Raw genomic sequence first — 57,671 nt, forward strand, 5'->3', positions numbered from 1 at the left:
CCTCCCCATCACCACCACCCGAAACCCGCACCCCCGAAACGGGGTTATTCAGGAGCCTCCTAGCGCCCCGCCGGATCGGCCGGGGGCTCCGGTCCGGCCTCAATCGATCCATTTGCCCCGCACGCTGGAGGCGGCGGCGCTGAATACGAGTGCCGGGTCACGCGACGACGTGTGGTGTACTGTCCTGCGTCCAGCTCACCTGCTTTCAGTGACGTCCCGTGCGCGCGCCAGCCGTGCATCTGGGGGTCGAACCTGCCGCCGATCACCAAGGCGAGGATCCGGACGGGTCGTCCGTCGGGGTCCCGCTCGAGGATCTGGACCACCGGGTAGCCGTCCAGCACCGCGCAGTGCCGGGCCGCACCACGTCGCGCAGCCAGTGCCTGTCGCCCGCTGGCGCATGCACGTCGCGGTAGCCGCACTGAAGGAGGAGGGCGCTACGGTCGGCCAGCTCGCCGATCGGCTCGGCTACCGGTCCGAGGCCGCGTTCAGCCGTGCCTTCAAGCGCGTCATCGGCGTCTCGCCGGGTGCGATTAGGAGAGGTGCCGTCGATCAGGATCCCGCGCGCTGATTGCCGTCACGGCGGGCTGAGAGTGCGAAGAGCGGCCTAGCGGGCTGACGGCGTGGGAGGTCGCGAGCAGCAGGCCGTCATCCCGCGCCGCGACGGCGCTCGCAGGCGAGGTCCACATCGGACAGGTGCGGTCAGCCGCTGTCGGTGTCGTCCTGCGCGAGGTGGTTCGTAGGGCCGTCGGCCATTTGACGCCGTCTGCGCGGCAGGGCCGGCTCACTCGGCGTTCTTGAGTTTGATGCGTACGTGGTCGGTGTCCGGTTGGCCGAGCTGTTCGAGGATGGTCAGGGCGTTGTGCCAGGTTCGGCGGGCGGCGTCGTGGTCGCCGAGCAGGTGGTGGGTGTCGCCGAGGTGGCTGAGCGTGTTGGCTTCGCCGTACCGGTGACCCAGCTCGCGGCGGATGCGCAGCGCGGTCTGGTAGCAGGTGATCGCATGGTGGTGATTGCGCAGGTGGTGGTGGATGTAGCCGAGGCTGTCCCAGTTGGCGGCCTCGGCCACCCGGTCCCCGGTCTGTTGGACCAGGGTGAGGGCGTCCTGGCAGTGGGCGAGGGCCTTGTGGTGGTCGCCGAGTTGGGCGTGGCACCAGCCGACGATGCCGACCGCGCGGGCGTGGTGGGCCTGGTGGCTGTCGGCCGGATACAGGCCGAGGGCGCGCTGGGCGTGCCAGAGGGCTGCGTGGTGGTTTCCCTGCCGTTCCAGGATGTACGACAGGCCGTGGTGCGCGCGGGCTTGGCCCGTCGGCTCGTCGAGCGCGGTGTAGAGGTCGAGCGCATGCTGCAGGTGTGCTTGGGCGTCGTCGTCGCGGCCCAGTCGGTTGTACGCGTACCCGAGTCCCCGGTGGGCGCGGGCCTGCTCCGCGCGGTTGTCCGGGCGCTGCGTCGCCTCCAGCGCGGCGCGGAGCCCGGCGGCGCGGTCGCGCCAGAGACCGCGCCACTGCTGGAAGTCGGCGAGGGTCCAGACCAGCTGCCAGGTGTGGGTGTGCAGCCCGTTGGCCTGGGCGCGCTCGATCGCGGTGAGCAGGCCGGTGTACTCGGCGCCGAGCCAGGCCAGTGCCTGTTCGCGGTCGGCCAGCGGCAGCGGCGACACGCCGGCGTCCGGTGGTGCGAGGGGGATCGGGGTACGGGAGGAGTCGATCAGCGTCGCCGCGGTGTGCGCGGTGTGCAGGTAGTGGTCGAGCATCCGGCGTAGTGCGGCGTGCCGCTGCGGCTGGGCGTCGTGGGTGTGCAGCAGTTCGGTGGCGTACACACGCATCAGGTCGTGCAGGGCGTACCGGCCGCCGCCCCGGTCGGTGACCAGCTGGGCGTCGGCGAGTTCGGTAAGTAACGGTCGGACCTGCGCCGGTGGGATGGCGGCGAGGCTGGCCGTGGCGAAGGCGGTGATACTGCGGCCGGGATGCGCACCCAGCAGCCGGAAGAGCCGGGCGGCCGGCTCACTGAGCGTGCGGTAGGACCAGGAGAAGACCGCGCGGGCGTCGGTGGCGGTGTCGGGGCTGGCGAACTCGTCGAGCCGCTCCCGCGCGGCTTGCAGCTGGTCGGCGAAATCCCGCAATGGTTGAGCTGGACGCTGAGCGGCGCGGGCGGCGGCGACGGCCAGGGCGAGGGGAAGGCGCGCGCAGCGTTCCACGATCTGCGCGGTGGCCTGCGGGTCGGCGTCGACCCGGTCGGCGCCCAGGCGCCGGGCAAGCATCTCGCGGCCTTCCTCGGCGGTAAACAGGTCCAGGACGACGAGGGTCGCGCCGTCGGCGGCGCACAGGCCGGTGAGCTGGTTGCGGCTGGTCACCATGACGGCGTTGCCGGGACCGCCGGGCAGCAGCGGCCGCACATGTTCGGCAGCGCCGGCGTTGTCGATGACGACCAGGGTCTGCCGGCCGTCCATAAGGGACCGGTACAGCGCGCTCTGGCTGTCCACATCGGAGGGCATCGCGATCGCCGGTACGCCGAGGGCACGGAGCAGGTACGTGAGGGCCTGTTCGGGGGTGACGGGCGGCCGGTTGTCGTAGCCGCGCAGGTTGATCCAGAGCTGGCCGTCCGGAAACAGTTCGACCATCCGCCGGGACCAGTGCAGCGCCAGCGCGGTCTTGCCGACGCCGGCCGTGCCGCTGACCACCACGATGGAGGCGAGGTCGCGTTCGCGTCCGCTGAGCAGCAGCTCGTCCAGCGCCGCGATTTCCCGCGCACGGCCGGCGAACGCGGACGCCTCCGGGGGCAGCTGCCTGGGCACGGGCAGCACCCCCGCACCGGCCGAGCTGACCGACGTGCCGCCGAGTACGGTCGCGTAAAGCTGCCGCATCTCGTCGCCGGGATCGATACCCAGCGCGTCGGCGATGTGCCGCCGCGCAGCCTGGTATGCGGCCAGCGCGTCCGCGCGGCGGCCGCTGCGGTGCAGGGCGGTCATGAGCTGCACCCAGAACCGCTCCCGTGACGGATGCTGTGAGGTGGCGTCGACGAGCTCATCGACCAGCTCGGCGTGACGGCCGAGTCGCAGCTCCAGGCCGATGCGCCGCTCCCACACCTGGAGCCGCTTCTCCAGCAGCCGGGGTACGGTCTGGCGGTGGAGCAGGTCGGACGGGACATCGGCCAACGGCTCGCCGCGCCACTGTGCCAGCGCCTCGCCGAGTGCGGCCGCCTCCATGCCGGCATCCTCGCGCTCGGCCGCCCGGTCGGCCTGCTCCAGCCAGTACCGGAAGCGACCCAGGTCGAGACGCTCAGCCGGTACATCGATCAGATATCCACCCGGGCGGGTCACGATCTCCGTCGCGCCCAGCATCGCGCGGAGCCGGGTCACGATCAGTTGTACGGCTCGACGAGGGACCTCGGGCTGGTGCGAGCCCCATACCGCCACTGCGAGCTCCTGCGTCGGCACGGGGTTACCAGCCTGCAGCAGCAGGGTCGCCAACAGCGCACGGTGTTTCGGGGACACCAGCGGAACGAGCCGCCCTCGCAGGCGTACCTCGAGCGGACCCAGCACACCATACGCAAGATCACTATGCTCCGACGGCACAGCTAGCACAGCAAGTCCTATCCTTCCCAGCTAAGAAGGCCTCGCCACTGTTGATCCACAGCGTGGCCCCTTGATGAGGGGCCAAAACTAGGCCGTTTGCTGTTCGCTGGGAGTAGTCCCTTCGATCCGGTTGGGTTTGCGCAGGGCGGAGACCGTCAACGCGGCCGCCGCGAGAATCGTGACGCCGCACAGAATGAAGCCCAGAACCACCGAGTCGGTGAACGCGTCGCGAGCGCTCAGCGAAAGCCGGCCGCCGATGCTGTCCTGACGCGCTTCGGCCACCATCAGGGCACCCCCGAGGGTGTCGAGCGCGGCATCTACGTGATGCTGCGCCAATCCTTGCGGTAGGTCACGGCTCAACGTGCCGCGGTAGAGCGCCGTGGCGGCGCTGCCGATGAGCGCGATGCCGAGTGCGCCGCCGAGTTCGGCTCCCGTTTCACTGAGCCCGGATGCCGTACCGGCCCGCGATGGCGGAACGGTGCCGATGATGAGATCGGTGGCAAGAGCGGTTGCCGGCGCCAAGCCCAATGAAAAGAGGGTTGAACCGAGCACGATGATGGCCAGCCCCATTTCGATCTGGGTCAGGGCGAAGAATCCGAGCGCCGCCAGCGACAGGCCACCCGCGACCAGGACGGCCGGTCCGGTCCGGGCGGCGATCGCGGGCGTCACGAGAGATCCGACGATGAAGGCGCCGCCCCAGGGGAGCGTCCACAGCCCTGCTTCCAGCGCACTCATCCCGAGCACCAGCTGGAGATACTGGGTGATGAACAGAAAAGCCACGAAGTTGACGAAGAAGATCATCGTGTAGACCACAAGCATCGGGCCGAAGGCGCTCGATCGAAACAGGGAGAGATCTACGAACGGGTTTTCGATCTTCTGTTGGCGGCGTAGGAAGACCGCGGCGACCGCGAGGCCGCCCACGATGGCCACGATTGCCGCAATCCCCGGATCGCCGGCGGCGATCTGCTTGACGCCGTACACCACCGCCAGGATGGCGACCAGGGACAGGGCGGCACTGGTGATATCCAGGCGGCCTGGGTCGGGATCACGATATTCGGGGAGCAGCCAGGGTCCCAGTACCAGGAGCAACATCATCACCGGTACGGCGATCAAGAAGACGGATCCCCACCAGAAATGCACAAGCAGTGCGCCGCCCACAAGCGGTCCGATCGCGGCTCCGGCCGAAAAGCTGGCAACCCAGATACCTATGGCCACGGTACGTTGCTTCGAATCGGTGAACATGTTGCGGATCAGCGACAGGGTGGACGGCGCCAACGTTGCGGCGGCCAAACCCAGCAAGGCACGGGCGGCGATCAGCGATTCGGCCGTCGGCGCCATGGCGGTCAGTATGGAGGCCAGCCCAAACAAGGCGGCGCCGATCAACAACAGCTTTCGTCGCCCTATGCGATCACCCAGTACACCCATCGCGACGAGCGCGCCGGCCAGCAGGAACCCATAGATGTCAATTATCCAGAGAAGCTGCGCGCCGGTCGGCTGCAGATCAGCCACGAGACTCGGCGCCGCCAAATGCAGAACGGTGAAGTCCATCGAATACAACAGGCAGGGCAATGCGATAACCGCCAGCCCGAACCACTCTCTGCGCCCGGCCCGGCCCGATGAGTTGCCCCTACGTTCGGTTCGCTCTTGTGTCACGCCATCCGTCCCTAACATGCGCTATTGCGGGCTTCTGGTCGTGACGCAGGGCCCGGCCGCGTGCCGGATGGTGTGGTGATCTCGTCAGGCATCCCCGGCCGGCGGTGGTCCTCGGCGTTCGCGACCTGGAAAATCTCCTCGGTCGGGTAATTTGGTAGCAGGGGCAACCCCTTGTCATCGCTCCGTCCGTCGGTCATGTCGTCACAGTGGCGGTAACGCGAGACTAATGTCAGCGTGCTTCGAATCGGCTTCATGCGCTCGCGATCGCCAAGCCGGAGAGGGCCGGCCCAGATGCCGATGCCCATGTTGAGCGGCAGCGTGGCCACGGGCGGCGAGCCTCTGGGGTGGCATCCTCCGCCGGCTCGTGGTGTGCGCTGGGCCGGCCATCGGGCCGTATCGGATGGCTATCCGGGCGGATGCGGGGTCGTGCGGACCCACCACTCGGCAACGAGGACGTGTGTGGCGAAGGAGACCCAGAAGGCCGGAGCGAACGATTCCTTCAACTCGAGCACTCCGAGTTCTGTGAGCAGGATGATCCAGATGCGGATCGTGCCGACCCCGATGCCGACGGCGAACGCCCTGATCATCCAACGCCGGTGCCGGACGATGTCGTCGCGGCGTACCGCACGGAACGCCACCACCAGGCAGCCTACGAACCAGCCGCCAAAGACGACGGACGCCGCGGCCTCGCCGGCGCCGCCGTACGAGTACAGGACCCCGAAGACAATCGCGAACACACCGCTGAGTAGGCCGGCCGTGAGCAAGATGCGGCCGAGCCGCCGGTGCAGGGTGTAGTGCCGGCAACGGATCCCATACGCCAGTTGCAGCGGAGCGCCGAGCAGGTACAGCACGCCGGGCGCGATGTGCAGATACGCCAACCACGGATGCTCGACGTACGCGCGGTCGGCGTCCTCCACCGGTCGCGGCCCATCGGCGAGATGAGGAACGTCTTTCCACACGCGCATCGCGACATAGAGCAAGATGAAAACGACCAACCCGGCCACGGCCGCCTGCACCAACCGCAGCCGCGTGCGGCTCTGGGCCACCGCACGTTCACTCATCGCACCCCCATGATCCAGCGCCGTTCGTCCATTCGTACCAGTCACTGCATCGGCCAGATATGATCAGGACACCTGAGTTCCTGCTCGACCGTCCATCGTTCCTGGACCACAGGAGAAAGAGAGCCGATGGTCTGCGCCATGGCGAGTTCGGACACGTGGGCACCGACCGTGGATGACTTGCGTCGGCAATGTCCCCAGCCGAGCCGAGGTCGGAGGTCGGAGCCACCCTCGAGCCCTCAGGCGATCGCGTAGCCGAGTGTGCCCTCCGTTCGGTGTCCCTCGCAGGCGGCGTCGGTGGAGACGAAGTGGTCGCCGTTCGCGGGTATCTGGCAGCGGTAGAGCCGCACGGTGCCGGCCACCGGCTGGCTGTGCGCGTACCCGACCGGGCCGAGCGGGAACTGCCCTTCGCAGCCGGGGTCGAGGCTGAGCATGCTGTGCGCGCCGACCCGGCACTCGAACAGCGGCATCGTGCCCGGTCGCTCGTCGCGCCACAGCCGCCACGAGCGCTCCGCTGTGAACCCGGGCGGAAGCAGCCGCGACGACGCCCAGTGGCCCCGGGTCGGGTGGTAACCGCGGACCAGCCGGGTGTACGGCAGCGTCTCGAACCCGCAGGACAGTCGCGGGGGCGTCAGGTCGGCGCGGTTGGCCAGCGCCCAGGTGGCCCACGCGGGCTTGGCGGCGCCGGTCGCGTCCCGCAGCCCCAACGCGAGGCCGCCGGCGACCTCGTCCGGGTGGTCGCGCATGCGGTGGTACACGTAGTTGCCGATCCCCGGTGTGCCGAGCACGTTGCGGAACGAGTCACAGACCGCCGCCGCCTGCCGCTGCGGTGTGGACGGCGCGGCGGAGCTGAGGCCGCTCTCGGTCAGCTGGATGTCCCACGCCGCCGGCCGGTCGCGGAAGGTGGCCCGTAGCCAGCCGGCGAGGACCCCGATGTTGCCGTACGTGACGTACGGGTAGTCGTCCGGTCCGGAGGCGGGGTCGCGCAGGTTCTTCGGGTACGGGTGGAACGCGACCCGCCACGCCCGCGCACCGGCGCGTGTGGACAGTCCACGCAGGACGGTCTCGCCGGCGAGCGTGGCGTCGGCGGCGGCCGGGCGGTGCAACGCGGCACCGAACTGGTGGTCCAGCGAGATGAGCACCTTGGCGGTCGGCTGCTCGGCCGACACCCGGTCGTACGCCGCGTTGTAGTTGGCGGCGATCTCGTCCAGCCACCGGTTGGCGTCGCACGGCGTACCCTGGCCGCATCCGATGTCGAACCAGGCGTTGGTGTTGACCTCGTTCATCACCACGAAGTCGGCGACCCTGCCGTGGCCGCGCTGGCCGTTGTAGCGGCTGGCGAGCATGCCGGCGAAGCGACCGTAGTCGGCCGGGTCGGACGGCGTGCAGAAAATCTCGAACCCCGGTGCGACCGGCGAGCAGGGCTTGCCCGCCCGCGCCCAGGCCGGCACGCCGTACGCCACGCCCGTCACGACGAGGCCGCGCGCGGTCCAGTCGGCGATGTCCGCGTCGATGGCGGCTGGCACCTGGAAGCAGTGCCCATCGTAGGTTTCCTCACCGGCTGCGCAGGGTGCGAGCTTGCGGGTTGGCTGCCACTGCGCCCAGACCAGGTTCATGGCCACGCCGCCGGTGTTGTTGCCGGCGATCTCCGCCTTGTCCGCCCAGCCGTCCGGCTGGATCGCCTTGATCCGATAGCCGCCACGCTCAGGGTACGGCAGCGCCGCGTCCGCCGCGGCGACCGGCGCCGATCCGACGACCACAGTGGACAGCACCGCGAGCGCGGCGGCCATCACCCGACGTCTGCCCTCGCTCACAGGTTCACTCACAGGTAGCCTGCCGGGCCCCAGAGCCAGCCGAGTTGTGGACCGAGCAAGGACAACACGCATCGGAATCCCATCCACCTGCGGCGCCACTGACCGCGCCGATACTGGAACCCAACCAGACCTCCGGCTTCACACCGGTTTCAGCGCGCGACACCTACCCCAACAGACCTCGGGTAGAGCAAGACTCCGCCGACCGCCGCCGACCGTTGACCGGAACGAATCCATGCTCTAGCGGTTCCCTGAGCCGGGCTGCGAGTTGACCGACCGCATCGCAACGGTCGCACCGGCGGTCCTCAACGCCGAGCCGTCCACGCCGTTGCGCCCGCTGCCGGCGCCGTGCATCGGCCAGCGCAGCGACGAGATCACCCGGGTCCGCGTCGGCGTCCGCTGGCAGCACGACGGAGCCCCAGATCGCCGGCGACGACGCCGACGTCCTGTCCCGCGACGCGTGTATCTGCTCATTCCGAAGCTCGCCCTGACTACCCGGGCGGCACGGCTGGCCGCCCGGGTAGTCAATGTCAATTACGGGATGGCGTTGGCCGTACACCACTCATTGGAGCGGTTACCGTCGTAGTTCGTATTACGGGTAAACGACCCGAGTTGTCCCGTGCTTTCGTTGTATGGCCATGCCCCCACGATGAACCGATGGTCGACTCCGCCGGGGAATGCGACTTCCACTTGCCACGCATATTCATGATCGCTACCGATGGTCTCATTGACGTCGATTCCACTCGGCGCGTCGATGCAGTAGTAATAACTTGGCTTCCACCTGCTGTAGAGACCCTTGTAGTACGTTGTGGAGACGAATGGCGAGGGTTGTTTGTTCAGCACGTACTCCCGCAGGTTGTACTGGCCGTTGAGGTTCAAGGGGTGGAAGCCGTTGGCGAAATTCTCCGCCGGGTCGCGATTGTCTGCGCGGAAGATTTGGAAGCAGTTCTTGCGCCAGGACGGCGTCGGTGTGATCCGGCCGAGGTCGACGGCACGCGTCGCGGCCGGGTAGAGCCGGTCGGGCTGATTACTGATCGCGTCGAAGACCCGGGCCGGCACCATCTGGGTCGGCCGGTCGGCGCAACCCAGCGCATTGACCTCCTGCTGGTCGGTGTAGTCGACCCTGGTGTTGTTGAGCACCATCGCCACGGTCGGAGCGCTCGGTTTCTTGATCAGGGTGCGCCCTTCGATCTGGGTGGGCAGCCCGTTCCAGACCCGGTTCGCTATGACCTGAAGCGGCTTGGCATCATAACCGGTGTCGTAAACCTCCTGCGGAGTAGCGAACGTGATCTTCGCGCCGCCGATGATGACCGCCTGCCCAGACGAGCCGGAATCCTTGAGCCGCGTGCCATCCGCGATCTGGGTGGGCAACCCATTCCACACCCGGTTCGGTACGACCTGAAGCGGCTTAGCATCATAACCGGTGTCGTAAACCTCCTGCGGAGTAGCGAACGTGATCTTCGCGCCGCCGATGATGACCGCCTGCCCAGACGAGCCGGAGTCCTTGAGCCGGGTGCCGTCTTCGGGGCGGGTAGACAGACTGGTCCACATTCTGTTGGGAATCACCAGCAGTGGCTTGGTGCCGTACCCGGCGCCGTTGAGCTCGTCCATGTTGTGAAACGCGACCAAGGCGCCGCCAACGATCCCCGCCTGCCCCGACGAGCCGGCATCCTTGACACGCGTGCCGTCAACGAGCAGGTGGCCAACGGTGTAGCCGTTGACAGCCACCGCCGTGGCGCAGCCGGCAGCGCTCGGGCAGGTGCCGGCGGCATCGGGCACGCCGCCAACCACGCGGTACTGCGCGTTCCCCTTGTCGCCGGCGACAAGGCGGGTGCCGTCGACCGGTACGACCCTCATATGATCGCGGCTGTTCACGCTGTGCGCCGTGACGGTGACGCCACCGGCGCAACCGACCACGCAGTTGGTGATCGGCAATGGCGCACCGCCGGCGAACTTGAACGTCCGGCCGCGCTCGTCACGGACCACACTGCCGTCCGTCGGGGTCGCCCGCATGTGCTCCAACGTGGCGACGCTCCAGCCGTTGATCGGCACCGGGCTTCCGCAGCTCACCGCGCAACCGGACAGCAGGATCGGGGCACCGCCGACGAATTTGAAGATGTTGCCGGCCTCGTCCTTCGCCGTAGCGCCGTTGGCCGGGGTGGGGTTCATGTGCTCCAGCGTCGCGACGCTCCAGCCGTTGATCGGCACCGGATTGCCGCATCCCACCGAGCAGTTCGACAGGTGGATCGGGGCACCGCCGACGAACTTGAAGATGTTGCCCGCCTCGTCCTTCGCCGTAGCGCCGTTGGCCGGGGTGGGGTTCATGTGCTCCAGCGTCGCGACGCTCCAGCCGTTGATCGGCACCGGATTGCCGCATCCCACCGAGCAGTTCGACAGGTGGATCGGGGCACCGCCGACGAACTTGAAGATGTTGCCCGCCTCGTCCTTCGCCGTAGCGCCATCCGCGGGACGGGATCTCATGTGCTCGTAGTGAACGATGCTCCATGCGGTAATGGGCACCGGGTTGCCGCATCCCACCGAGCAACTGGACAGGTGGATCGGAGCCCCGCCGACGAACTTGAAGATGTTGCCCGCCTCGTCCTTCGCCGTCGCACCATCAGTCGGGACCGCGTTCATGTGGTCGAGGTTGGCCACGCTCCAGCCGTTGACCGGGACCGGTCTGCCACATCCCACCGCGCAGCTGGACAGGTGAATCGGGGCGCCGCCCACGAACTTGAAGACATGTCCGGCCTCGTCGCGTGCGGTCGCCGCGTCTATCGGTCGTTGCCGCAGATGGTTGGCCGGATGGACCAACTGGAGGGTGCCCGCCGGAACCCGTATCGGGGTGCCACAGCCCACCGTGCAGCTGGACAGGTGGATCGGGGCACCGCCGACGAACTTGAAGATGTTTCCACCCTCATCGGTCGCGGTCGCGGCGTCCCGCGGGAACGGCAGGCCGGCATCGACGATGGCCTGAGTGACCTTGATGGGTGTACCCGGGCACATACCGCCGTCACACGTGGTCAGCCACAACGGCGCACCGCCAACCATCTTGTACATCCGGCCCGTGTCACAGGTCTGCAGCACCATACCGTCCGGCACCACGCTCAGTGACGAAACCTGCGGACAGGGCGCAGGCTGCGGATTGGGAGGCGGCGGCGGCTGCGGGACACCGACCGGCGGCGGTGGGATCTGCTCCGGCGGAAAGACCGGCGCCACACCGGAGATGTAGCGGCACGGCCTGATTGACGGGTCGTGGCCGTTTTGAAGCACGTACCCGAAATCGAAGTAGAAGACCAAACCGCAGTAGGTGCCCGCGCCGGTGAATGGCAGCTCGGCGACGTAGGAGCACGTCTCGGGGCACCACGGGGTGCTCCCGCCGTAGTCGCGTCCGTCCACGGTTCCCGTGACGCTGAGGACGCCGTCCCCTCGACCCAGGTCCGGGTCGCCGGCACATCCGTGGAAACGCCCGCTGAGATGGACCTTGCCCGCCGTGACCACCGAGCCGATACTCGCCGAGATCGTGCAATCGGGGCCGTCCGGTTCGCCGCCCCACTTCCACGTGAGTGTCGACGCTCCCGGATCCGCCGACGCCTGCTCGGGCGTCGCGGCGACAGTCACAACCGCCAGCGGCACCGCCATCAAGACGGATGCGAAGAACCCGCACACAACGCTTCGCCATCTGCTTCTCATCCACGTCCCTCTCGGACCTCTTGCCGCCGGATTCCCCTACATCAAGCGACCTGAGCGAATTCGCTCACGGCGCACCCGTCCTGCCCGCGGCCTTCCTTCGACGACCGGTGACCAGTGACCAGTGACCAGGAGTATGGGCAGCTGCCGGTTTCAGAACGGCTTCACGGTCGCGGGCGTTGCCGGCAACGCCACGTGTGGATAGTCGGCACACACGCCCAGGTCACGGGCGATGGCGGCGCTACCGGCCCGGTCAACGGCGGCCACCACGCGGAATCCGTCGACCAGCACCGCCGAGTGTTTCGCCTGCCGCCGTATCTGGCCGGCGAAGTCTGCGGCGACCGCACGGAGCAGCGGCCGCAACCGGCGCACGATCGACTGTGAACAGCCGAACACCTCTCCGGCCACGGCCTGGGACTCGTTACGACGCATCAGAAACAGGGTCAGCACCACCGCCCGGTACAGGCCCAGCACCCGACGTCGTCCACACAACCAAGGTGATCTACTACCGGGCAGCCGCCGTCGCCCGTAATGACATCCCTACTCTTGACCACACATTCTCATTTGCCCGGCTGGCACTCAAGTACGTTGCGACAAACATCCGGATCGTCAAGGTCTGCGAGGGCGGGTGCACGGTCAACGTGCACCCCCTCTCGTCGCGAGGTCTCGTCAGATAGATCAGGTAAACAGGCCGGTCGCGGTTGTTGTGCGGACATACAGCAGAGCGTCGAACGCGTCGTGCAGCGATTCGACGGACATGATGTAACCGGCGCCGTCGTTGCCCTCGTTGTAACTTGGCAGGATCATGCGCTTGCTGATCGGTCCGGTACACCAGGCCCGGATCGGGTCGGGTGCCGGGGTGTGCAGGTCGAGCAGGTAATTCGGGGTGCGGGCGGCGCCCAGTGTGGCGTCCAGCAGGCCGGGCGGCGGTGCCCCGATCGGGTATGTGCCCAGCGATTGGTAGTTGGAGCTGATGGTGCCCTGGCCGAACACCGATCCGATCGCGACGTACCGCCGGCCCAGCCGCTGCTTCAGAAAGCCGCCGGCGGTTTGGCCGGTCCAGCCGCCGTCGGGATGCCGGTAGGAAATCGCCTCGGCAGAGGTCACATGAACATTGGCCGCCCAGTAGGCGACCTTGCCGCCGATCACGCGCTGCCACCAGCCGATGGCGTCGGCGACGAACAGCTCCCGCTCCGGCGCGAAGTCCACGTTGTTGAACGCCTCGTACCAACCGACGATCGCTCGTGCGTGCTGCTCGGCGTACTCGCGGTCGAGCCGCGGCGCGGTCGCCGGCGCGGCCTGCACCAGGCGACTCATGCGGCGTGCGGTCGCGATGAGCTGCCGCCGCTGGCTTTCTGTTAGCCGCTTCTGGTACCAGTAGGTGTGGCCGGGTCCGGTGGGTCGCAGCGGAGCCAGCAATCCCTTCAGCTCGGCGACCTGGTCCGGGGCGACCCGGTGGACGTAGCCCTCGACCGTGTCGAAGCTCAAATCGCGTAGCGCGATGATGTCGGTACCGAGAAAGCGCACCTTGTCGTGATGGGCCTGGTTGTACGCGCGCATCCACTGGATCAGGTCGAGCATTTCCTGGCAGACCCAGAACGGGAAGCTCATCCCGTGTACCAGCGCACGCGGGTCGCCCTCGCCGGTCACAACGTACCGGTCGATGAGCGTGCCCTGGGCGAAGTCGTGCTCTAGTCCGATCGTGCGGAACCCCAGCTTTTCCACCAGGAAGCGGGCCATCCGGTGCTTGACCTGGAACTGCTCCCGCGAGCCGTGGGTCGATTCGCCCAATCCGGCCACGGTGGCCCGGCCCATGATGTCCCGCAGCGGGTGCAGGTCGCCGACCGGATCGACCGGGTCAAGCGACGCCAACGGATGGGCAGTCCGATCGATCCATCCGGCGATGACCCGGTCCGGATTGCGCGGCCGAGTCTTCGTGGTGTGTGCGGCCGCCGCCGGTGCGGCCATGCCGGTCAAGAACGCGCTCGCTGCCGCGCCGACCAGCAACGTCCTGCGTGGGGTTCCCATGACGACAAGGTCCTCCTGTGTCGGATTCGTTCGCTGGCCCCAGCCTCGCGACCCGAGGTCCCTGCCGCGTCCGCCCGGCGGCGTCATTCGGCGTACGTCAGGGTGCGTAGCCACAGCGGTGGGGTTCGATCGCGACCAATGGTGCGAAGCGGGGGAAATAGTAACGCTCGTACCCCGTCGGCGGCCTCGTCCCAGCCCCGGGGCAAGGCGGGCAAGGTGCTCGGTGCGCTGCTTCACGGCGGGTCCGTCACAGTCTCGCTGCCATCCGATCGAGGCCGGGACGGTCAGGCCACCTCAAGCCCGCCGGCCTGGCATGCTCGCCTACCTCGGCTACCTGGGCACCGACGCGATCACAGGCACCCGCAAACCCCGCGAAAGCGAACTCAGCGACGTGCGACGCGCCGGCAACCAAGCATCAACAGCGCCCGCGCCGCGGTCGAACGGGCCATCGCCGTACCGGAACACCGCCGGAGTGGGCAGCAAGGATTGATCTTGCGTCCGCGGCGGCCTGGGATGCTCGTTCAGCTACCTGCCGCGAGCTCGTTGCCGTGCTGCCTCGTAGAGGACGATCGTGCCAGCGGCAGCCGCGTTGAGGGAGCTGGCGGATCCGCCGATCGGAATACGGAGGGTCTGCTCGCAGGCATCCCGCCACGCGGCGCTGAGGCCCTGCGTTTCGTTTCCGATCACGATGATCTTGGCTCCGGTGAGATCGTGTTCGGCGATGTCGTGGGTACCGTGCTCGTCGGTGCCGAGGATCTCGAGCGCAGTGCCGCGCGCGCGTATCGCGGTCGCCCAGTCGAGGAGGTCGCGGTGGCTGGCTACGCGCACGACGGGCACAGCGAACAGGGACCCGGTGCTGGCGCGCACCGCCTTGGGGTCGTACGGGTCGGCCGCGTGCCCGGTGATCACCACGCCGGACGCACCGAGGGCGTCGGCGGAGCGGATCAGTGTCCCGATGTTGCCGGGAGTGGCTGGTCGGTCGAAGACCAGTATCAGCATGTCGGGGCTGACTGGTATGCGGGACAGGTCGTCCTCGGGGAGTCCGACGACGGCGAGGAGTTCGGGTGACTCTTCGTCTTTACCGCCGAGCTCGTGGAGCAGGTCGGGGGCCAGGGTGACTCGGACTGCGGTGCTGGCTCGGTTCAGGATGGCGTGGGCCCAGTGGGACAGGGCTTGTTCCTCGGCGAACAGGAGGGCTCGGACGTGCCAGCCGTGTTCCACGGCGAGGCTGATGGGCCGCACGCCTTGGACGATGAACTCGCTGGCGCGCTGGCGCTTGTTGCGGTTACTCAACATTGCGAGCCACTGCTGGAAGGTCGCGTTCCTCGTTGTGATCCTGAGCGTCTTCACCACAAGACTGAGATTCTCCTCGTGCCACGGCACGCAGCGATGGCCGGGGGGAGCGGACGGGCGCCGGGTGTTGAAAGTCTGTCCACGTCAGTGGTGGGTGTAGGCGGTGGCCTGGATGCCGTACAGGCCGGCGTAGCGGCCGCCGGCCGCGAGCAACTCCTCGTGAGTGCCCTGCTCGACGATCCGCCCTTGGTGGAGCACGAGGATGTGGTCGGCTCCGGTGACGGTGGAGAAGCGGTGCGAGACGATGACGGTGATCGCCCCGCTTCGGGCGCCCAGTTCACGCGCGCGAACCAGGTACCGCTGGAAGATGAGGTGTTCGCTGGGCGCGTCCAGTGACGCTGTGGGCTCGTCGAGCACGAACAGCAGCGGGTCGGTGCGCATCGACGCCCGCGCGAGCGCGGTGCGCTGCCACTGGCCCTCAGACAGCTCGACGCCGTCGAACGGGCGCCCGAGTTGGGTGTCCAGCCCGTCCGGTAGCCGGTCGACCAGTGGCTGCGCGTCGGCGGCGTGTACGGCGCCGGTGATGCGGCCGGTGTCGTCGAGGTGCGCCAGGTCGCCGATACCGACGGTTTCCCCGAACCGGATGTGGAAGCGGCCGAAGTCCTGGAAGGCGGCGCTGGTGCGGGCCCGCCACTCGGCCGTGGCCAGCTCGGCGAGGTCGACGCCGTCGACCTCGATCCGGCCCTGGTCGGGCAGGTACAGCTTGGTCAGCAGCTTGACCAGGGTGGTCTTGCCCGAGCCGTACTCCCCCACGACGGCGACGACCGTGCCGGCGGGCAGGTGGCAGCTGATGTCGTCGAGTGCGGGTCGTCCGGTGCCGGGGTAGGTGAAGCCGACGCTGTCAAGGGTGATGCCGGTGCGCAGGCTGGCCGGTGGTGTCCGGCGTCCGGTGGCGCGGGCCGTGGCCGCATACTCACGCAGCCACAGCAGCGGTTCCGTGACGATGCGGCCACTCATCGAGCGGCTGACCGAGAACAGGGTGTCCTGGACGGCGTTTCGCAGGGTCATGGCGACGGTCACCGCGAGGACGAGGTCACCGGCGCTCGCCTGGCCGCGCGCGGTGCGGTCGATCAGCAGGAGCAGGCCGGCGGTGAAGCCAGCGGTGAACAGCGTCCACCCGGCCACCGTCCACGCGGCGGCCCGCAGCCGGGCGCGGAACCGGCCGCTGACAGCCGCCTCCCACGCCTGACGCTGCCGTCGGGCGATCTCCGGCCCGGCGCCGCTGACCCGCAGCTCCTTTCCGCCGGCCGCCGCGGTGGCGAGGTTGAACAGGTGGCGCTGCAACCGGAACGCCTCGGCGGTACCGGTCTCGGCGTCCACGACGGATCGCTGGCCGCGCTGGTCGAACCACAGCGGCGCGGCGGCGAAGCCGAGCAGGAGCAGCAGCCACGGGGTGATCGCCGCCAGCAGCGCCAGGAGCAGGCCCAGCCGCAGCGCGTCGCAGGCAGCCGCGACCGCCTGCCACGGGGCGTGGTTGAGTCGCCAGCCAGCGCCGCGCAGCACGGTGATCCGGTCCAGCAGGTCGGTGCGTTCGAGGTGGTCCAGGCCGTCGAGCCGGGCAAGTTGCTCCTCGATGTGCCGGCGGATGTGCAGGGCACCGATCCGATCGCCGAGCATGACTTCCAGCGTGTAGGCGAGGCTTCGCAGGTAGAGGCCCACGGCGTACGCGACCGCCGCGACCGCGGCGCTGGTGGCGGCGGCGCGCGGATCGCGGTGCACGATCCCGTCGACCGCCCCGCGCAGGCCGAGCGCCATCGCCGGGGTGGTGGGCACGCTCGCCAGGAGCAGCGCGACCAGGCCGGCGGTGGGCAGCGGGTGCAGCCGCCAGTTCAGGGCCAGCAACTCGGCGAGCAGCTTCGCGTAGCGGATCACGTCAGGTCACCCTCTTCGAGCCGGTCGTCGAAGCCGCGCTGGAACCGCCGCGCCTGGATGGCGAACATGGTGGCGTAGGCGCCGCGCGCGGCGATCAGTTCCTCGTGCGTGCCGTCCTCGGCGACCCGGCCATCGCTGAGCAGCACGATGCGGTCTGCTCTGCGCACTGTGGACAGCCGGTGCGAGATCAGGATCATCGATGCGTCGCCGCGGTGTGCGGCGAGCCGGGTGAACACGTCGAGCTCGGTGCGGACGTCCAGGTGCGCGGTCGGTTCGTCCAGCACCAGCACCTCGGCGCCGGTACGCATCGAGTACAGCGCGCGGGCGAGGACGACCTGCTGCCACTGGCCTCCGGACAGGTCGACCCCGCCGGCGCGGGCGCGCGCGAGTGGCGTGTCCCAGCCGGCCGGCAGCCGCGACACCACCTCGTCGAAGCCGGCGTCGCGAGCGGCACCGACGACGGCCGCCATGTCCGGTGCGGCGAGGGCGTTGCCGAGCGCCACGTTGTCGGCCGCGGACACGTGGTAGCGCACGAAGTCCTGGAACACCACCGACAGGCGCGCCCGCCACGCGGCCGGACCGATCGCGGCGATGTCGACGCCGTCGACGGTGATGCGCCCGGAGTTCGGCTCGTACAGGCCGGCGAGCAGCTTGATCAGCGTCGATTTGCCCGCGCCGTTGACGCCGACGATCGCGAGCAGTTCGCCCGGCCGCACCTCCAGGTCCAGCCGATCGAGTACCGGTGACGCGCTGCCCGGGTACCCGAAACACACGCCCTCGAAGCGGACCGTCGGTGGCCGACGGGCCGGCGGGCCCGCGGGCCTCGCTCTGCGCTGGACGGCTCGGCCGTCCGCTAGTTCCGCGCGCAGCCGAGTGAACGCCTGGAGGCAGGTGATGGCGTTGATCGTGGCCTGGGGGGCGTCGTCGAACGCCTCGAAGACGCCGGTGCCGGCGACCAGCGCGGCCGTTGCCACCGCGACCGGCGCACCGCCTCGGGCCGCGTCCAACGCCACCACCACATACACGATCCCCAGTGGGACGAGCACCGTGACCAACTGTTGCCACGTCGCCGCGAGTATCCGCCGATCCATTGGCCACAGTGGATCGTAGGCGGGCCGCAGGTGCCTATCGATGCGGCCGATAGCCCAATCCCCGAGGCCGAAGACGCGGATCTCCTTGCCCTCGGCCGGCGACACCAGGGCGTCGGACCACACGTCCGCGCGCATGCTCGGCATGGGCACGTGCCGCCATACCCGCCGCCGCTGCACGCCCTCGTGCCAGCGCAGTTGATGCAGGGCCACGGCCGCCGCCACGAGCAGCGGTACGGACCACCACGCGTACGCGGCCAGTACCAGCCCGGCACCGACCAGGGCCAGCGCCCGGCCGATCAGGTCGAGCTGGGCGAGCACTCCGGCGCCGGGTGTACCGTCCATGAAGCTCTCCGGGTCGGCCCGGGCGGTGCGGATCAGCGCCTGGATCTCGGGGCGTTCCAGCGTGTCGATCGTGGGACTGCTCGCGGCTAGCCGGGACAGCTCGGCCCGATGTCGCCCGTCTATGCGCGCCTCGGCCAGATAGGACAGCGGCTCCCGCACCGCGACCAGCACGTGCCTGGCCAACAACACCAGCGCGTACGCCGACAGCGGCGCCACCGCGTCGCTCGTGTCCGCGTCGGTGAGGCGGGCGATCAGCCACCCGACCGTCGCCGCGGTCGCGGCCGGCACCGCGCTCAGAAGCAGTGTCAGGCCGACGAGCGCGGCCAGCAGTCCCGAACCGACCCATGGAAGTCTGGCGAGCAGCGCAAGACGGTCGCGCACGGGCGCGGGCATGGTGAATGACAAGGAAGCTCCCTGGGCAGCACGTGAGCCGCGGTGCTCCAGCACCACGGAGGTCGACGGCATTGGCCAGGGGTCAGTTCATGGGTCGCAGCGTCTCCGATCGCCGCGGAGCCCGCAACTCAATTTGCGGCTCCGCCGGGTGGGGCGGTGCTCTGCCGGACGGTGAGCGTCGTCGCCAGCTCGATCCCGGTCTGCGGGGTATCCCCCCGCCCCAGGGCGAGCGCCATCTCGGTCGCGGCCACCGCCATCTCCGTGAGTGGTTGGTGGACGGTCGTGAGTGGAGGGTCGACCAGGGCGGCGGCGATCGGCAGGTCGTCGAAGCCCACCACGCTCAGGTCCGCCGGGATCCGCAGCCCAAGCGCGGCAGCGCCCCCACCGCCAGGCGACGCCCCGCAGGGCGTCCCGCCTCTCGCCGATCAAGGGCGAATGCACGTGGTTTGATCTCATTTCCACGTGCATTCGCCCTTGATCGACGCAGATCTCCTTGATCGACGCCGTGAGTGGGTGTGAAACGCCCACACCGGGTTGGCTCGTCCTACACCCCGGCGCGACGGCGTAGCCCTCCGTAGGTCACGCGGCGGACGAGCAGCTCGAACGGGCCGCGGTTGCCGGCGCGGCGCATCCGGTCGGCGAGGAGCGCGGTCGCGATCCAGGTCGCGACCGCGAGCAGCGCCGTGGTGGCGACGGTCAGCGTGCCGGCCAGGTCCAGCAGGAACGGCGTGAACGCCAGTGCCCACACGATCGACTGGGCGAGGTAGCAGGTCATCGACCGCTGGCCGGTGGCCGCGACCGCCTCGACGATCCGGCCGCGCCGGCCGGCGAGCCGGTCCGCCAGCAGCGTGATGAGGGCGGCGTACCCGAAGCCTCCCAGCACTCCGGTCGCGTCGTGCAGGGGCCCGATCAGCTCCAATGTGGAGGCGTCCGGCACGCCGGTCGCGCCGGCGAGCATGAGCGACACCGGCTGCGCGCCCAGGACGGCGACGCCGATCCCGATCGCCGCCGTCGCGGTCAGGAGGCGCCGGTACCGCCCCGGCTGCTCCAGCATCCGCAGGCGCCCGATGACCAGTCCGATGAGGAACGGGCACGCGAACCCGACCGGCCCGAGCAGCATCACGAACGGCTGCACGCCGATCCGTGATGAGAACATCGTGGACAGGTCCGGCGGCAGGGCGGAGGCGTCTGGAGCCGCGCTGGAGGTCGACAGCGAGGCATCGGACGGCAACGCCGTCAGCAGGAAGAAGCAGGCCGCCAACACCACCAGCCAACGGCTGCGCCACCGCACGGCCCAGGCGCCGAGGAGCAACAGCACGCCGTACGCCGCGAGGATGTCACCGACATACAGCAGCATCGCGTGCGCGAACCCGACCACCACCAGGACCAGGCTGCGCCGCCACAACAGCCGGCGGACCGGCCATTTCCCGAGGGCCTCGTGACGGCGCACGATCTGGGCGACGCCGTACCCGAACAGCAGGCCGAACATCGGGAAGGCCCGGCCGTCGACGAACGTGGCGATCGTCCAGGTGACGACCGAGTCCAGGGCCGAGCCGTCCTGGGGATACCCGCCCAGCACCGTGGTCCCCCGCAGGAAGTAGTGCGAGTTCGCCAGCGCGATGAACAGCAGCATGAACCCGCGCGCGAGGTCGGGACCCAACGCCCGCTCCTTGACAGCGGTCGGACCGGGCACCCGCACCGGTGAACTGGTCGTCATGCCCCGCAGTCTGCGCAACGGGCGACCGGTGATTCGTCGGCACAAGGTCGACCGTGGTACGACCATTGGCCAAGCCTTGGCCCGGCAGTCGTAACCTATCGGCTACAACTGCTGATACAGGGCACCGACCGCGACGCCACCGGCCAGCGCGCCGGCGCCCTGTACGGCGGCGAAGCCTCCGTAGGCCGGCAGGTGGACCGCGGCGTGGAGGCGTACACGCTGCGCGACCTGGCCGAGGTGCACCGCGACCGTCCCGACGCCTCCCGGGATGATGTTGGAGGGTTCCTACAACTATTGTTGTCCCCTGGTGGCGGTGTCGATGGTTTCCACACCGTACGGTGGCGACAAGGGTTGGTGATCGGGGACCCGCCGCGTCACGTCCGTGTACAAGCTTGGAGGCTTGCTCCGTGTTCAGCCGCATCGCCATCGTCAACCGGGGTGAGGCCGCCATGCGGCTCATCCATGCCGTTCGCGAGCTGAACGCTGAGACGGGGGCCTCGCCGATCGAGACCATCGCCCTCTACACCGACGGCGAGCGGGCCGCGACGTTCGTGCGCGAGGCCGACCACAGCTACTGCCTAGGCCCCGCCTCGGCCCGCCCGTACCTCGACCACGCGGTCCTCGCCCGGGCGCTGGCCGAGACGGGGGCGGACGCGGCGTGGGTGGGTTGGGGGTTCGTCGCCGAAGACCCGGCCTTCGCCGAGCTGTGCGAGAAGAACGGGATCACCTTCATCGGCCCCAGCGCCGAGGCGATGCGCAAGCTGGGCGACAAGATCGGCTCGAAGCTGATCGCCGAGGAGGTCGGCGTACCGGTGGCGCCCTGGAGCCGCGGCGCCGTGGCCGACCTCGACGCCGCTCAGCGGGCGGCGGACGAGATCGGCTACCCGCTGATGCTCAAGGCGACCGCGGGCGGCGGCGGGCGGGGCATCCGGGTCGTACGCAACGCGGTGGAGCTGGCCGAGGCGTACGAGCGCACCAGCCTGGAGGCGCAGCGCGCGTTCGGCAGCGGCGTCGTGTTCCTGGAGCGCCTGGTCACCGGCGCCCGGCACGTCGAGGTCCAGGTGATCGCGGACGGCCAGGGCACCGCGTGGGCCTTGGGGGTACGCGACTGCTCGGTGCAGCGGCGCAACCAGAAGGTCATCGAGGAGTCCGCCTCGCCGGTACTGGACCCGCAGCAGGTGCGGGAGCTGAAGGCGGCCGCCGAACGGCTCGCGCTCGCGGTCGACTACCGGGGTGCCGGCACGGTCGAGTTCCTCTATCACCCTCGCGAGCGCCTGTTCGCCTTCCTGGAGGTCAATACGCGCCTGCAGGTCGAGCACCCGATCACCGAGATCACCACCGATGTCGACCTGGTCAAGGCCCAGTTGCACGTGGCCGCCGGCGGCCGGCTCGGTGGCCAGATCCCGACCGAGGTCGGGCACGCCGTCGAGGCGCGGCTGAACGCCGAGGACCCCGACCGAGACTTCGCGCCCGCGCCGGGCCGGATCGTGCGCCTGGTGCTGCCCAGCGGGCCCGGCGTCCGGGTCGACACCGGCGTCGGCCAGGGCGACGTGATCCCGGCCGACTTCGACTCGATGATCGCCAAGATCATCGCGTACGGCCGCACCCGCGAGGAGGCGCTCGGCCGGCTGCGCCGCGCCGTCGCCGAGACCACGGTGATCATCGAGGGCGGCGCGACGAACAAGAGCTTCCTTCTCGACCTGCTCAACGAACCCGCGGTGATCGACGCGAGCGCCGACACCGGCTGGATCGACCGGGTCCGCGAGGAGGGCGGCCTCGTCTCGACCAAGCACTCCGGCGTCGCACTGGCCGCCGCCGCGATCGAGGCGTACGAGGACGAGGCGTTCGTCGAGCGGCAGCGGCTGCTGTCGACCGCCCATGGCGGTCGCCCGCAGGTGCAGCACGAGAGCGGCCGGCCGATCGACCTCAAGCTGCGCGGCAGCACCTACAAGGTACGCGTCGCGCAGGTCGGGCCGCACCGGTTCCGCATCGGGATCGGACAGTCCTCCACTGTGGACGCCGAACTCGACAGGTTCGACGAGCACACCGGCCAGCTGCTCATGCACGGTCAGCGGTTCCGGCTGGTCACCGACACCCACGGGCCGATCCATCTGGTCGAGGTGGACGGCATCACGCACCGCGTCGGGCGCGACGAAGGAGGCGTGGTGCGCTCCCCCGCGCCGGCGCTGGTCGTCGCGACCCCGATCCAGGTGGGCGACGAGGTCGAGGCCGGTGCCCCGGTACTCGTGCTGGAGAGCATGAAGATGGAGACCGTGCTGCGCGCACCGGTCAAGGCGCTGGTACGCGAGTGCCTGGTCTCCGTCGGCAGTCAGGTGGCCACCGGCGCCCCGCTGCTGCGCCTCGAGCCGATCGGTGACGGTGCCGCGGTCGAGGCCGCCCAGACGCAGGCGGTTGACCTGAGCCTGCCACCGGAGCCGGCCGACCTGTCCGCCGAGCAGCGGGTGGCGCGCGGCATCGCCGACCTGCGCAGCCTGCTGCTGGGCTACGACGTCGACCCGCACGACGAGCGCCGGGTGCTGTCGGACTACCTGGCCGTACGGGCGCAACTGGGTCACGCTCCCCTCGAAGAAGAGGTCGAGCTGCTGCAGGTGTTCGCCGATCTGGCCGAACTCAGCCGCAACCGGCCCGCCGGTGAGGAGACCAACGCCGACAACCGCGTGCACAGCCCGCGCGAGTACTTCCACGCGTACCTGCAGAGTCTCGACGTCGACCGGGCGGCGCTGCCGGACACCTTCCGTACCCGGCTCGCCCGGGCGCTCGCCCACTACGGCGTCGAAGGCTTCGAGCGCACGCCCGCCTTGGAAGAGGCCGTGTTCCGCATCTACCTCGCGCAGCAGCGGGCCTCGTCGGACGCCTCGGTGATCGTCACGCTGCTGCGGGAGTGGTTGACCGAACCCTTGCCGACCACGCGGCTGCGCGAGGTCGTCGGGCAGGCGCTGGAGCACCTCGTCTTCGCCACCCAGCTGCGGTTCCCGGCCGTCGGCGATCTGGCCCGCGGCGTGGTGTTCCGCTGGGCGGCCCAGCCGTTGCTGCGCCGCAAGCGGGCCGAGGTGTACTCGAACGTGCGCGGTCACCTGCGCTACCTCGACGACAACCCAACCGCACCCGACCGTGCCGAGCGGATCGCGACGATGGTCGCCTCGCCGGAGCCGCTGGTTCGCCTGCTCGCCCAGCGCATCGGCAGGCCAGGAGCCGATCACGGGCCGATGCTCGAGGTGCTCAGCCGCCGCTACTACGGCTACCGCGGCACCACACAGGCTCGCTGCGTCGAGGTGGACGGGCAGTCGCTGTTCACCACCGAGTACAACCGCGACGGCGAGCGGTTCCGGCTGATCGCGACGGCCGCGGACATCAGCGAGCTGCCCGCGGCACTGGCACAGGTCGCCGAACTGTCCACTGCGGACGGTGTCGCGGATCTTTACCTGACGTGGCCCGACCAGCCCGACCCCGACGCGATGGCCGCGACGCTGCACGAGAGCCTCGATAGGGTCGGGCTGCTCACGGTGCTGGCGCGGGTCACGGTCTCGGTCGCCGGGCGCACCGGCACCGCGATGCACCACCATTTCACCTTCCGCGCGGGCCTGGGAGAAGACCGGCTCATCCGCGGGCTGCACCCGCTCATCGCCCAGCGCCTCCAGCTGCCTCGGCTGCGCGACTTCACCCTGACCCGGGTGCCGTCGGCAGACGAAGAGGTGTACGTCTTCCACTGTGTCGCCCCGGACAACCCGGCCGACGAGCGGCTCGCCGCGATGGCGCAGGTGCGTGACCTGACACCGCTGCGCGACGGCGACGGGCGCATCATCGCGCTGCCCGCGATCGAGGGCGCCCTGGCCGCCTGCCTGGACGCGATCCGCGCCGCGCAGGCGCGGCGCCCCAGGGAAAAGCGGTTCGACACGAACCGGATCACCATCTACGTCTGGCCGCTGAACGAGCTCAGCATCGACGACCTGAACTCGGTCGCGCACCGGCTGCTGCCGATGACCGCCGACGCCGGCCTGGAGGAGGTGCTGTTCCTCGGCCGGCAGCGCGACCGGAACACCGGCAAACTCGTCGACATCGCGGTGCGGATCTCCTACGACGCGGGCATGCGGGTGACGATCACCGAGCCCACGGACGAGGCGATCCAGCCGCTCGACGACTACCGCCAGAAGGTGCTCGTCGCACGCCGGCGCGGCGCCACCTATCCGTACGAGCTGACCGAGATGCTGGCCGGCTCGAGTGGCAGCTTCGTCGAGCACGACCTCGCCGAAGACGGTGCGCTGGTGCCGGTGCAGCGACCCAAGGGCCAGAACCGCGCCGGCATCGTCGCCGGCGTGGTCAGCACACCGACCGAACGCCACCCCGAGGGCGTCACCCGGGTGGTGCTGCTCGGCGACCCCACCAAGTCGTTGGGCGCGCTCGCCGAACCGGAGTGCGCACGGGTGATCGCGGCGCTCGATCTGGCCGAGCGGATGGGCGTGCCGGTGGACTGGTTCGCGCTGTCGTCCGGAGCCCGCATCTCGATGAGCTCGGGCACCGAGAACATGGACTGGGTGGCCGCCGCGCTCAAGCGGATCGTGGAGTTCACCCAGGCCGGCGGCGAGATCAACATCGTGGTCGCGGGGATCACCGTCGGCGCCCAGCCGTACTGGAACGCCGAAGCCACGATGCTCATGCACACCAAGGGCATCCTCGTGATGACCCCGGACTCGGCGATGGTGCTCACCGGCAAGCAGTCCCTGGACTTCTCTGGCGGAGTGTCCGCGGAGGACAACTACGGCATCGGCGGCTACGACCGGGTGATGGGCCCGAACGGGCAGGCCCAGTACTGGGCACCGGACCTGCGCGCCGCCTGCGACGTCCTGCTGGCGCACTACAACCACACCTACATCGCCCGCGGTGAAAGCCAGCCGCGCCGCGCCGCCACCAGCGACCCGACCGACCGCGACGTACGCGACTACCCGCACGCGGCGCCCGACAGCGATTTCACGACCGTCGGCGAGATCTTCTCCTCCGAACGCAACCCGGACCGCAAGAAGCCGTTCGACATCAGGGCCGTGATGCGCGCCGTCGCCGACCAGGACCACCCCATCCTGGAACGCTGGGCCGGCATGGCCGACGCCGACACCGCGGTGGTTCAGGACGTCCACCTCGGCGGCTTCCCGGTGTGTCTGGTCGGCGTCGAGTCCCGGTCAGTGCCCCGGCGCGGGTTCCCACCCACCGACGGCCCCGACACGTACACCGCGGGCACCCTGTTCCCACGCTCGTCGAAGAAGGTCGCCCGGGCCATCAACGCGGCCAGCGGCAACCGCCCACTGGTCGTACTGGCCAACCTGTCCGGCTTCGACGGCTCACCGGAGTCGATGCGGCTGCTGCAGCTGGAGTACGGCGCCGAGATCGGCCGGGCGATCGTCAACTTCCGCGGCCCGATCGTGTTCTGCGTCATCTCCCGCTACCACGGCGGAGCCTTCGTGGTGTTCTCGAAGGCACTCAACCCGGCCATGACCGTGCTCGCCGTGGAGGGCTCGTTCGCCTCCGTCATCGGCGGCGCACCCGCCGCGGCCGTGGTCTTCGCCGGTGAGGTCAAGGCCCGAACGGCCAAGGACCCGCGGGTAGCCGACCTCGAGGCGCGCGCGGGCGCGGCGAGCGGCGGCGAACGCGCCGCCCTGCTCCAACGCCTGCAGGACGTCCGCGCCGCGGTGCGGGCCGAGAAGCTTGGCGTGGTGGCCGCCGAGTTCGACGCCGTGCACAGCATCCAGCGCGCGGTCGAGGTCGGCTCGGTCGACGCCATCATCCGGTCCGAGCAGCTGCGTCCGGAGATCATCGCGGCGATCGAGCGCGGCCTCGCCGGCACGTAGCTGTCAGACGCCGCCGTGCCCGGTCGACCGACTAACCTGGCCTGATGATCGACACCGACGCCGCCGAGGTTGCCACGGCCTTCCGCGCCGAGGCCGCCGCGCTCAGCGCCGCGATGCGCGCGGTACCTTCGGCAGGCTGGGACCGGCCGACGTGTTGTCCACCATGGACGGTCAGGGACGAGTTCGCGCATACCGCCGTGGCGGTCTCTCGAACCCTGGAGATGCTCGCCCTGCCCGCGCCACCCGGCCCGCCCGTCACCGCCGCCGGATACTTCGTCGCGGACCGGCGCTTCGACCAGGCGGTGGACGCCGCGCGGGTCGACAGCGCCCAGCAGTTCGCCGCCGGCCAGTCCAACAACGAGCTGGTCGACTGGTTCGACCGGCAGTGGCGCGCCGTCGTCACCGCGGCCGGCGGCGTACCCGGCGACCGGTTGGTCACCACCCGCCACGGCGACCCGATGCGCCTGACCGACTTCCAGGTCACCCGGGTCTTCGAACTCGCCGTCCACGGCATCGATCTCGCGGACGCGCTCGGCGCGCCGCCGTGGCTGACCCCCGAAGCCGCCGACATCGTGGACGGGCTGCTGCTCGGCTCTCGCGCGCCGCAGGCCCGCCAGGTGCTCGGCACGGACAGCGCCGGCCTGATCCGTTACGCCACCGGCCGTACCCCGCTGACGGCCACCGACCGCGACAACCTCGACCAGCTCGGCATCACCTGGCTGACGCTATCTCCATAGGCGCTACGCCCCGTCGACCTCGGGGGCCGCGCATCGGGAGCCGAAGCCGGGTCACCGGTGCCCAGGACGGCCCCAGAGCCTCAAACGGTGGCCCCATCCACCATTCGGATCAGTCCACGTCGGTGAGGCGGCCGTCTCGCATGTGGACGGCGCGGTCGCAGCGTGCGGCGATGTCGGCGTCGTGGGTGGCCATTATGAGGGTCGTGCCGTGCTCGTCACGCAGGCTCAGCAGCAGATCGACGATCGCGGTGCCGGTCTGGCTGTCGAGATTGCCGGTGGGCTCGTCGGCCAGCAGCAGGACCGGTTGGTTGATGAGCGCGCGGGCGATGGCCACCCGCTGTTGCTGCCCGCCGGACAGCCGCGACGGCAGGGCAGAGGACCGGTCGGCGAGCCCGACCATCGCCAGCAGCTCCCGCGCGCGGGCGGCCTTGTCGAAGTCGGTGCGGAACGGAATCAGCGGCGCCATCACGTTGTCCAGGGCGGTAAGCGTGGGCAGCAGGTGGAATCGCTGGAACACGAACCCGATCCTTCGCCGGTACGCCGCCAGCGCCCGGCCGGACAACCCGGTAACCCGCTCTCCGGCGACGTCGATGACGCCCTCGTCGCTTTTTTCGATGGCGCCGATGAGGTGCAGGAGCGTGGACTTGCCCGAGCCGCTCGGCCCGGTCAACGCGACGGCGGTGCCGGCGGCGAGCGAAAGGCTGACGTCGTCGACGGCCACCAGCGGCGCGCTCCCGGGCAGCGGGAAGCTCTTTCGCACGCCCTTCAGACACACCAACGCCTCGGGCGATGTCCGGTCCATCGTGGTCTTCATCCCTCGGCGAGCAGTTGGGCGGTGGGCAGCCGGCGGAGCATCGCGATCGGCACGACAACCGATACGGCGGAGACGGCGATACCGAATGCCAGGGCGGCCACGGCACACCACACGATCGCAGCGGTGATCCCGCCGACGAAGGCCGCTGCCGCACCGAGGCCGGCCGCGGCACCGAGGGTGCCGCCGATGACACCCATGCCGACGGCCTCGATGACGACCAGGCGGTGCAGGACGGAATCGGTCCAGCCGACGGCGCCGAACAGGGCGAACTCGGCGGCGCGTTCGGAGATGTTGAGGTAGAGCACGTCAGCGACGGAGACGATGCCCAGCACGATGGTGACCGCTACGGCCACGTAGTCGACGGTGCGGGCCTGGAGGGTGACGGCGTCACCGAGCAGGGTGCCGGTGACCGCCCCGCGGAAGGCGAACGTGATCGCCAGCAGCATCGTCAGCGCGGCGACACCGATCATCAGGCTCATCGCGCCGAGCAGGGTGCGACCGGGCGTGCGGACCAGGTTGGCCAGGGCGAGGGTGGCCACCCGGCGCGGGGCCCGCCGGCGCACGGCGAAACCCAATACGGCGGGGCGGACGGTCTCACCGGGATCGGGGCGGGCGGCCCGCCAGGCCGGCCAGCCACCGGCGAGCAGGGCGAGGGCCACTGCCGCGGGAATGGCGAGCAGTGTGTGGCTCCACGTGACGTTCAGCCCCAAGGCCAATGCCAACGCGAGCGCGAGAACGGTGCCCGCGACGCCCGCGGCGAGGCCGATGCCGGCAATCTCGGTGAACATCAGTTGTGCGAGTTGCCTTCGGTTCCATCCGAGGCAGGCGAGGATGCCGAACTCGCTGCGTCTGGCGCGGATGGCGGCGGTGTTGGCGTTGAGCACCGCCAGCGCGCACACCGCGAGTACCAGGATGGACAGCAGCACGCTCTTGCGGTCGGCCGCGCTGACCAGCACCGCCGCGACGCCCTTCTGCACCCACGGCTCGGCCACGGCGAGGTCGGGCCGCCCGTAGTTGCCCGCGGGATAGTGCACCGTCACTCCGGTGGGCGACGACCCGAGGGTGATGTCGACCTGGAGGCCGGTGCGGCGCGCGATCTCCTCCGCGATCACCCGTACCCGCTCCCGGGAGACCGCGTCGATGCCCACGTCTCCGCCAAGCCGGACCCGCACCACACTGATCGGCGCGGCGGTGTTGAGCTCGTATTCGGGATAGGAGGGTTCGGTGGTGTAGGCGCCGGGGTCGAAGATGGACGGCAGCGCCGCCATCGTGGTGAGCATCAGCGGTGGCTGGCTCAACAGACCGGTGACGTTCGCGTTCGGCGACAGTCGCTTGCCGCCCAACGCCTGCCGCGACGCCTCGTCGGCGCCTTCGGCGCCCGGGTTGAAGTAGGTGTCCATGGGCACCGCCGACAACGCGCCGCCCAGCGATACCTTGGCCGGGTCGAAGGTGCCCACCGCGCCGAGCGCGGCATCAGGCATCTGGACCTCCCCCGGTTGGACCTGGTACCCGTGGGCGGTGTTGCGATGGATGGCGACACCGCTGCGCACGCTGGTGTCGGCGAACTCCATCGGAACGTAGCGTGACGACCCGCCGTCGTCGGCACCCTGGCCCCAGATCTTCAGGTCGTACGGATCCGGCTGAGCACTCAGACCGTCGCCCGCCTGCTCCGTATTCGCCGGCCCGACGGTCCAGAACTGGTGGAGCCACATGGTGTTCGAGGTCGCCAGGTCGTACTCGACGCCCAACTCCCCCGGGTGCAGCATCCGGTCGACCATGTTCCGGTAGGGTTCCTCGATCGATGTCGACCGCTGCGCGACCGGCGTGCCGGGCTCGTCGCCCAGGGCGGCTCGTAGGCGCTGGTCGTCCGAGGAGGTGCGAACCAGGTCCGCCGCGCCCGGGTCGAGCCGCCGCACGTCGACGTTGAGCGTCGCGTCGACCTGGGGCTGGTCCGCGATCAGGATCGGTAGCTTCGCGTAGGGATACGGCATCCCCTCCAGGCGATGCGCCGTCGGCGCCTCGGCCGGGGTGAAATACCGGCCCGAGGTGACGGCCCGGTCCAACCCCGCGAGCGCGGCCTCCGAGTCGGGGTCGATCGCTGCCATCAGGAACGGCACCGTCCACACCAGGGTGACGACCGGGCGCATCGCCTTCCCCTCCCGATCCGTCGACCCAGCACCGCCGACGCACGTCAACGACGACCGGGCTCGTAGATCCGTCGGTTGGAGCCAGTCCCGCTCGCCGATGGACGCCGCCACCGGGCAGATCCTCACCCGCTGGCCATCGGCGTCGACCTCCTCTGGCGGCGGCAGTCCCCCGCCGCTTTTCAGCTCGCTGTTCGGCACCACATCCAGCCGGTTACGCGTCACGTAGAGATACGCCGGCCCGTCCGGGATCCGGCTCAACCCCGCGTCCGTCACCCAGGTCGGCTGCACCCGCAGCACCTGGCGCTCCGCGGTCGGGTCGAGCACATCCGACAGGTCGATCGTCACGGGCACGGTCCGCATCACGTACCCGATCACGGAGACCGGCGCCGCGACGGACACATCCCGCGTCGCCTGGATCTCCCGCCACTGGTCAACGGTGATCCCGCCGCGCATACCAGCCAGTTGACCCGATTGGACCAGATTGCGCTGCTGCTCCAGCGGCAGCACAGCGTCCTTGGGACGCACCAGCAGGTCGTACACGGGACGGTAGTTGGCGGTCACGGTGCCCACAGTGTCCAGACGCGAGGTCACCGCGGCGCCGGTGAGCAGCGTGAACCCGGCCACCGCCACGGCGATCATCGACAACAACGCCAGCGATCGGCGCAGCCGCACCCGCCACTGCGACAGAGCCATCCCGAGCACTACGTCACCACCCGCCCACGCCCCGGCATCCTAATGCCCTTCAACATGCTGCCGCCGGCCGGACATCTGTCCGGCCGGCGGCAGCGGCGGTTCGACGATCAGCAGCAGCCACCGCGCCAGCTCACGGATGGCGCGTCGCAGTAGTCCGCCGTGTTGGCGTAGCAGCGAACCTGACCCGCGACCACCTTGTTGTAGTAGTAGTAGCAGAAGGGCCCGCCGCACCCGACGTAGGCGCGCGTGCAGACGTTGCACGCCGATGCCTTGGCCCTCGGCAGCAGCCTGGCCAGCAGCCTGTCGCCCAGCCTATTGATGCTCGCCATGTTCGTTCCCCTTCCCCGTCGGTCCGACGGTTTGTCGGCACAGGTCACGGTGTCATCAGCCGCTACCGATCCACTAACGGTGCGCTAACGCCGGTGCCCGTGCGAATCATGCTGACCAGCCGGCCGATCCGCTGACCGGGTACGACGCCGAGTTCCGCGGCCAGGATGTGGCACAACTGGTCGTGGACGGCCAGGGCGGACGCGACGTCGCCACGCCTCATGTGCGCCTCGATGAGATGCTCCCAGGCTCGCTCCCGGTAGGGCCACTGGCGTACGAGAGGCTCCATCGCGTCGATGACGGCGTTGTGGTCGCCGAGTACCAGCTGCGCCTCGGCGAGATCCTCCATCGCCCGCCACCTGCGCTCGTCCAGCGACGCCGCCACGACCGCCACCCCCGCGGACCCGACGTCGACGCAGGCGTTCCCCCGCCACAGCCGCAGCGCCGCGGAGAGCGACGCGACCCGCTGCTCGGCCCCCTCCGGAAGCCGTACACCCGCCCCGCGCCGCGTCAACTCGTCGAAGCGCGCGAGATCGGTCGACGTGCGGTGAGCGCACAACACGTAGCCCGGTGGGCGGGTCTGCAGTACGTTCACGGCGTCCTGCCCGCCGAGCCGCACGAGGCTCTGCCGCAGTGCGGAGACATGGCCCTGCAGCTTCGTCGTTGCCGTCATCGGTGGGTGATCGTCCCAAATGACCTGGACGAGACGGCTGACGCCGACCACCGTGCCGAGATTGAGGGCGAGCGTCGCCAGCAGCGCCCGCTTTCCCAAGCCGCCGATGGCCATCGGCTGGCCCTCGACGGTTACCTCGAGCGGACCCAACAACGACACCCGAAGCGACGTATCAGCGTTCACGTTCACATCGCCGCCCTCGTTGCGAGAGCATCGTCATAGCCGGACGCTTGGAGACGGAACAGCTCCGCATAGCGCCCTCCCGACGCCATCAGCTCATCGTGACTGCCCTGTTCGAGAATGCGGCCGCCGGACAGCACAGCGATGCTGGTGGCCTCCCGGACGGTGTTGAGGCGGTGAGAGATCAGCAGGCTGGTGTGCGTGCGGCGCAACGACATCAGCCGCCGGTTGATCTCATGCTCGGTCGCCACGTCGAGTCCCGACGATGGCTCGTCGAGGATCAACAGGTCAGCGCCCTCCCTCAAGGCGGCTCGGGCAAGCGCGAGCCGCTGCCACTGCCCGCCCGACAGCACCACGCCGACCCCGGGCACATCCCCATCGCTGAAGGCTCGCGTCAGCATGGTGTCGTACCCGTTGGGAAGATTGCCTAGTACCGAATCCATGTCGGCCGTGGCGGCCGCCGCACGCACCCGCGCGCGGTCGTCTATCGCGCTGATGTCGCCGACGGCGATGTTGTCATGGGCGGAAAACTCGTACGTCATGAAGTCCTGGAACGTTGCCCCGACGCGCGCCCGCAGGGACGCCGGGTCGACGGTGGTGATATCGACGCCATCCCACCGGATGACGCCCCGGGTAGGAGTGTGGAAGCCACAAAGCAGCTTGACCATTGTGGACTTTCCAGCACCGTTGTCGCCCACCAGCGCGAGGGATGAGCCACGGGGAATCCGCAACGTGACACCGCGCAGGACCCAGTCGTGATCGGGAGCGTAACGAAACCACACGTCGTCGAACTCCAAGCCTCGCTCCAGCGGCGGCACGGCGGGCAGCGGCTTGGACCGCGGCGCCTCGCGGATCACCGCGGTGATGTCGACATAGTGGCCGAACATGATGAAGGTCTCGCCGAGCATCGCTATCTGACGGACCAGACCGGACACGGACATCTGCAACGCGGCCAATGCCGCGATCACGACCATCAGGTCACCGACGGTGCCTTCTCCGTCCGCAATCCGCGCGACGAAGAAAGCCAACGCGACCAGCGATACGACGCCGGTCAGCGTTGCCAGCGCGCTGTCCACCCACAATGCCAGACGGTCCTGGTGGCGCTCCTGCGCCTGGGCCGCTCGCAGCTCGCGCAGGAGCCGACCCTGGAAGAACGTGCCAAGCCCGAACAGCCGGATCTCCTTAGCGGCCCGCATGTCGAGCAGGAGAGCGGCGTAGAAGTTCTGCCGACGAAACATCGGCACGGTGCGTTCCAGCATCGCTCCCCGCATCCGTGCGAGGCGGATCTGGGCCACGAGCGTGGGCGCGGCAGCGAGCAGGACCAGCGCGCCCGCCAAAGGAGACCAACGCACCAGCGTGACGCCGAAAGCCACCACGGTTATCGTCTCCTGCCCGATCGCCAGGACCATGCTGTTGAGCTGGGTCGGCGCGAAGCGGCTCGCTTCGTGGGCGAGCCGAAGCCGATTATGAAATGAGCTGTCCTCCAACTCCGTCAGACCGGGATGCGCCGACACCGCGGCGAACAACTCCTGCTGCGTGCGTATCGTCACGCGCCGCTCCGCATCTCGCTGCGCGTATTGAGAGACGTGCAGGATGACGGGCGACACGACGGCCAGTGCGCCGAACCCAACGACACCAGCCCAGATCATTGATCGGTTGTCGGCGGAGAGTCCATCGACGAGCGCTCGCGTGAACCAGGCGGTGGCCACAGCGGCCAGGCCACCCACCACCATGATCACGATGCTCACCGCCGCGGCCCAGGGCGCGGCGCCGAAGTAGATACCGAACGCGCGACGCATTAACGATGCCGACCGCCTCATTGGCTGCTGAATACCTCGCTCAGCTCGTGACCGCGCGCCACCAACCGTCCGTCGGCGCCGAACATCAGGAACGCCGGGGTGCCCTGCACCTGGAAGGTCGTCATCGCCGCGCTCGTGTCGCCTTCGGTGACGAGTAGGCCGGCCTTGCTCAACATCGGGGCAAGCTCGTCGGTCGCGCCTTCGCCCACGGTAAGGAAGCTGACCACCCGCACACCCGCACGGCCGATCTCCTCCGCGCGGTCGGCCAACGCCTCAGCCTGGGCCGGACAGTGCCGGCAACCTGCGGAGAAGAACCCGATCAGTGCCGGACTGCCCGCGATGTCGGCGCTGGAGACCAGGCCGTCCGATGACACGAACTCCGGCACCGCGGCGCCAAGCTGCAGCTCCGACGCGGGCGGCGTCGTCATCTCGATGAGCTTCGTCTCGGTCTCGCGTAGCCGCCTGATGATCGCGGCACTCAACACGAGATCGACGAGGACGAGTGCTGCCAGCAGCGCGACAGCGATGGAGAGATACAGCACAGTGTCTCCTTGGATCACCGGAGGCCCGTTAGGTCGTGCGGGCACTCACCTCGCGTGGGTCGCTCCACGCAGAAGCCAGGTCAAATCGTCGAGCCAGACCAGCGCCATGACGACGATGCCCGCCACGAAAAGGGCCAATAGGAGTTGAGGTGGGTCGAGGCTGCCCAGCGACACCGCGGGCAGGGCGATCGTGCCGAGTAGGGCGCCGAATGAGGCGACAGCAAGGAACCCGCTGCGAATGACGTGCCGCCAGGCAACGGGTGCGCTCGTCGGCCCGAAACAGTGGCACCCGACCGTGGACCCCCGCCGGATGGCCCGCGCGAGCACGAAGGCGAACGCGCCGAAAAGCAACACCGCCGCGGCCAAACCCGCGGGCGCGCCGCCCGGCCAGACGAGAAGAGCCAGCACGAACGTCTCGGCCGCGATCGATGCGGCCGCCACCAGACGGGACCAACGTGGGGAGATCACCTGTAGGCCTGTAATCGCATCGGCGAACGCGTGGAAACCCACGCGCGTGCGCACCTTGCCGATTATCGAAATCGCGAGAACACCAGACACCGTCAATATTGCCGCAACGACAGCAGCAACGCCCACGCCTATTCCCCCATGTCCTGCGTGTCACAAGCCAATCGATGCGCAAGCAACTATCCAGGTTCCTGGAACGTACCCGCGCCATCCAGCGGTGTCAACCGATTGATCTTTGGGCGCATCGAGGGGAGTCTTATGTGGAGGGAGGCGCATGATCGACAAATCACGGTTCGTGATCGCCGCCATGATCGCGTTCGCGGCGGCCGTCGCGGGCGTTGCCACGGCACGCCGTCGCTTCTTGATCATCGATGTGACGGGCGACAGCATGGGACCTAGCCTCGTCCACGGCGACCGCCTGCTGGTTCACCGAACGCGGCGGTTCCGGGTGGGCAGCATCGTGGTCGCGCACCATCAGCAGGGTAGGCCCCGAGGCGCCTCAGCCGACCCCGCGGCGACCGCATGGCTCGTCAAGCGAGTGGCGGCACTGCCGGGCGACCCCGTCCCAGAATCGGTCGCCCCAGCCGTTGGCGGTCACTCGCGACACGTGCCCGACGGCATGACCGTGCTGCTCGGCGAAAACTCACAAAGCATCGACTCGCGTCTATGGGGATTCGTGCCGCTAAATGACATCGAAGGGGTGGTGGTAAAGCGGCTCAGTTCCAACTCCAGATGTCGCGTCTCGCGCGTCAGTTGACGTGCGGCTCTCAGTTCACCTCCTCGCGGGTGCGCCGCTTCAGCGCGGAGTCCAGCCGTGGATAGACGCGGCGGGCGTTGGCCTCGTACACCTTTTCACGGTCACCAGGCGAGAGGCTCAGGGCTTCGACGTAGCGCCGCGTGTCGTCGAAGTAGTGGCCGGTCCGCGGGTCGATTCCGCGGACCGCGCCGACCATTTCGGAGCCGAACAGGATGTTGTCGACGTCGACGACCTCGAAGAGCAGGTTGACGCCCGGCTGGTGATAGACGCAGGTGTCGAAGAAGACGTTGCCCATCACCGACTCATCGAGGGACGGCCGACCGAGCATGTCGGTGAGCCCGCGGAACCGTCCCCAGTGGTAGGGCACCGCGCCGCCGCCATGGGGAACGATGAGACGTAGGTCGGGGAAATCCTTGAACAGGTCCGCTTGGAGCAACTGCATGAACGCCGTCGTGTCGGCGTTGAGGTAGTGGGATCCGGTGGCGTGGAAGTTCGGGTTGGTGACCGCGGAGACGTGGACCATCGCGGGGACGTCCAACTCGACCATGGCTTCGTAGAGCGGATACCAGCTGGCGTCGGTGAGCGGTGGTGACGTCCAATGGCCGCCGCTGGGATCGGGGTTGAGGTTGCAGCCCACGAAGCCCAGCTCCTCCACACAGCGCCGCAGTTCCGCGACGGCGTGTGAAATCGGGACACCGACGGACTGCGGAAGCTGGCAGGCGCCGATGAAATGTTCGGGGTAGAGCTTCACGACCCGGGCGATGAGGTCGTTGCAGGCCCGCGTCCAGGCGAGGCTGACCGCCTCGTCACCGAAATGGTGGCCCATCGCAGAAGCGCGGGGCGAAAAGATGGTGAGATCGATGCCGCGTTCGCGCATCAGGCGCAGCTGGCTGCCCTCGATCGACTCTCGGATCTCGTCGTCGGAGACGGTGGGGTACGCGGGAGGCGACTCGCCTGCCCGGAACGCCGCCTGCTGGACTTCTCGCCAGGTGGTGTGCGCGGCCGGCGCGGTCGTGTAGTGACCGTGACAGTCGATGATCATGCTCCTGCTTCCTGGTCTCGTAGAGCGATGAGCAGATCGCGTGCGGCGGCGGCGAGGTCGCGCGCGATCGCGCCGCCCCCTTCGCCGAGCCCGAGTACGGCGATGCGCATCAGTCGGCTGGCCTGGTCATGCCCCCATCGTCGTCCGGTAGCCGGTCGACGTACTCCACGCCGAGCTGGGCGAGCAGTTGACGGAGGTTGTACATGTCCACCCCAAGCACGCCGCCGGCAAGTTGCTCGCGCTTCGTGGCCTCGTTGGCCATGCGCTTCGCCGCGGCGTCGGCGACCCTTGGCCCCGAGGCGGCCGGTAGGGCGAGGACGCCGTCGTCGTCGGCGACGATGATGTCGCCGGGCCGCACGATCTGCCCGTCGGCGACGACCGGGATGTTCACCGAGCCGGGACTGGCCTTCACCGTTCCCTGCGCGTGCACGGCCCGCGACCAGACCGGGAAGCGCATCTCGCGCAGTGAGGCGAGGTCTCGCACGCCCGCGTCGATCACCAGGCCGACGACACCGCGAGACATGAGCGATGTCGCCAGCAGGTCGCCGAACATGCCGTCGGTCGACGGCGACGTCGTCGTCACCACCAGCACATCGCCGGGGCGGCAGACCTCGACCGCGGCGTGGATCATGAGATTGTCGCCGGGATGGCACGACACAGTGATCGCCGAACCGGCGATCACGACGCCTGCCTGGCGTGCCTGGATCGCCGGGCCTAGCAGACCGATCCGGCCGGCCGCCTCGTGGGCCGCGGCGACGCCCGCGTCCCGAAGGGCGGCGACGGTCTCAGGTTCGGCGCGATCGACACACCGCACCACGTAGTGCATCGTTCCTCCTCGACGGCGTACTTGGGGAAGCCGTGTCGACAATCTCGTCCTTGGGCGTATCGCGCGGCGTCCAGCGGGGATGTCCACCCCGCGCCGATGTGCCGGTCAGGGCAGGCCGCCGAGCACGTCCATGCCGCGCATCGCGACGACGACGCTGCTGATGTGGTCACGCATCGCCGCCTCCGCCTCCTTGGCGTCGCCGGCGCGGATCGCCGCGATGATCCGCTCGTGCTGCGGCAGCGACACCGCCGGCCGCCCAGGCAGCAGGGACAGCATGTACTGGTGCCGCACCAACTGCCCGCGCAGTGTCTCGATGAGCCGGTCGGCGGTGGTGTGGCCGGCGATCCGCCGCACCAGTGAGTGCAGGCGCTGGTTGAGGTCGCTGTAGTGGCGGAACTCCTCCGCCTCGACGGCGCGCCGCATGAGCTGGCCGATCTCCTCCAGCTCGGCGGCCTGCTCGGGGGTGACCCGCTCGGCCGCCCGCGCCGCGACCAGGCCCTCGAGCACCATCCGCACCTCGGTGATCTCGACGGCCTCGTCGATGGACACCTTGCGCACGTGGGCGCCCTTGTTGCGCTGGATTTCGACCAGACCCTCAGCGACGAGGTCCTGCAGGGCCGTCCGCGCGTTGAAGCGGCTCACGCCGAGACGCTCACACAGCTGAGCCTCCACCAGGCGTTCGCCCGGCAGGTACTCGCCGCGGAGGATCGCCTCGCGCAGCTTGTCCCGGGCCTGTACGGCAGCCGAGGCCGAAGGCGGCGCCTTGGAGAGCCCTCGCACTTCGAGCGCAGGGCTCGCTGGGCTCATGGCGCGATCACCTTGCGGCTGTTGGTCACGGCCATGGTGTGCACCTCGTCCGCCGTGAACCCGGCCGCCAGCAGGCGGTCCGCGAGGAGCGCGAGCCCGTCCTCGACGGGCGGGTTGAACGGCTGGCCGAGGTCGCTGGACAGGATCGAGTGCTCCGGCCCGACCGCGCGGATGTGCTCGAAGACGAGGTCCCACGAGACCTTGCCGGTGTACGGGGTGGTGAAGCAGCGTTCGAGCAGGGCGCCGCGCGCGGCGAGGTGACGCTGGGTCGCCACGTCGAGCTGCTGCGAGGTGAACTCCGGGTGGGTCACGATGATGCGCCGGACGCCGGCGCCGGACGCCGCGTCCACGGCGGCCACGATCTCGGTACCGCTGAGGTGCCCGGTCGCCAGCACCATGTCGTGCTTGGCGATGACGGCGAAGACGGCCCGCAGCTCGGGCACGATCCCGCCGTCCTCGTCGACCACCTCGATCGTTGGCGCGACGATCCCCTGCTCGGCAAGCTCGTCCTGGAGCGCTGCCCACATCGGCGCTGGTGCCCCCGGCGGCAGGGTGGCCCGACTGGCGCGCTCGTTCGCACAGTCCACTGTCGGCAGCCAGACCACCCGGGCGCCCTGCCGTCCGGCGATCTCGACAGCCACCGGGTTCAGCCCGCCGACCGAGCCGTTGAGCGTGAGGGCGCCCAGCACGTCCACGCCGGGCACGACGCCGCGCACCACCTCGGCCCGCTCGGCGGTCGGCACGTAGTGCGATTTCAGGACGAAGCCGGCCATGCCCACCTCGGCGAACCGGCGCGCGAGGGTCACGTCGTCGATGCGGCGTTTCATCACGTCAGGCGCGACGTGGACGTGCGTGTCATACGCGGTGGCGACCAGTTCCCGGGCCAAGGCCGTGGGAGTCGGATGGGCGGGCGCGCTGTCGGCCATGTTCCCTCCTAATGTCCACACGATTGTTAGCAATCATGTCGACAACGTCAAGGAACGTCGCCCAGCTTTGCGCCCGTTACGCCCCTGCTACGCCGTCGTCGCCGCGCAAGAGCCCTGCTCCGACCGCCGAGCCGGCCGTGGCGACGTACCGGTGTCCCTTGTGGGCGGTGAACGTCACCCGCTCGCCGCTGCCGGCGGCTCGCACCACGCTGTCGGTGGTCGCGTCGAGCAGCCGGTGCGGGCCGGCGAACAGCGGGCTGCGCAACGCCACCGGGCCGGTGGCGCCCGCGGTCAACGCGATCTCCCGGGCCGCGCCGCCGGCCCAGCGCACGTCGAGCGTTAGGTCGCCTCGGGCGCGCAGGCCCGTGACCGAGCCGTCGGGCCAGGCTCCGGGCAGGGCGGGCAGCACGTGTACGTCGCCGGTGTGGCTCTGCAGCAGCATCTCGGCCACGCCCGCGGTCGCGCCGAAGTTTCCGTCGATCTGGAACGGCGGGTGGGTGTCCCAGAGGTTGGCGAGCGTGCTGAACCGCAGCTGTTCGGTCAGCATCTTGTGTGCGCGGTCGCCGTCCAGCAGCCGCGACCAGAAATTGATTTTCCAGGCCTTGCTCCAGCCGGTGCCGCCGTCGCCGCGGGCGGTCAGCGACACCGTGGCCGCGGCGGCGTACTCGGGATCTGTCAGCGGGGCGATCTGGTTGCCCGGATGCAGGGCGAACAGGTGCGACACATGCCGGTGCTGGTCGGTCGGGCCGTCCCAGTCGCCCTTCCACTCCCGTAGCTGTCCCCACGAACCGACGTGGGTTCCCGGGTCGAGCCGCCCCAGCGCGGAGCGCACATCAGCCAGAAACGCGGCGTCGCCGCCGAGCACGTCGCCCGCTTCGAGCACGTTGGTGAACAGGCCCCACACGATCTGCTGGGACATCGAGGCGCCGGCGGTGAAGTCACCGTGCTCGGGCGAGAAGCTCGGCGAAACCACCAGCGTGCCGTCGCACGGGTCGACCACCAGCTCGTCCAGCCAGAACTGGGCCAGGTCCCGCATCATCGGGTACGCCCGCTCGCGCAGGAACGTCTCGTCCCTGGTGAACAGGTAGTGCTCCCAGTAGTGCAGCGCCAGCCAGGCCCCGGCCTCTGGAAACCAGAACGCGGTGGGCCAGTCGTGCACGCCCGTGAAGCCGTACGGGTTGGTCTCGTTGTGTACCACCCAGCCACGGCTGCCGAACATGTGCCGCGCGGTGTGCCGGCCCGGCGGCACCATCGCGTCGACGTAGTCGAACAGCGGCCCGGTGGTCTCGGACAGGTTGGTGGTCTCGGCCGGCCAGTAGTTCATCTGCAGGTTGATGTTGACGTGATAGTCGGCGTCCCACGGCGGGCTGGTCGAGTTGTTCCACACGCCCTGCAGGTTGGCCGGCAGCGACCCGCTCCGGGATGAGGCTATGAGCAGGTAGCGTCCGTACTGGAAGTACAGCGCCTCCAACGCCCTGTCCGCGGGCGTCGCGCCGCCCCGGTACGCCCGCAGCAGCTCGTCCGTCGGGATCGCCGGCATCGACTGTGCGATGTCGAGCGTCACCCGGTCGAACAGCTCCCGGTGGTCGGCGACATGCCGAGCCAGCAGGTCCTCGTACGGCTTGGCGGCGGCCCGGCCGACCGCTGCCGTGACGGCGGCGTGCGGGTCGGGTCCGCGATACGTTGGATACCGGTCGGAGTAGTCGGTGCCGGCGCAGAGGATGAGCGTGGCCGCGTCGGCGCCGTCGACGGTAACCGTGCCGTCCGGGTTGTCGGTGCGCGAGCCGCCCTCGTGGCGTACCAGGATCTGGGCTTCGAACCTGAGCTTGTTGTCAGTCAGCGCACCCGCGAACGTGATGCGCCCGCCCTCGACGGCCATGCTCTTCACGCGGTTGTCGGGTGCGCGGACGCCCGCGGTGAACGCGACCCTGCCCGGCCGGTCGGCGTCGAACCGCACGACGAGTGCCCCGTCCGGGTAGCTGGCGAAGTACTCGCGGGTATGGCGGACGTCGCCGTCCAGATAGGACACGCGCGCGACCGCGCGGGTGATGTCGAGCTCGCGGCGGTACTCCCCGACCGCGCCCGGGTCGGCGGGTAGGCGCAGCGTGAGCTCGCCAAAGGGCTGGTAGGCCCCGAAGCCGCTCTTGGGCTGGCCGAGCACCTCGCAGACCTCGTTCGGGTCGAGCCGCTGCCGCGCGTCGAGGTCTCGCCGCACCCGCTCGATCGCGCCGGGGCGCGGCGCGGACCAGTTGCCGAAGTCGTACCCCCACGCCGAGCCCGGGCCACCGGTCCACAGCGTCTTCTCGTTGAACTGCACGGTCTCGACCGCCACGCCGCCGAACACCATGGCGCCGAGCGCGCCGTTGCCGATCGGCAGCGCCTGTGTCTCCCAGTGCGTCGCGGGCTCGGCGTACCAGAGCACGGACATCACGAACCCCTGTCATCCGATGTTCCAGACGTGCAGACTACGGATGACCTGGGGCTGGCTCAGAATCGGGCGCCGACGTCGGCGCCGTTGGACGGGCGCAGGAAGGTGGAGGACGGGATCGAGCCGTCGGCGTTGCGCGGCCCGGTGATGGTGCTGGGGTTGGTGTTGGCCAGCGACCAACTACCGCCGATGTCCCACGAGTTGGCCGAGCCGCTGGAGTTGGCGCCCAGCGAGACGGCGGTGCCGTTGGCGACCGAGAGGTTGTTGGTCAGCGTGCTGTCGGAGCGGTCGAAGTCGAAGCCGGTCCCTGGGTTGTCCCACGCGGTGCAGCGTTCGATGCGGTGCTGGCCGGGGTTGTTGTTGTCGATGAAACCGCTGACGGCGTTGTCCCACGTCATGCTGTTGCGCACGGTGTGGTTGCCGACCACGCCGTTGCCGCCGAGCTTGAAGCCGTTGCCGTCACCGGTGAAGTTCGGCAGGTTCCAGCGGTTGAAGCCGTTGCCCCAGGCGAGGCTGTTCTCCACCAGGATGGGCGAGGAGAACATCCACCAGTCCAGCCCGTCGTCGGAGTTGTTCCACAGCCGGGCTCCGCGTACGACGTTGCCGGTGCCGGAGCCTTCCTTGATGGCCAAGCCGTCGGCGCTCTCGCCGTTGTTGCGCGGGTCGCGGTTGCCGTACGAGTCCAGGTTGATGATTTGGTTGTTGCTCGAGGTCAGGAACAGGTGGAAGCCGGACTCGTAGTTGTCCCGGGTGACCAGCCGCTCGTAGTAGTTGTTGCTGGAGTCCAGACCGAAGACGCCGTACGGGCCGCGGATGATTTCCAGGCCGATCAGCCGCCACCAGTCGCCCTCGATGTGGATGGCGCCGCGTTCGGGCCGCGGGATGCTGGAGTCGACCGCGCCCGGGGTGTACGGCATGTTCTCGCCGTCGAGGATGACCCGTTCGTTGTTGTAGTTGCGCATCGTGATGGGCGCGCTCGACGTGCCGTTCTTCAGGATCTGGATGTTGGTGCTCGGTGCGTAGGTGCCGCCGCGGATGTAGATGGTGTAGCCGGGCTGTGCCAGGTCGACCGCCCGCTGGATGGTTGCCAGCGGCGCGCTCAGCGTGCCCGCGTTGCTGTCGTTGCCATTGGTCGCCACGTACAGCGCGGTGGTTGGTTGCGGCTCGCCGCCGCCGACCTCGAAGTCGAGGTAGTCGAGGTTCGGCAGTCCGGCCGCGGCGGTCGGGTTCAGCCGGATCGTGTTGGTGCCGGCGTTGACGGACACGGTCACAGTCTTGGTGACCCAGGTCGACCATGCTCCGGTGCCCTCGAAGGACGGCGTCTGGACGGTCGCGCCGTTGACGAGCAGGTTGGCCGGGCGCGCCCCGGTGGTCCCGTTGGCGAACCGGATGCCCAGCGTCGCTGTGCCGGACGCCGAGGCGTTCACCGTGAATTGCGCGTACCCGCTGGTGGAGTTGGCGCCGTTGCAGAAGCCGCTGCCGGAGTAGCCGGTCCAGTTGGAGTCGATGGTGCCCGAGCACACGGCCGGGGAGCTCTCCGCCTCGTAGCGCATGGGCGCCGCGTGGGCTACGGATGCCGACATGACGAGCATCGCGCCGGTGAGGCCGGCAATCGCAAATACCACAGGAAAGCGCTTACCCATGTCGCGCATCGTAGCGACGGCAATCATGACAGTCAATGCCGATCTTCCCGTACGGCGGGCGGAACAGGGCCGGCGCGACGCCTGCCGTCCGCTGGATCGCCTGCTGGGTCCGGCTGAGCTGAGACTGGATCTGGCTCTGGCTCATGGTGGTCAGAGCCGAGCTGGGTGAGGATCGCGTCCATCGCCGGGTCACGGTTGGCGCGGTAGGCGGCGAAGGTGGGCGGGGCGTAGATGTCGGGGGCGATGGCGGTGCGGCGGTCGGTGGGCCAGGAAGTCTGCCAGTACAGGTCGGACACATTGACCTCGATGGCGCTGTAGGGCAGGCGGAACGGCACGGTCTCGCCCACGAAGTTGGGGCGGGAGCCGGTGGGTTCGCCGACGAACACAGCGCGGGTGTGCCGGTCGAGGAAGGTGGTGGTGTTCTGGGCGGCGGAGAACGTGTTTCGGCCGATGATGACGAACAGGCCACCGTGCCGGTTGATCCGCTCGCGTCGGATGATGTGGTGGACGAGTGGTTCGGCGAGGAAGGTGTTTCCACCGCCGTTCCACCGCAGGTCGACAACGAGGGTCGCGGCGTCGTGGTCGTCGATAGCGGTGAACATTCGCTGATAGAACGCGGCCAGCGGCTCGTCGGGCTTGTCGCCGATGCTGTTGAACTGGAAGTACACCAGGTTCTCGGCCGGCAGATACTCGAACCAGTAGCGGTTGTCGACGTCGCGCAGATACGCGGGCCCGTGCGTGCCGCCGGTGAAGCGCAGCGACGTCGGCGTGCACCATGACGGCCACGGGTGCGGCTTCGGTGCGGCTTCGGCGGCCACGGTGACGTCGCGGACGCCGCCGCCTGCCAGGCGCACGGTGAGGGTGAGCACGCTAGGGTCGTCGGCGACGTCGACGGCGTGCAGGAACGCGGGCTGCCGCATCCAGATCGGCGCGTTCGCCATCGGTCCGTAGTCATTGTCGCGGGTCAGCAGGGGGTCGAGGGCGTCGACCACCTTGGGCACGGGTCGCCCGTCGATCGCCATGACCTGCGCACCCAGCAGGCTTTCGTAGCGCGGTTCGGCCTGCGGGATGAACAGGCCCTCGTCGAACAGGAAGAACCAGATCGGCAGGCAGCGTGACCAGTCGGGAAACGCCTGGCTGGTGTCGATGCGGGCGTGGCCGTCGCCGAGTCGCCGCAGCAGCCGCCACATCTCGACCACGATCCGCGCGTCGTCCAGGTCGGGGATGGCGCGATCCAGGTTGGCGACGGCGGCGGCGAAGGCGGCGTCGACGACCTCCCGAAACGGTATCCGGCGGTCGATCTCGCGGCGCAGTGTGCGTAGGTCGGCGCGCCATCCATCCACTCGCGACAGTGCGGCGCCGTGGCCGCCGGCGCCGAGCAGGTCGCGAAACCGCGGGTCGTCGTGCAGCGATGCCAGGTGGGTGTCGGTGGCGGCCCGGTCGAGATCGCGCAGCTGCTGGCGCACCGCCCTCGCCAGCGCGGCCAAAGCCTCGTCGGTGTCGCCGAGCAGCGCGTGGCAGGAGGCGATCCGGTACGCGATCTCGCCGGGAAAGATCGAGGTGATCGGCACCCGCTCAGGGCCGCGGACCGGCCAGACTCCGAGTGCTTCCGCCCGCTGGTAGGCGGTCAGGGCGCCGGCGTAATCGCCAGTCGAGAACCGGGCCTCGGCCAGCCGGTCCCAGTAAACCCCGTTGACCGGGTTCACCGCGACCACGGCCTGCCATTCGAGCGCGGCCTGTTGCCAGTGCTGCGATCGCGACAGCTGTTCGGCCCGCGCGACCATGTCCAGTTGGCCGCTCATTCGGCGCCTCCCCGGGAGGTCTTCGGTGGTGGGGCGACCGAGGTCGAGAAGAAGATGCGGACCTCCCGGGCGCCGGCGGGGATCGCGCCGCGGTCGCTGGCGCGGCGGGCGAAGCGCTGCGCGACCTCGCTCAGCGCGGCGGTGACCTCGCGTAGTTCCTCCGCGGTCAGCGCGGTCGTCACCCCCGCGAAGCTCACCGCGTCGCGCCACTCGGCCGGCTCCAGGGCCTGCCGCCGAAGGCGTTCCTTCATCCGGTTCAGCTCGTGGTCGAGGAAAACCTCGGTGGCGGCCTGAGCGGCGAGCTCGCCGTCGACGCCGAGGCCCTCGCCGGAGAGGTTCTGGTTGAAGCTGGTCAGGCGCCACGGCTTCTCGCGGCCGGGCCCGCTGGGCGCCTGCTCGACGAAGCCGTACTTGGCGAGGATGTTCAGGTGGTAAGAGCAGCTCGCGACGCTTTCGCCGAGCTCGTCGGCGCAACGGGTCGCGGTGGCGGTCTCCTCGCGGCCCACAAGGTCGATCAGCTTCCACCGCAACGGGTGGGCCAGCGCGCGCAGCGCCTTGGCACTACGCGCGGTCATCTCCTCGGACATGTAAGCAAGGTACCTTGCTCAAGACTCCTTGGTAAAGGAGTCTTGTTATGTCAACGCGCGGAGTAACGGGGCGACTTGGATCTCGGACATGGGGCATGGTGGAGAGTGCGCCGACGAAATGGGGCTGTCATGACGCATGCGATCTGGGCAGAAGGGCTGGTCAAGCGGTTCGGCGAGACGACCGCGCTGGCAGGGGTCGATCTAGCGGTCCGGACCGGCACGGTGCTCGGCCTACTGGGGCCGAATGGCGCCGGCAAGACGACCGCGGCGCGGGTCCTGGCCACGCTGTTACAGCCGGACGCCGGACACGCCACGGTGGGCGGCTACGACGTCGTCCGGCAGGCGCACCAGGTGCGCCAGCTGATCGGGATGACCGGCCAGTACGCCTCCGTCGACGAGACGTTGACCGGCGCGGAGAACCTTCTGCTCATCGGGCGGCTGCTCGGCATGCCACGGGCACAGGCCAAGGCACGGGGCCGGGAGTTGCTGGCCCAGTTCGACCTCACCGACGCGGCCGGCCGCGCGGCGAAGACATACTCCGGCGGCATGCGGCGCCGGCTCGACCTGGCCGCCAGCCTCGTCGGCCGGCCGCCGATGCTGTACCTCGACGAACCCACCACCGGGCTGGACCCCCGAGCCAGGGCCGAGCTGTGGGAGCTCATCCGGGTGATGGTCGCCGGCGGCGTCACCGTGCTGCTCACCACGCAGTACCTGGACGAGGCCGACGAGCTCGCCGACGAGATCGTGGTCATCGACCACGGGCGCGTCATCGCCACCGGCACACCGGACGAACTGAAAGCGAAGGCCGGCGCCCAGACGCTCGCGGTGAGGCCCGCGGACGCGTCTCATGTAGCGGTCGTGGTCGACGTGGTGAGCGAACTGGCCCGCGGCGAGCCGGAGGTGAAGGGCCAGCTGGTGACGGTGCCGGTGGCCGACCCGGCGGTGCTGCCGGGCGTCGTGCGGCGCCTCGACGACGCCGGCGTCGTCCTGGCCGAACTGGCGCTGCGCAGCTCCAGCCTCAACGAGGTGTTCCTGTCACTGACCGGGCGTCCCGCCGAAGATACCGAGACGAACGGCGAGCCCGAAGGGAGCGTGGCATGACCACCGCCACCGTGGCCGGACCGGCCACCCCGCTGATCAAGCCGCATGTCAGCCTGGGCGAAGGGCTTTCGCAGACGCTCACCCTCGCCTGGCGCACGATCGTGCAGGTGCGACACAACCCATGGGAGCTGGGCGACTACAGCATCCAGCCGATCATGTTCGTGCTGCTGTTCACCTACGTGTTCGGCGGCGCCATCGCCGGCTCGACCGGCGACTACCTCACGTTCGCGCTGCCCGGCATCATCGTGATGAACATGCTGTTCGTCACGATGTACGTCGGCACCGGCCTCAACACCGACCTGACCAAGGGCGTGTTCGACCGGTTGCGCTCGCTGCCGATCGCGCGGTGGGCGCCGCTGGCCGGCAGGATCATCGCGGACCAGGTCAAGCAGGCGTGGTCGATCTTGCTGTTGCTCGTCGTCGGCATGATCCTGGGCTTTCGTATCGGCACCAACCTGGCCGGTCTGCTCGCGGCCGTCGCCCTGCTGCTGACGTTCGCACTGGCCTTCTCCTGGGTGTCGGTGCTGGTCGGCGTCCTGGCCAAAGACCCGGAGAAGGTGCAGCTGTTCGGCTTCACCGCGCTGTTCCCGGTCACCTTCGTCAGCAACGTGTTCGTGCGGACCGACACCATGCCCGGCTGGTTGCAGGCCTGGGTGAAGCTCAACCCGGTCACGCATCTCGCCGACGCCGCCCGCGGCCTCATGATCGGCGGCCCGGCGGCCAACTCGGTCGTCTGGTCCCTGGTATGGGCGGCCGCGATAGTCGTCGTCTTCGCGCCACTGTCCCTGTACGCCCTGAAACGACGGGTGTAACCACGCGGCCCGCGTAGCCGCGCGAAGCAGACGTCTACTCAGTGCTCGAAGGTCGTCCAGGGCGCAGCAGTACCGTGATCGCCAATGTCCTCGTCCGCACCCGCCGAATTCTAGGTACGCGACACCGTGGATGATCATCCAGGTACAGGAGGCTCGGACGGATGCTGGCGATCCGCGCGGCCCGGCTGTTCGACGGGCTTAGCCCGGTCCTGGTCGAAAAACCCACCCTCCTCGTCGCCGACGGCCGCGTCGCGGCCGTACGGGCCAGCGGAGAGGTGCCGGCGGGCGCCGACGTGGTCGACCTTCCGGACGCCACACTGCTGCCGGGCCTGATCGACGCGCACACGCATCTGGCTTTCGACGCCAGCACGGACCCTGTGGGTTCGCTCGCGTCCGCGAGCGACGGCGAGGTCCTCGACGGCATGCGCGCCGCCGCCCGCACCGCGCTGGCGGCCGGTATCACCACGGTGCGCGACCTCGGCGACCGCGACTACCTCGCGCTGCGCCTGCGCGAGGAGCTCGCCGGAGAGTCGACGTCCGGTCCCCAGGTGCTTGCCGCGGGACCGCCCATCACCACACCGCGCGGCCACTGCTGGTACCTGGGCGGCGAGGCGGCCGGGGTCGACGGCGTCCGGGCCGCGGTGCGCGCCCACGCCGAGCGCGGCGTCGACGTCATCAAGGTGATGGCCAGCGGCGGCGAGATGACTCCTGGCACGCGTCCCCACCTGCCGCAGTTCGGCCTCGACGAGCTGCGGGCGGCTGCCGAGGAGGCCCACAGGTTCGGCCTGCCGGCGACCGCCCACGCCCACAGCGGCCGGGCGATCGCCGACGCCGTCACGGCCGGATTCGACTCGATCGAACACTGCTCGTTCATGACGGAGGACGGCGTGGAGCCGCTGCCCGACGTCATCGAGGCGATCGCCCGGTCCGGCGTCATGGTCTGCGCGACCCTGGGTGTACGCCCCGGGGCCGTCCCGCCGCCCCGGATCGCCGCGCGGCTGGAGGAGTTCACCGCCCTCTTCAGGCGGATGAAGCAGGCCGGGGTCACGATCGTTTGCAGCAGCGACGCGGGCATCGGGCCGTCAAAGCCGCACGACGTCCTGCCGTACTCGGTGCTCATGCTCATCGAGACCCAGGGATGGTCCGCGGCGGAGGCGTTGGAGGCGGCCACGTCCCGGGCGGCCCGGCTGTGCCGGGTCGAGGACCGGAAGGGCCGCCTCGCACCCGGGCTCGACGCCGACATCCTCGCCGTCGCCGGTGACCCGCTGACGAGGCCGCGGGCGCTGCTCGACGTGGCGGCCGTGTTCCGCGAAGGCCACCGCGTCCGCTGAAACTTTTTGCCAACTCGTTCCGCATACCTGTAGATTCCAGCCATCCGTGTTGGTGAATGCAGAGAACGGAGCTCGGCATGGGTTGGACCAGGAGACGGGTACTCGCGCGTGGTGCGGTCACGGCGGCAGCCGCCGTCGGTGCGAGCACCGTGCTTGCCACCGAGGCGCACGCCCTCCCAGTCGTCGACATGGAGATGGTGCTGCTGGCCTCCCAGGTCGACCCGCCCAAGGCCAACACCGGGCTCACACCCGGAGCCAGCGCCCACGTGATCGAGGTCGAGCGGGCGCTGAACGCCAAGGGCCTGCTCACCTCCGGCGCCGTCGACGGGCACTACGGCACCTCGACGATCTCGTCGTACGCCGCGTGGCAACGCTCCCTCGGCTACACCGGCATCGACGCCAACGGCATACCGGGACCCAGCTCGCTGACCGCGCTCGGAAACGGCCGGTACACCGTGACCAGGGCCGTGTCCACCGGCTCGCGCACCGACACGTACGGCGGCCGGCGGGTAAACACCCGCACCCGCAACATGCTGGCGGCCGCCGACGCCATGCTGTCGTGGAACCTGGTCCTATCCCAAGGCTCCTACACCTCGGCGAACCCCAGCTCCGCCGGCACCCACGACGGCGGCGGGGTCGTCGACATCTCGGTGACCAGCATGACCACCACACAACGCTGGGAGACCGTGCGCGCCCTACGCACGGTCGGATTCGCCGCCTGGCTGCGCAACCCTTCCCAGGGATCGTGGCCGTACCACATCCACGCCGCCGCCGTCTCCGACCCGGACCTGGCATCGGCCGCCCGCAACCAGATCCATGACTACTACTTCGGCAAGAACGGCTTGGCCAACCACGCCGCCGACGACACCCCGACGGCGTACCGCGCGTCCTTCACCTGGTGGGAGAAGTACCGCAGAGCCTAACCCCGCTTCTCCACCCTCCCCCGCCCTCCCCGCGACGTCCTCCGCGCCTTCTCCGCGCCTTCTCCGCGCCTTCTCCGCGCCTTCTCCGCGCCTTCTCCGTCGATCAAGGGCAAACGCACGTGGTTGGATCTCAGATCCACGTGCGTTTGCCCTTGATCGATGCGATCGCCCTTGATCGGCGAGGCCAGGCGCGAGTGAGTCACCGCACCACCTCTACAGCGTCCTAGGACAGTATCGTCCACCGCTGACCTCCACCGCTCCTGAGACACCGCACAGTCCCGGCATCGCTGCAGGACGATGTACTGGACGCGGTGGTGCGAGGCGCGCAGCGTGTAGGAGGCGGCTCCGAACACCTCGCCGCTGCCCTTGATCGGATCCGGGTCGAGCGCGGCCACGATGCCCGACGCGGCGTGTACGCGCTCCAGCGACTCACGCCCTTCCCGGATCCCTTGCCGGTATCGCTCGACGAGGTGCCGCACCCGCTGGCGTAGTGCGGGACCCGGACTCCCGGCGCGCAACGCATCCAGGGCCGCACGCACCTCCGGCACGTCGTCGATGCCCGTGTCGCGGGCGATCACCTCGGCCAGGTACCGGTTGATGGCGGGAATCTTGCCGGCCGTGGGCGCGGCCAGCACCGCGCGGACGAACGGCTCGTCGAGCGCTGGATGGCCGACCACGCTCTCGGGCACGAGGTCCTGGGGCACCGGCCGCAGCACGGCCCGACGGAACGTGCCTTCCAGCAGCGTCCCGGTCAGGCGTACTCCGGTGAGGCGCTCGGCCAGAGCCAGCCCGGATGTCCCACCGGTCAGCGAGGAACCGCCTGTAGTACTCGATCACATCGCTGGTCATCGTCCATAGCCTATGCACGCCCGCCTGGCCGGGCACCGTCGCGCACCTCCTCCCGATGGCCGGCGTGTTCGTCGTCGAAGTACACAACGGACGCGACGAGCCGGTATCCATCTGCGCCACTTCATCCTGATCGCCCTGTGCCGGCAGGCGGCGGAGTCCACCCTGGACGGTCACCTGTGCCGGCTGGCCTTTGCCCTGCGGTTCCACCTGGAGGACGGCTGTCGTGAGCCGGGTATCAGCCGTCCTGACATGGCGCCGGGTCTCGTTAACATCACGTTCGCAGCCCCGTTCCTACGCTCGCGGCATGAACACGCCTGTGCAGCGCCTTCGGCAATGGCTACCTCCGCTACGGCTGCCCGGGCGCCGAAGAAGCGGCGCCACACGGACGGCGACGGCAGCGCTGGTGCTCGGCGCGATGCTGGCCGTGACGGCGGCCTGTACCGCCGACGACCCGGCGCCAGATCGTCCGCCCGGCTCGGCGAACCCGCAGTGTGACGGGAAGCTGGACGCGGCATTCGGCGCGTGGGCCCGGGCCGGGTTCAGCGGCGCCGTCGCCTTGTCGACCGGTGGCCGGTTCGAGTGCCTCGCCGGCTACGGTACGGCCGACGACGCCACCGGCGCCCGGAACACCGCCGACACGGTGTACCACATCGGATCGGTCACCAAGGCATTCACCGCCACCGCTATCCTCAAGCTCGCCGAGGGCGGGAAGCTGTCCCTCGACGACCCGGTCGGCAAGCTGGTGCCGGCGATCGTCGGGCCGGTGGCCAAGGCGACGGTACGCCAGGTGCTGCTGCACACCAGCGGGATCGGCGGTTCGATCGGCGCCGATGACCAGCCGCTCGACCGGGCCGGCGCGATCGCCGCGATCAACAAGCTGGAGTTGGTGTTCCCACCCGGTAAGGGCCATGCCTACTCCAACGCCGGATACACGCTGTTGGCGGTCGTCATCGACACCGTGTCCGGTATGTCATACCGCGACTACACCCTCGCGCACGTCCTTACCCTGCCCGGCGGTGCGGTCACCGGCGGTTTCGGGAGCGGCCAGCCGGCCGCCGCCGGACCCCGCGCGGTCGGGTACCTCGACGACGGCAAGCCCGGCGGATCGGGCGACTTCCCCGGTCCGTACTGGACGACGGAGGGCAACGGCTCGCTGGCGATGACCACCAGGGAACTGGCCACCTGGGTGCACGCGCTGTTCCGCACCACGCTGGTGACGCCGGCGACGGCCAAGCTCGCCAGCGAACCGGGGTTCCCGGTGGGCGATGGCCGGTCATACACGCTGGGCGGCTGGATGGCGTTCGACGCCTCGGCGTACGGCAAGCCGATCGTGGGCATCGCCGGCGGTGGCGGCGACATCGGCCACAACGTGGCGGTCGTGTGGATTCCCGAGCGGGACCAGGTGATCGCCATGTCGTCCAACCGATCGGTGCTCACGGCCGAAAAGCTGCTGGGCGCGACGGTATCGGCGCTGGTGGCCGGCGACCCGCTGCCGACGCCGACCGCGCCGGCCGGCGGTGGCGACCCGGCCGCGATCGCCGGGAAGTACCGGCTGGACACCGGAGGGTCGTTGGAGGTGACCGTTGCCGACAACCGGCCGAGGATCTCGGCCACCGGCGCCGACGCTGTCGGTGCACTGTTCCCGCCGCGCGGCCGCTACTTCGCCGACGACCTGCGAGCGCACGAGAAGCGCGTACTCTCCATGCTCGCCGGCAAGACCCGGGAGGGCCGCGACGAGCGCCAGGCCATAGAAGCCGAGCACGGACCGATCTCCGCGGTGGCCCTCGGCGGCACCATCATCGCCGAAGGCGAGATGCGTACATATGTCGCCTTGACCACCCGCGACGGTCCGCGGCTCGGCTGGTACGCGGTCGACGACCACAGCAACATCGGGGCGGTGGAGTTGCCTACCGAGCCACCGGCCCTGACGCTGGTACCGGTCGGGAAGAACAGGTACCGCCCAGACGACCCGACCGGAACCGGCCCGGACGTGACCCTCGACTTCGCCGGCGGCAAGGTGACCGTCACCGGGCCAGCCGGAACGACGACCGCCCGGCGGCCAGGTTGAGATCGGAAACGCTGAACGTGGAAGGGAACGCGCCGGACGGGGACGGGCTCCGCTCTCGTCCGGCGCGCCGCGGACGACCTGTCCAGCCCCGTGACCCGTGAAACGGCTATTGCCAGGCCCTGAGGCGCGTCGCGGCGAGGAAGCCGCCGACGAAGGCGTCGCCCAGACCGATGGTGGTCGGCTCGGCGACGTCGAGCCGGAAGCCGGGCACGCAGCGAACGGCCGCGCCCATCCGGTCTTCCAGGGCCGCGGCGAACGCCAACGCCTCCGGCCGCCTCGGCCGGTGCCGCATGAGCTCGTAGTCCTGGTCGGTGTACTCGTCGCCGTGGCTGTACCGGGTGCTCGCGACAACGATGCCCCCGTTCAGCGGCTCCGCGTACCGGCCGGCGTCCTCCCCGAACGCCGCCGCCCAGTACTTGGTGTGCACCACCAGCGTCGGAGCTGGAATGAGCGCGCGCAGTGACTCGAACGCGTCGGCCACCTCGGCCACGGAGAGTAGGTCGACGGTGCGGCCCAGGTACGACTGCATCTCGTCCTCGTTCAACCCGTAGACGCCGATGGTGGGAACAAGCGCGTCGCGGACCCGTCCGCTGAGTTCCGGCTCGTGGAAGCCGGCGTCCTCGTAGTAGACGACGGCGCCAACGGGCAGGTGTCGCATGTGGCCGCTCAATGTGGACAGACGGCGGTCGAGCAGCCCGCCGTCGCGTATCGCGTTGAATCCCGAGATGAGAAAGACCCGCGCGGTGCGCAGCAGTTCGCCGAGCCCGGGGCTGAGCAGCATCGAACCGTTCGCAGGGTCGTTGACGTAGATGAGGCGGTTTGGAAACGGCGCACGGATGTCGATGTCGCCCGCCCGGACGCGCAGGTCCTGGTCGTACTGCACGATCAGGTGCGGGTAGAACGTGTCCCGGTCGTCGCTGCAGATGTAGTCGCAGCCCGCCGGCAACAGCTGGCGGATCACATCGTTGATGCTGACCAGGTGCAGAGTGGACGGTACGCCCAGCCGGCTCATCTCCTTGGCCGCGCGCACCGACGTTCCCCCCAGCGTCGTGCGGGTGGGGAAACGCTCCGCGAACGCGCTCAGGCACGCGGAGGAGGCGACGAAATGCTCGCCCCCTCCGCCCTTCTTCAGGTACGCGAGGATCGAGATGACCAGCTCACGCTCGGTGGTCACCGCGACCGGCGAGGTCAGCTCGTCGTCGCCGATCCGGTACTCGCCGACGAGCCGCTCCATGACCGGCGCGGACAGCTTGAGCTCATAGTCGACGCCTCCCCCGAGGCCCAGGACGACGGTCATGCGCCGCCGCCCGCAGCCGACACAAAGCGCAGGGAGCGCAGCGACCGAAGCGACTGGCGGCTACAAGGCGGCACAAAGGGCGCCTGACCCGCGCGAGCGGAGGGAGCGCCAACTGGCTCAGTGCTCATGTCAGTAAAGGGATGCCTTGCCGGTCGCCTCGAAGAGGTCGATTTTGTGCGCCGCGACGAGCTTCATGGCCTCGATCGCCGGCGGTTGGATGCTGAGCGGCTCGCGCAGGCCGGCGTCGGCGAGGACCTCACGCATCTTGTCGTGGTAGGCCACCTTGATGTCGCTGGAGATGTTGATTTTGTTGATGCCGAGCCGGACCGCCTGCGCGATCTCGTCGTCCGGGTTGCCCGAGCCGCCGTGCAGCACCAGCGGGATCCGCACCCGGTCCTTGATCTCCTTGAGCAGGTCGAGCTTGAGCTCCGGCTTCAGGGTCTTCGGGTACAGGCCGTGATAGGTGCCGATGGCAACGGCGAGGCTGTCGACCCCCGTCTGCTTGACGAAGGTCACGGCGTCGATCGGGTCGGTGTAGATGATGGTGTCGGTGCCGGCTTCGGCCTCGCCGTCGGTCTTGCCGATCGTCCCGAGCTCCGCCTCGACCGACAGGCCGACCGCGTGCGCGGTCTCGGTGACCTTCCTGGAGATCGCGACGTTGTCCTCAAAGGGCTGTAGCGACGCGTCGATCATCACCGAGGTGAAGCCAATCTTGATGGCGGTCAGCGTCTCCTCGTAGGTCGCGCCGTGGTCCCAGTGGATCGCGATCGGCACGGACGAGCGGTGGGCTCGCTGCGTCATCGCGGCGATGACGTCGTGGCCGATGTGCTTGACCTCGTCGGGATGGACCCCGATGAACAGCGGCGCGTTCTTCTCCTCGCTGATGTCCACGATGCCGTTGAACATGGCGTAGTCGCTGATGTTGAAGGCAGGCACGGCGAAGTTTTTCTCGTGCGCCACGTCCAGGATCGCCTTGCCGGTCGTCAGCATTGCTGCGTTCTCCTTCTGGGGTTGGTTCCCGCTCGCGAGCGGGAGGGTCATGCCTTGACGGCGCCGGAGGTGAGGCCGCCGATGAATCGCCGCTGGAAGAGCAGGAACAGGATGAGGACCGGGATGGACCCCAGGATGCTCATGGCCATCATCTGGTTCCACTCGTAGGAGTGCTGGCCCATCAGAAGCTGGATGCCGATGGGCACGGTTCGCATGTCGTCGGTGCGGGTGAGCGTCAACGCGAAGAGGTACTCGTTCCAGGAGATCATGAACGTGTACACGCCGACGGCGACCATTCCCGGCACCGAGACGGGCACCAGAACCCGCCACAGCGCCGTCCAACTCGACGCCCCGTCGACCTTGACGGACTCGTCCAGTTCCTTGGGCAGGGTGTTGAAGTAAGCCGTCATCATGATGATCGCGTAGGGCAGCGTGAACACCATGTGCGTGAGGATCAGCCCGGGATAGGTGTTGTACAGGCCGAGCGTCACCACCAGGCCGAAGTAGGGAATGACGAGCGTGATCGGTGGCACGGCCTGCACGCTGACGATCACCGCGTTGATGGAGCGTTTGAGCGGGAACTCGTAGCGGCTGAACCCGTACGCCGCCAGGATCGCCACGAACAGCGTCAGCGCGGTCACCGCGAGCGCGACGATGTAGCTGTTGAGGAAGAACCTCAGCTGGGCGCCGTCGCCGAGGATGGCGGTGTAGGCGTCGAACGAGAAGTTCTTGCTGAGCAGCTTCGGCGGCACCGCGAAGACCTCGCCGTTGGGCTTGAACGACGTCGACAGCATCCACACGACCGGCAGGCCGGCGAAGGCGGCGCCGATACACAGGCCGGTGAACACGGCGATCTTCGCGCCGAGGCGTCGCCTCTTGCGGGTGAGCACGCTCTTGCGGGCGGGCACGCGATCACCTCTCCTTTTGCAGGCGGACGTAGAAGAACGCGAGGACCATCGTGAGCAGCAGAACGATGACCGCCGCCGCGGACGCGGTGGCGAACTCGTAACTGCTGAAGGCTTGCTTGTAGGTGTACGTGCTGAGCATCTCCGTGACATTCAGCGGTCCGCCGCCCGTCGTCATCCAGATGAGAGCGAACTGCTGCGAGGTCCAGATGAGATCGAGCACGGCCATGCTGATCAGTACCGGTCGCAGCTGCGGGATCGTCACGTTCCAGAACTGCCGGATCGGGCTGGCGCCGTCGACGGAGGCCGCCTCGTACAGGTCACCCGAGATTCCCTGGAGCCCGGCGAGGATGCTGATCATGAAGAACGGAAAGCCGGCCCAGACGTTGATGAACGTCAGCGCCCAGAGCGCTTTGCCCGGGTCGGAGAGCCAGTTCACGCCCTCCTGCATCCTGCCGAGCGTGGTCAGCAGGTAGTTGACCACTCCGGACGGGTCGAGCATGAGGCGCCAGATGACCGCGATCACGGCGACCGTGAACAGCCACGGCAGGATGTAGATGATGCGGAAGATGGTTTTCGTCACGCCGCTCAACAGCGACGTGTTGAGCATCATCGCGAACCCCAGCCCGAGAACGAGGTGCGCGACGGTGCTCACGGTGATGAAGACGAAGGTGTTCTTCAGCGCGGCCAGGAAGTCCGGGTCGGTGAGCACCGTGGTGTAGTTGGCGAAGCCGACGAAGACCGAGTTCTGCTGGACGATCACGTTGTCTTTGAACGAGTAGCTGATGACCATCACGATGGGGATGATCATCAGCACGAAGATCAATATCATCGTCGGCGAGAGATAGCCGAACGGGGCGCCGCTCTTCGTCAGGAAACGCCGCGCTCTGCCCCGGCGAGCGGCCCGGGTCTGCGGCGCGACCGCCGCCACCGGCGGGGGCGGGGGCGGCGCGTGATCCAGTTTCGCGGAATCCATCGATGTCTCCTCGTGTCGGGGCCGCGCCGCGGTGTCGACGCGGCCCCGATGTATGGAAAGCCTCAGAGCACCGACGCCCAGGCCTCTTGCGCCTTGCTGAGCGTGTCGTCGACGCTCTGCTTGCCGGTGAGAGTGAGCTGCAGCTGCTCGTCGAAGCTGCGCATGAGGTCCTCGGACTTCGGCAGGCCCACGAACTCGTTGGCCGGGTAGCCCGCCTGGTAGATGTCGAAGGCCGTCTTGAACAGCGGGTCGCTGTTGGTGAAGTCCGGCTCGGCGGTCTTGTTGCCCGGGAAGCCGTTCGCCAGCGTGCTCAGCTCCGCGTTCTTCTCCTTGCTCATCAGGAACTCGACGAGCTTGAACGCCTCGGCCTTGTGCTTGGAGGAGCCGGCGACGCCGATGCCCCACGACGCGTACGGGATGCCGCGCTTGCCGGTGTAGCCGTCCTCGGCCGGAATCGGCAGCACCGTGAAGTTCAGCGAGGGGTTGTTCTTCTTGATCAGCGTGATGTGCGCCAAGGAGTCGATCACCATGCCCACCTGGCCGGTGGTGAACTTCTCGACCTTGTCCTGCTCTTTCATGGTGAGCGAGCCGGGGGCGATGACGTTCGCGTCATTCAGGCTCTTGACGTACTCGATGGTGCTCTTGACCTGCGCGTTGGTCAGGTCGGGCTTACCGTCCTTGGTGAGCATGGAGCCGCCCGACGCCCACAGCCACGACATCACGTCGTTCTGCACGCCGTTGGGCACGGCGGTGTCGAGTGGAAGAGCCCAGCCCTTGACGTTCCCCCCGGTCG

Annotated in this window: 43 protein-coding genes and 2 pseudogenes (1 of these 45 running past the window's edge); 9 read left to right on the forward strand and 36 right to left on the reverse strand. The window is 69.2% G+C overall.

Annotated elements, in window-relative coordinates:
• Positions 1-397 precede the first annotated feature (397 nt).
• The gene (locus V6V89_RS10390) at positions 398-568 is read left to right on the forward strand and encodes a helix-turn-helix domain-containing protein (RefSeq protein WP_334618818.1); all 171 of its coding nucleotides are present in this window, start codon (positions 398-400) and stop codon (positions 566-568) included.
• A gap of 213 nt (positions 569-781) precedes the next feature.
• Here the strand turns inward: V6V89_RS10390 and V6V89_RS10395 are convergent, their stop codons facing one another.
• The 14 genes and pseudogenes from V6V89_RS10395 to V6V89_RS10460 all read right to left on the reverse strand — a co-directional run bounded on the left by V6V89_RS10395 (position 782) and on the right by V6V89_RS10460 (position 20,816).
• Positions 782-3,574 carry an AfsR/SARP family transcriptional regulator gene (locus V6V89_RS10395; RefSeq protein ID WP_334618819.1) on the reverse strand — a complete coding sequence of 931 codons (2,793 nt, stop codon included), beginning with the start codon at positions 3,572-3,574 and terminating at the stop codon, positions 782-784.
• Positions 3,575-3,652: 78 nt separating this feature from the next.
• On the reverse strand, positions 3,653-5,236 hold the full coding sequence (locus tag V6V89_RS10400) for an MFS transporter (RefSeq protein ID WP_442935109.1): 1,584 nt from the start codon (positions 5,234-5,236) through the stop codon (positions 3,653-3,655).
• Positions 5,230-5,544 carry a hypothetical protein gene (locus V6V89_RS10405; protein ID WP_334618821.1) on the reverse strand — a complete coding sequence of 105 codons (315 nt, stop codon included), beginning with the start codon at positions 5,542-5,544 and terminating at the stop codon, positions 5,230-5,232. Before V6V89_RS10405 ends, V6V89_RS10400 begins: the two co-directional genes overlap by 7 nt.
• A gap of 78 nt (positions 5,545-5,622) precedes the next feature.
• Positions 5,623-6,279, reverse strand: a complete 657-nt coding sequence (locus tag V6V89_RS10410) for a DUF2306 domain-containing protein (protein WP_334618822.1) — start codon at positions 6,277-6,279, stop codon at positions 5,623-5,625.
• Positions 6,280-6,515: 236 nt separating this feature from the next.
• On the reverse strand, positions 6,516-8,090 hold the full coding sequence (locus tag V6V89_RS10415; RefSeq protein ID WP_334618823.1) for a DUF5722 domain-containing protein: 1,575 nt from the start codon (positions 8,088-8,090) through the stop codon (positions 6,516-6,518).
• Between the two features lie 531 nt (positions 8,091-8,621).
• Positions 8,622-11,729, reverse strand: coding sequence for a scabin-related ADP-ribosyltransferase (locus tag V6V89_RS10420; protein WP_334618824.1), 3,108 nt, complete (start codon positions 11,727-11,729; stop codon positions 8,622-8,624).
• Positions 11,730-11,930: 201 nt separating this feature from the next.
• Positions 11,931-12,251, reverse strand: coding sequence for a hypothetical protein (locus V6V89_RS10425; protein ID WP_334618825.1), 321 nt, complete (start codon positions 12,249-12,251; stop codon positions 11,931-11,933).
• Positions 12,252-12,455: 204 nt separating this feature from the next.
• Complete coding sequence (locus V6V89_RS10430) at positions 12,456-13,805, reverse strand: erythromycin esterase family protein (RefSeq protein ID WP_334618826.1); 1,350 nt, start codon at positions 13,803-13,805, stop codon at positions 12,456-12,458.
• Between the two features lie 525 nt (positions 13,806-14,330).
• Positions 14,331-15,158 (reverse strand): TrmH family RNA methyltransferase, encoded by an 828-nt coding sequence (locus tag V6V89_RS10435; protein ID WP_334618827.1) that lies wholly within the window; start codon positions 15,156-15,158, stop codon positions 14,331-14,333.
• An 84-nt stretch (positions 15,159-15,242) separates the two neighbouring features.
• Positions 15,243-17,030 carry an ABC transporter ATP-binding protein gene (locus V6V89_RS10440; protein ID WP_334618828.1) on the reverse strand — a complete coding sequence of 596 codons (1,788 nt, stop codon included), beginning with the start codon at positions 17,028-17,030 and terminating at the stop codon, positions 15,243-15,245.
• Complete coding sequence (locus V6V89_RS10445; RefSeq protein ID WP_334618829.1) at positions 17,027-18,844, reverse strand: ABC transporter ATP-binding protein; 1,818 nt, start codon at positions 18,842-18,844, stop codon at positions 17,027-17,029. Before V6V89_RS10445 ends, V6V89_RS10440 begins: the two co-directional genes overlap by 4 nt.
• A 140-nt stretch (positions 18,845-18,984) precedes the next feature.
• A pseudogene (locus V6V89_RS10450) lies at positions 18,985-19,221 on the reverse strand (substrate-binding domain-containing protein); the annotation flags it as partial.
• A gap of 179 nt (positions 19,222-19,400) precedes the next feature.
• Positions 19,401-20,573 (reverse strand): DUF418 domain-containing protein, encoded by a 1,173-nt coding sequence (locus tag V6V89_RS10455; protein WP_334618830.1) that lies wholly within the window; start codon positions 20,571-20,573, stop codon positions 19,401-19,403.
• A gap of 102 nt (positions 20,574-20,675) precedes the next feature.
• Complete coding sequence (locus V6V89_RS10460; RefSeq protein ID WP_334618831.1) at positions 20,676-20,816, reverse strand: hypothetical protein; 141 nt, start codon at positions 20,814-20,816, stop codon at positions 20,676-20,678.
• Between the two features lie 164 nt (positions 20,817-20,980).
• Between V6V89_RS10460 and V6V89_RS10465 the strand changes: the two genes are divergently transcribed.
• On the forward strand, positions 20,981-26,431 hold the full coding sequence (locus V6V89_RS10465) for an ATP-binding protein (protein ID WP_334618832.1): 5,451 nt from the start codon (positions 20,981-20,983) through the stop codon (positions 26,429-26,431).
• 44 nt (positions 26,432-26,475) lie between these two features.
• The gene (locus V6V89_RS10470; RefSeq protein ID WP_334618833.1) at positions 26,476-27,168 is read left to right on the forward strand and encodes a maleylpyruvate isomerase family mycothiol-dependent enzyme; all 693 of its coding nucleotides are present in this window, start codon (positions 26,476-26,478) and stop codon (positions 27,166-27,168) included.
• A gap of 109 nt (positions 27,169-27,277) precedes the next feature.
• Here the strand turns inward: V6V89_RS10470 and V6V89_RS10475 are convergent, their stop codons facing one another.
• The 7 genes from V6V89_RS10475 to V6V89_RS10505 form a co-directional block, all read right to left on the reverse strand.
• A complete protein-coding gene (locus V6V89_RS10475; protein WP_334618834.1) occupies positions 27,278-27,970 on the reverse strand; it encodes an ABC transporter ATP-binding protein in 693 nt (230 codons plus the stop codon).
• Positions 27,971-27,978: 8 nt separating this feature from the next.
• Positions 27,979-30,822: an ABC transporter permease gene (locus V6V89_RS10480; protein WP_334618947.1), complete on the reverse strand. Its 2,844-nt coding sequence runs from the start codon at positions 30,820-30,822 to the stop codon at positions 27,979-27,981.
• A gap of 107 nt (positions 30,823-30,929) precedes the next feature.
• Positions 30,930-31,151, reverse strand: coding sequence for a hypothetical protein (locus V6V89_RS10485; protein ID WP_334618835.1), 222 nt, complete (start codon positions 31,149-31,151; stop codon positions 30,930-30,932).
• Between the two features lie 62 nt (positions 31,152-31,213).
• The gene (locus V6V89_RS10490; protein ID WP_334618836.1) at positions 31,214-32,005 is read right to left on the reverse strand and encodes an AfsR/SARP family transcriptional regulator; all 792 of its coding nucleotides are present in this window, start codon (positions 32,003-32,005) and stop codon (positions 31,214-31,216) included.
• A 2-nt stretch (positions 32,006-32,007) separates the two neighbouring features.
• Positions 32,008-33,801 (reverse strand): ABC transporter ATP-binding protein, encoded by a 1,794-nt coding sequence (locus tag V6V89_RS10495; RefSeq protein ID WP_334618837.1) that lies wholly within the window; start codon positions 33,799-33,801, stop codon positions 32,008-32,010.
• Between the two features lie 17 nt (positions 33,802-33,818).
• Positions 33,819-34,343, reverse strand: a complete 525-nt coding sequence (locus V6V89_RS10500) for a peroxiredoxin family protein (RefSeq protein WP_334618838.1) — start codon at positions 34,341-34,343, stop codon at positions 33,819-33,821.
• Between the two features lie 45 nt (positions 34,344-34,388).
• Positions 34,389-34,937 (reverse strand): MauE/DoxX family redox-associated membrane protein, encoded by a 549-nt coding sequence (locus tag V6V89_RS10505; protein WP_334618839.1) that lies wholly within the window; start codon positions 34,935-34,937, stop codon positions 34,389-34,391.
• Positions 34,938-35,082: 145 nt separating this feature from the next.
• On the opposite strand from V6V89_RS10505, the gene V6V89_RS10510 reads away from it, so the two are divergent.
• Positions 35,083-35,565, forward strand: a complete 483-nt coding sequence (locus tag V6V89_RS10510; RefSeq protein ID WP_334618840.1) for a S26 family signal peptidase — start codon at positions 35,083-35,085, stop codon at positions 35,563-35,565.
• Between the two features lie 10 nt (positions 35,566-35,575).
• Here V6V89_RS10510 and V6V89_RS10515 read toward each other — a convergent pair whose 3' ends face one another.
• The 9 genes and pseudogenes from V6V89_RS10515 to V6V89_RS10550 all read right to left on the reverse strand — a co-directional run bounded on the left by V6V89_RS10515 (position 35,576) and on the right by V6V89_RS10550 (position 45,626).
• Positions 35,576-36,607: an amidohydrolase family protein gene (locus V6V89_RS10515; RefSeq protein ID WP_334618841.1), complete on the reverse strand. Its 1,032-nt coding sequence runs from the start codon at positions 36,605-36,607 to the stop codon at positions 35,576-35,578.
• 109 nt (positions 36,608-36,716) lie between these two features.
• A complete protein-coding gene (locus V6V89_RS10520; protein WP_334618842.1) occupies positions 36,717-37,433 on the reverse strand; it encodes a 4-carboxy-4-hydroxy-2-oxoadipate aldolase/oxaloacetate decarboxylase in 717 nt (238 codons plus the stop codon).
• A gap of 105 nt (positions 37,434-37,538) precedes the next feature.
• Positions 37,539-38,240 (reverse strand): GntR family transcriptional regulator, encoded by a 702-nt coding sequence (locus tag V6V89_RS10525; RefSeq protein ID WP_334618843.1) that lies wholly within the window; start codon positions 38,238-38,240, stop codon positions 37,539-37,541.
• A complete protein-coding gene (locus tag V6V89_RS10530) occupies positions 38,237-39,166 on the reverse strand; it encodes a DUF6282 family protein (protein WP_334618844.1) in 930 nt (309 codons plus the stop codon). Before V6V89_RS10530 ends, V6V89_RS10525 begins: the two co-directional genes overlap by 4 nt.
• Before the next feature lie 76 nt (positions 39,167-39,242).
• Complete coding sequence (locus V6V89_RS10535; RefSeq protein WP_334618845.1) at positions 39,243-41,594, reverse strand: glycoside hydrolase family 95 protein; 2,352 nt, start codon at positions 41,592-41,594, stop codon at positions 39,243-39,245.
• Positions 41,595-41,653: 59 nt separating this feature from the next.
• Entirely contained in the window at positions 41,654-43,237 is a 1,584-nt protein-coding gene (locus V6V89_RS10540; protein WP_334618846.1) for a right-handed parallel beta-helix repeat-containing protein, read from the reverse strand.
• Positions 43,230-43,535: a polysaccharide deacetylase family protein gene (locus tag V6V89_RS41680; protein ID WP_442935113.1), complete on the reverse strand. Its 306-nt coding sequence runs from the start codon at positions 43,533-43,535 to the stop codon at positions 43,230-43,232. Before V6V89_RS41680 ends, V6V89_RS10540 begins: the two co-directional genes overlap by 8 nt.
• Positions 43,480-45,039, reverse strand: a pseudogene (locus tag V6V89_RS10545) (TPR end-of-group domain-containing protein); the annotation flags it as partial. The gene V6V89_RS41680 and the pseudogene V6V89_RS10545, both read right to left, overlap by 56 nt.
• On the reverse strand, positions 45,036-45,626 hold the full coding sequence (locus V6V89_RS10550; protein ID WP_334618848.1) for a winged helix-turn-helix domain-containing protein: 591 nt from the start codon (positions 45,624-45,626) through the stop codon (positions 45,036-45,038). The pseudogene V6V89_RS10545 and the gene V6V89_RS10550, both read right to left, overlap by 4 nt.
• A gap of 129 nt (positions 45,627-45,755) precedes the next feature.
• Between V6V89_RS10550 and V6V89_RS10555 the strand changes: the two genes are divergently transcribed.
• The 4 genes from V6V89_RS10555 to V6V89_RS10570 all read left to right on the forward strand — a co-directional run bounded on the left by V6V89_RS10555 (position 45,756) and on the right by V6V89_RS10570 (position 49,793).
• On the forward strand, positions 45,756-46,727 hold the full coding sequence (locus V6V89_RS10555; RefSeq protein WP_334618849.1) for an ATP-binding cassette domain-containing protein: 972 nt from the start codon (positions 45,756-45,758) through the stop codon (positions 46,725-46,727).
• Positions 46,724-47,539: an ABC transporter permease gene (locus V6V89_RS10560; protein WP_334618850.1), complete on the forward strand. Its 816-nt coding sequence runs from the start codon at positions 46,724-46,726 to the stop codon at positions 47,537-47,539. Before V6V89_RS10555 ends, V6V89_RS10560 begins: the two co-directional genes overlap by 4 nt.
• 161 nt (positions 47,540-47,700) lie before the next feature.
• Positions 47,701-48,870: an amidohydrolase family protein gene (locus V6V89_RS10565; protein WP_334618851.1), complete on the forward strand. Its 1,170-nt coding sequence runs from the start codon at positions 47,701-47,703 to the stop codon at positions 48,868-48,870.
• 56 nt (positions 48,871-48,926) lie between these two features.
• The gene (locus V6V89_RS10570) at positions 48,927-49,793 is read left to right on the forward strand and encodes a peptidoglycan-binding protein (RefSeq protein ID WP_334618852.1); all 867 of its coding nucleotides are present in this window, start codon (positions 48,927-48,929) and stop codon (positions 49,791-49,793) included.
• Here V6V89_RS10570 and V6V89_RS10575 read toward each other — a convergent pair.
• Complete coding sequence (locus V6V89_RS10575; RefSeq protein WP_334618853.1) at positions 49,790-50,509, reverse strand: hypothetical protein; 720 nt, start codon at positions 50,507-50,509, stop codon at positions 49,790-49,792. The genes V6V89_RS10570 and V6V89_RS10575 overlap by 4 nt on opposite strands.
• A gap of 437 nt (positions 50,510-50,946) precedes the next feature.
• Between V6V89_RS10575 and V6V89_RS10580 the strand changes: the two genes are divergently transcribed.
• On the forward strand, positions 50,947-52,710 hold the full coding sequence (locus V6V89_RS10580; protein WP_334618854.1) for a serine hydrolase domain-containing protein: 1,764 nt from the start codon (positions 50,947-50,949) through the stop codon (positions 52,708-52,710).
• Positions 52,711-52,816: 106 nt separating this feature from the next.
• Here the strand turns inward: V6V89_RS10580 and V6V89_RS10585 are convergent, their stop codons facing one another.
• From V6V89_RS10585 to V6V89_RS10605, 5 genes are all read right to left on the reverse strand, one after another.
• Positions 52,817-54,007, reverse strand: coding sequence for an ADP-dependent glucokinase/phosphofructokinase (locus tag V6V89_RS10585; RefSeq protein WP_334618855.1), 1,191 nt, complete (start codon positions 54,005-54,007; stop codon positions 52,817-52,819).
• A 129-nt stretch (positions 54,008-54,136) separates the two neighbouring features.
• Positions 54,137-54,997, reverse strand: a complete 861-nt coding sequence (locus tag V6V89_RS10590; protein ID WP_334618856.1) for a ketose-bisphosphate aldolase — start codon at positions 54,995-54,997, stop codon at positions 54,137-54,139.
• A gap of 47 nt (positions 54,998-55,044) precedes the next feature.
• Positions 55,045-55,905, reverse strand: a complete 861-nt coding sequence (locus tag V6V89_RS10595; protein ID WP_334618857.1) for a carbohydrate ABC transporter permease — start codon at positions 55,903-55,905, stop codon at positions 55,045-55,047.
• Between the two features lie 4 nt (positions 55,906-55,909).
• Positions 55,910-56,878, reverse strand: a complete 969-nt coding sequence (locus V6V89_RS10600) for a carbohydrate ABC transporter permease (RefSeq protein WP_334618858.1) — start codon at positions 56,876-56,878, stop codon at positions 55,910-55,912.
• A 62-nt stretch (positions 56,879-56,940) separates the two neighbouring features.
• Positions 56,941-57,671, reverse strand: partial view of an ABC transporter substrate-binding protein gene (locus V6V89_RS10605; RefSeq protein ID WP_334618859.1) — the 3' portion only. The gene runs 544 nt beyond the window's last position; only the last 731 of its 1,275 coding nucleotides appear in the window; the start codon falls outside the window, past its right edge — the gene reads right to left on this strand; it ends in the stop codon at positions 56,941-56,943.

Source organism: Micromonospora sp. CPCC 206061 (assembly GCF_036906915.1).
Classification (GTDB): Bacteria; Actinomycetota; Actinomycetes; order Mycobacteriales; family Micromonosporaceae; genus Phytohabitans.

Coding starts and splice junctions, on each gene's coding strand:
- V6V89_RS10400 (WP_442935109.1), bottom strand. CDS start 5,236: ATGTTAGGGACGGATGGCGTGACACAAGAGCGAACCGAACGTAGGGGC.
- V6V89_RS10530 (WP_334618844.1), bottom strand. CDS start 39,166: ATGGCCGACAGCGCGCCCGCCCATCCGACTCCCACGGCCTTGGCCCGG.
- V6V89_RS10525 (WP_334618843.1), bottom strand. CDS start 38,240: ATGAGCCCAGCGAGCCCTGCGCTCGAAGTGCGAGGGCTCTCCAAGGCG.
- V6V89_RS10550 (WP_334618848.1), bottom strand. CDS start 45,626: ATGTCCGAGGAGATGACCGCGCGTAGTGCCAAGGCGCTGCGCGCGCTG.
- V6V89_RS10410 (WP_334618822.1), bottom strand. CDS start 6,279: ATGAGTGAACGTGCGGTGGCCCAGAGCCGCACGCGGCTGCGGTTGGTG.
- V6V89_RS10555 (WP_334618849.1), top strand. CDS start 45,756: ATGACGCATGCGATCTGGGCAGAAGGGCTGGTCAAGCGGTTCGGCGAG.
- V6V89_RS10535 (WP_334618845.1), bottom strand. CDS start 41,594: ATGTCCGTGCTCTGGTACGCCGAGCCCGCGACGCACTGGGAGACACAG.
- V6V89_RS10430 (WP_334618826.1), bottom strand. CDS start 13,805: ATGGGAACCCCACGCAGGACGTTGCTGGTCGGCGCGGCAGCGAGCGCG.
- V6V89_RS10590 (WP_334618856.1), bottom strand. CDS start 54,997: ATGCTGACGACCGGCAAGGCGATCCTGGACGTGGCGCACGAGAAAAAC.
- V6V89_RS10600 (WP_334618858.1), bottom strand. CDS start 56,878: ATGGATTCCGCGAAACTGGATCACGCGCCGCCCCCGCCCCCGCCGGTG.
- V6V89_RS10540 (WP_334618846.1), bottom strand. CDS start 43,237: ATGGGTAAGCGCTTTCCTGTGGTATTTGCGATTGCCGGCCTCACCGGC.
- V6V89_RS10515 (WP_334618841.1), bottom strand. CDS start 36,607: ATGATCATCGACTGTCACGGTCACTACACGACCGCGCCGGCCGCGCAC.
- V6V89_RS10580 (WP_334618854.1), top strand. CDS start 50,947: ATGAACACGCCTGTGCAGCGCCTTCGGCAATGGCTACCTCCGCTACGG.
- V6V89_RS10495 (WP_334618837.1), bottom strand. CDS start 33,801: ATGCGTCGCGCGTTCGGTATCTACTTCGGCGCCGCGCCCTGGGCCGCG.
- V6V89_RS41680 (WP_442935113.1), bottom strand. CDS start 43,535: ATGTGTCCGACCTGTACTGGCAGACTTCCTGGCCCACCGACCGCCGCA.
- V6V89_RS10510 (WP_334618840.1), top strand. CDS start 35,083: ATGATCGACAAATCACGGTTCGTGATCGCCGCCATGATCGCGTTCGCG.
- V6V89_RS10565 (WP_334618851.1), top strand. CDS start 47,701: ATGCTGGCGATCCGCGCGGCCCGGCTGTTCGACGGGCTTAGCCCGGTC.
- V6V89_RS10455 (WP_334618830.1), bottom strand. CDS start 20,573: ATGACGACCAGTTCACCGGTGCGGGTGCCCGGTCCGACCGCTGTCAAG.
- V6V89_RS10470 (WP_334618833.1), top strand. CDS start 26,476: ATGATCGACACCGACGCCGCCGAGGTTGCCACGGCCTTCCGCGCCGAG.
- V6V89_RS10390 (WP_334618818.1), top strand. CDS start 398: ATGCACGTCGCGGTAGCCGCACTGAAGGAGGAGGGCGCTACGGTCGGC.
- V6V89_RS10480 (WP_334618947.1), bottom strand. CDS start 30,822: ATGGCTCTGTCGCAGTGGCGGGTGCGGCTGCGCCGATCGCTGGCGTTG.
- V6V89_RS10560 (WP_334618850.1), top strand. CDS start 46,724: ATGACCACCGCCACCGTGGCCGGACCGGCCACCCCGCTGATCAAGCCG.
- V6V89_RS10485 (WP_334618835.1), bottom strand. CDS start 31,151: ATGGCGAGCATCAATAGGCTGGGCGACAGGCTGCTGGCCAGGCTGCTG.
- V6V89_RS10585 (WP_334618855.1), bottom strand. CDS start 54,007: ATGACCGTCGTCCTGGGCCTCGGGGGAGGCGTCGACTATGAGCTCAAG.
- V6V89_RS10420 (WP_334618824.1), bottom strand. CDS start 11,729: ATGGCGGTGCCGCTGGCGGTTGTGACTGTCGCCGCGACGCCCGAGCAG.
- V6V89_RS10475 (WP_334618834.1), bottom strand. CDS start 27,970: ATGGACCGGACATCGCCCGAGGCGTTGGTGTGTCTGAAGGGCGTGCGA.
- V6V89_RS10520 (WP_334618842.1), bottom strand. CDS start 37,433: ATGCACTACGTGGTGCGGTGTGTCGATCGCGCCGAACCTGAGACCGTC.
- V6V89_RS10570 (WP_334618852.1), top strand. CDS start 48,927: ATGCAGAGAACGGAGCTCGGCATGGGTTGGACCAGGAGACGGGTACTC.